This window comes from Paenibacillus sp. NAIST15-1 (assembly GCF_001894745.1).
Lineage (GTDB): Bacteria > Bacillota > Bacilli > Paenibacillales > Paenibacillaceae > Paenibacillus_B > Paenibacillus_B suaedae.
The window spans coordinates 1-57,671 of record NZ_BBYF01000027.1; the positions used below are offsets into that span (position 1 = coordinate 1).

Here is a 57,671-nt window from a genome sequence, read left to right on the forward strand (position 1 = left end):
ACGTTGCTCGTTGTTCAGTTTTCAAAGAACAATCTTCAATCCAGCGCTTCGGCTTATTGCCTCTTTCGCTTTCGTTCACCGCGTCTCTCAGCGGCGACTCATATAATATATCACGACCACCAATAGTATGCAACAGGTAAAAAATTACTATTTCAATTTTATACAATCTCCCCTATTGAACTGTGCATAAAACCGCTCTACAAAAGGCTTTTTCGTGATTGATATTTCAATTGGCCCTACTTATAACTACCCCATTCCCCCTGTTTTACACAGCTAAAGGCTATATTCATGATTGTACACAATAATAGCAGCAGCTATCTGCATGCCCCACTAAACCACAAGCAATATCCATCTTATCGTCTTCATTCATCCGAACATACATGTTCTTTCATTTTCCTACATCCAGTGCAAACACCCGACTTCTTCAGTGTAGTCCCATGACACTTCTACATATTTCATCGCTATACCTGATGATTCAACCGCATACGATCACCGTAATTGAAATAATACTATTTATTCATTACATCTTTACCTTCTTTCTAATGGAATAGTAGCTATCTCCGAACGAATTAAAAAAGGATCGAACCTAGGCCTAAACCTAGGAGCGATCCTTACTATTGTACATTTATCTTAGTTGCTGCGCTCACGCATGTGAGGGAACAACAGTACGTCACGAATGGACGGCGCATTCGTAAGCAGCATAACGAGGCGGTCTACACCGATGCCAAGTCCACCTGTTGGCGGCATGCCGTATTCCAATGCACGAATGAAGTCATCGTCCATTTCATGTGCTTCATCGTTACCATGCTCACGCTCTTCCAATTGCGCCTCAAAGCGTTGACGCTGATCGATTGGATCATTAAGCTCTGAGAATGCATTTGCATGTTCACGCGCAACGATGAACAACTCGAAGCGATCTGTGAAGCGCGGATCCTTGTCGTTCTTCTTCGCAAGCGGAGAAATTTCAACCGGATGGCCCGTAACGAATGTTGGCTGAATCAACGTTTCTTCTACGAATTCTTCGAAGAATGCATTCAGAATATGACCGAATGTATGGTGCGGCTCCACCTTCACATTATGTTCCTTCGCAACACGATGCGCCTCTTCGTCTGTCATCTGTGCGGAGAAATCAACACCTGTCACTTCTTTAACTGCATCCACCATCGTTACACGGCGCCATTGCGGCGTCAGATCAACTTCGTGGTTCTGATACTGAATCTTCGTTGTCCCCAACACTTCTTGTGCAATATGCGCAACCAGATTTTCCGTCAGGTTCATGATATCGTTGTAATCTGCATATGCCTCATACAATTCAATCATTGTGAATTCCGGATTGTGTCGTGTTGAAATCCCTTCGTTGCGATATACGCGGCCTATTTCGTACACTTTCTCTAATCCGCCCACGATCAAGCGCTTCAAGTGGAGCTCAATCGCAATACGCATGTAGAGTGTCATGTCGAGTGCATTATGATGCGTGATGAACGGACGTGCTGCCGCACCACCAGCGATTGCATGGAGTGTTGGTGTCTCCACTTCCAAGTATCCATGGGAATCCAAATAGCGACGCATCGATTGAATAATACGCGAGCGAGTGACGAACGTCTGCTGAACATCCGGGTTCATAATCAAGTCAACATAGCGCTGACGGTAACGCATTTCTACGTCCTTCAGGCCATGGTATTTCTCTGGAAGCGGCAAGAGCGACTTCGACAAAATCTCAAGCTCCAGCACTTTAATGGACAATTCACCTGTCTTCGTCTTGAATACCGTACCACGAACACCAATGATGTCACCTAGGTCAAGCAGGCTGTAAGCTTCAAATTTTTTCTCATCGATTGTATCTTGACGAACATAAATTTGAATACGGCCGGACAAGTCCTGGATGTGCGCGAAGCTAGCTTTACCCATGCCGCGCTTAGCCATGATACGTCCTGCAAGGCTAACCTCTACACCTGCTTCTTGGAGCTCATCCTTCTCCATCCCGTCATACTTATCGAGCACTTCTTTGGCAGTTGCTGTACGCTCATATTTTGTTCCGAACGGATCTACGCCCAGCTTGCGAAGCTCGTCCAATTTGTTGCGGCGAATTTGCAGCAATTCACTTAATTCCGTTTCTTGATTGACGACGTCCGTCATTACACTCCACTCCTTGTATAATTAAATCGAAATATTCCATGATGTATGATAAATGCTTGGGAACGGCACTTATTCTTTCACGTTCTTTCATTTCTTTTCATGAAAAAAAGGGGACAATGTCCTCACACCGCCGATTGGTGAAAAAAGCTTCCATGTATGGAAGCTTTCATCCCAACTTCTCACGCTTGACGCCACAAGCTGCTTAGCCGCAGCTCAATTAGCGCTTAATCTCGAGAATTTTGTATTGAATCACGCCTGCAGGAACGTTCACGTCCACAGTTGTGCCCTTTTGCTTGCCCAAAATTGCCTTGCCTACCGGGCTTTCATTCGAAATCCGGTTCTTCAATGGATCGGATTCAGCAGTACCGACAATTGTATATTCCATCTTGTCGCCGAATTCCAAATCCTCAACGATTACCGTCGAACCAATGCTTACAAGATCTGTGTCAATGTCATCGTTGTTAATGATCCGTGCGTTGCGAAGCATTTTTTCCAATGTAATGATACGACCTTCAATGAATGCTTGTTCATTCTTCGCATCTTCATATTCGGAGTTCTCGCTGATGTCGCCGTAGCCGATCGCTACTTTAATCCGCTCTGCCACTTCACGACGTTTAACGGATTTGAGGTTTTCAAGCTCATCCTCCAGCTTCTTCAGACCGTCCTGGGTCAGAATGACTTCTTTATCGCTCATCTTACCGATTCTCCTGTCATGATATATTTCGCATCCAGCCTCAGGGCTGCTAACAACGATCGATGCGAATGCAGCCGATGCGAATGCTATAGTTCATCATATGGCTTGATTGCCACATCATGACTCCACAACTTGGTCGTTCTTTGTCATACATAGTCGTGTAATATACACCAAGCCCGAGGCCAATTTTCTATTGTTGAATTATATGGGATGGATTTGCAAAAGTCAATGAGACCGCACATGCCCTTGAAAACGCTTCGATCCCCTGAACATGCGCCCGTAACAGCCTCTATTGCAGCAATTACTGAACCGTTGATTCAGCCTCTTGCTTCTCATTCACTTGACGTACATACTCCTCCAGCATGCGGGCAACCTCATCACGGCGTGTCTCTTCCATGATGGCATCCTTCACACGCGCGGCAGAAGGCAATCCCTTCAAGTACCATGCCAGATGCTTACGCATCTCCTTCACCGCAACCTGCTCCCCCTTAAGTGCAATAAGGCGATCCATATGAACAAGCGCAATACGAACTTTCTCTTCTGCCGACGGATCTGGGAGCAGCTCTCCTGTCGTCAAATATTCAATCGTGCGATACAGCATCCACGGATTGCCGAGTGCACCGCGTCCAATCATGACGCCGTCGCATCCCGTCTCTTCCAGCATACGCTTCGCGTCTTCTGGAGTGAACACATCCCCGTTGCCGATAACCGGAATCGAGACATTTTCCTTAACTTGGCGAATATAGCTCCAGTCCGCTTGACCCGTATACAGCTGCTCGCGTGTGCGCCCATGTACACTGACCGCTTGACCACCAGCACGCTCAACAGCTTTGGCATTCTCCACTACATAAATGTGATCGTGATCCCAGCCGATTCGCATCTTCACCGTAACCGGTTTATCAACAGCATCAACAACGGCCGACACCATCTCATAGATCTTCTCCGGGTTAAGGAGCCAGCGAGCGCCTGCATCGCATTTTGTTACCTTCGGTACAGGGCAACCCATATTGATATCAATAATATCGGCATTTGAATCTTTATCGACAATTTTGGCAGCTTCGACAAGCGATTTGCGATCCCCGCCAAAAATCTGCAGACTAAGCGGCTTCTCCCGATCGTCTACATACAGCATCTCACGAGTACGCTCATTGCCGTGAACAAGCGCCTTGTCACTAACCATTTCTGCGCATACGAGTCCGCATCCGAATTCCTTCGCAATGAGGCGGAAGGCAGGGTTGCACACCCCAGCCATGGGCGCAAGCACGACTTGGTTTTTCATTTCTATATTTGCAATTTTCAGCATTGCTCGCACTCCTTTCAACTCTATCCCTATCCATATGGCTGATATGCCACACGGTTATCTATACAAAACAGGATTACCAATGTTCCATTTTACCGAAAGGAACCTGGTGATGCCAGTTCATCATGTGAAATATTTAATTGCTTGCATATTTCTTTCATTATCTGATCATCAATCTGCCGATTTCCCCGCTCGATTTCACCAAGCACGGATACTGAGATGCGCACGCGTTCAGACAGCTGCTGCTGCGTCAATCCTCGAAGCTTGCGGAAAGCTCGGATTCGCTTGGCCACTTGCAAGGACTCCACTTCCGAATACCTTCCTTTCCATCCAGTGTTCCCAAGGCATGATGAACGAATGCGTGCAATTCGACAGCCGACTCCGGAACAATATCAGCAAGCGGCACGAGTACGAACAGCCGCTCTCCCATACGAGGATGCGGCAATGTAAGCAGGTCTGTATTCCATGAAGTATCGCCCATCCATAGCAAATCCAAATCAATGACGCGCGGGCCCCAGCGAATATCCCGCACTCGCCCCATTTGCTTCTCAATCGCAAGCATCGCCATCAGCAGTTCATCAGGCTGCAACGTTGTCCGAACACAAGCTGTCATGTTTAGAAAGGCAGGCTGATCCTCATATCCAACCGGATCTGTCTCGTAAATCGCAGAACATCGCACAACTTGAATCTGCTCCTGAGCTTGAAGATGTGTCAACGCATCATACAAGGCCCGCTCCCGCTCACCAATATTTGCACCTAGTGCAATATAAGCAGTCTGCTCTCCAGTATGTGTCACTGGATTGTAATCCATTCCTGCTTTCTCAAGCTCGCTACCGGAGAAATCCGTCTTCATTCCATCCATCTGCTATGCCCCGCTCCCGCTTGAACTCGATTCCGCCCGTACTCTCGTCATCTCAATCGTTACGCCTTGGAAATGTATATCGAACGGCGGGTTCGGCTTCGTTACGCGTACTGTTGCTTCTGAAATCAATGCATATTGCTCGAATAGGACGGCTGCAATACGTTCTGTCAATGCTTCGACAAGCTGATAGGACTCTTCTTCAACAATCTGCTTCACTGTATTATAGATTTCGGCATAATTGATCGAATGCTCAAGCTGATCAGATTCGCCAGCCGTGCGCAGATCTATTTGCAAGTCAAGATCGACAATCCAGCGCTGACCCAATCTCCGTTCCTCTTCGAATACACCATGCCGCCCGAACAATTCAATCCGATGCAACTGCATACGGTCAGGTTTCGATACTTTCGTATTCACCATGAATATACTCCCCTTCTATGACAAAATAGGGTAATGTCACACCATTACTTCTCTGCGGCTCCATTTCGTTCTCTTGGATATAGCATAGCATCACACATCCGAACGGTCTGAACGATTTCCGATACATCGTGTACCCGCACAATTTGGCAGCCTTGGGCTACTCCCAACACAACCGTAGCTGCCGTCCCTTGAATAAGAGCATCCACAGGAAGCTGCAGTGTCTCACGGATGAACCGCTTGCGTGAAGTTCCCAGCAATACTGGGTACCCAAGCTCAACAAGCTCATCCAAATGATGCATGAGTTCCAAGTTATCCTCGTAGTCCTTGGCAAAACCAATCCCCGGATCCAGCCAAATATTTCGTTCTTCGACACCCGCTACCTTGGCAATCGCCACACTCTCCAGCAAATCCCGCTTCACATCATCCACATACTGCTCATAATTCCGTTCAGTACGGTTATGCATTAGAATGATGGGACAGTCATAAGAAGCTGCGACACGTGCCATCTCCGGCTCCCGCTTGCAGCCCCAAATATCATTCAAAATATGAGCTCCCGCTTCTAACGCTTGTCTACCGACTTCCGCCTTGTACGTATCGATGGACAATGGGATATGAGGCATTGCCTCATGAAGCGCCTCTATAACGGGAATAACGCGGCGCAGCTCCTCTGCTTCTCCGACCGGTTCATGGCCAGGGCGTGTTGACTCTCCGCCTATATCGATAATGTCTACGCCTTGCGCGACCATTTCCTTGGCATGCTCGATTGCACGATCGATGCGATCATAACATCCTCCATCGGAGAAGGAGTCCGGCGTAACATTCAATATCCCTTGCACCAAGGTACGGTCGCCCAGTATTAATTCTGCTTGATTCCATTTATACGTGTGCTTCCAAAATGTTGGCTGCAACATATACGCATCCCCCTCCCTGCCATCGTAGCCGATCCAACTTAAAATTCCTTATACCGTCATCACCGGGCATAACGGAACTTACTATTCGCAAGTTTCATGCACTCTCTAAATCAATCTCGTTAACCTACATCCTGTGAACTGTAGAGGTGCGATACAGATTCAGCAGCTCGCGCGTACAAGCACCTATCCGTCCGTTGCCCACCTGTCTCTTCTCACCTTCTGCATCGACAAGAGTCGTCACCGGTACAAGTTCCTGAATGGAGGTTGTCAGGAATACTTCATCTGCCTTCCATAGCTGTCCCCAACCATACTTACCTTCCTCAACATGCATACCTGCCTGGCCCGCTAGCTCCATGACCCACTGCCTTGTAATACCAGGCAGAATGCCGGTCGATACATCTGGTGTGTACAGACGACCATCCTGAACAAAAAACACATTGCTCACGATGCCTTCGGATACATGTCCATTGCAATCCAACATGAGCCCCTCAGCTCCTAATGCGGATGAATCCATTTGTGATAACTCCCGCTTTGCAACGATATTATTCATGTATTGTCCTGACTTAAAGCGCACGTCTGTCTCGGGCCCGCTCCGCCGTGTACGAAGCAGTTGCAATGGCTTGCCGCATTCATACAGTTCTTCCTGCAAGGCAGGCAGCGACTTCACAAGCACTAACACATTCGGTTGCGTATACGCTTCCTGTGGCAGGCCAAAACCATTCTCGCCCGCACTTACGGTGTAACGAATATATGCCTCCATCAGGCCGTTCGCATCCACCACTTCTCGAATATGACGTTCAACCTGCCCCATATCCACTACATAGTCGATACCAAGCAATCTGCAAGCCGATGTCAACCGCTCCATATGCCGCTCCAACAAGAAGGGCTTCCCTCCGTAGGTGCGCATCGTTTCAAACAAGGTCATGCCGTATAAAAAGCCGTGGTCCATGACAGAAACCGCGGCTTGATCAACAGGTACTACCTTCCCATTCCAACCGATAACATCCATTATACGCTCGCCTTCGACTTTAAAAAGTTGCGCAGCATCTGATGCCCGTGATCCGTAATGATCGACTCCGGGTGGAATTGGACACCTTCAATCGGATATTCTCTATGCCGAAGCCCCATAATTTCGCCTTCTTCCGTAGAAGCCGTAATCTCGAGACATTCTGGCAGCGACTCCCGCTCCACCAATAAGGAATGATAGCGAGTTGCTGTAAACGGGCTTGGCAGCTCTTCAAACACCGACTGTCCCTCATGATAGATTGGGGATGTCTTCCCGTGCATCAATCGCTGTGCACGGACAACCTTCCCGCCGAATGCCTGTCCAATTGCCTGATGACCTAAGCATACACCGAAGATAGGGATCTTGCCCTTGAAATGTGCAATGACATCAAGTGTTATTCCTGCTTCGTTCGGTGTGCACGGCCCAGGTGACAGCAGCAGATGATCCGGTTGCAGCTTCTCAATGCCTTCAATGTCGATTTCGTCATTGCGGTATACTTCCACCTGCTCCCCAAGCTCCCCTAAATATTGAACCAAGTTATACGTAAAAGAATCATAATTGTCGATAACAAGTATCATGCTAAGCTCATCCTCTCTCGGCCATGCCTGGCGGCATGCCTTACCTAATCTAGTCTCCCCGCTCCATCATGTCGCGTTCGCTCAACTGTACTGCCTTCCACAAAGCCTTCGCCTTGTTCCAGCTCTCCTTATATTCACGCGCTGGATCGGAATCAATAACAATGCCCGCTCCCGCCTGAATATGGCCTACACCATCCTTCACGGTCATGGTGCGGATAATTATATTAAATTCCATGTCGCCATTATAGTCAATCCAGCCGAATGATCCCGTATACGGCCCTCTTCGTACTGGCTCCAATTCTTCGATGATTTCCATCGTTCTCACTTTCGGAGCTCCTGTAATCGTCCCTCCAGGGAATGTCGCTCGCAGCACGTCGAAGGCGTCTTTGCCGGCCGCCAGCTTCCCTTTCACCTCAGAAACCAAATGCATAACATGCGAGTAATATTCAATTGTCATTAACTCATCCACCCGCACGGAGCCGTATTCCGATATGCGTCCAACATCATTGCGCTCTAGATCAACGAGCATAATATGCTCGGCCCGCTCCTTCTCATTCGTACGCAGCTCTTCTGCCATGCGGGCATCCTCTTCCGGGGTATGCCCTCTCCGTCTCGTGCCTGCAATCGGACGAGTGCTCACTTCCCCATCCTTCAGGCCAACCAGAAGCTCGGGGGAACAAGAAACAAGCTGGAAGTCAGGGAAACGAAGCAGTCCCATGTATGGAGATGGGTTAAGCACCCTCAACCATTCATAGAGCCGTTCCGGAGTTTCACGCAGCGCACGCATCTGTCTCATGGACAGGTTTACTTGAAAGACATCACCTTGACCAATATATTGCTGAATCTGCCGTACAGCCTCCTCAAAATCCTCCTTCGGAAATGCCGTCTGTACACCTTCCAGCACATCCACATCGAGAAGATTGCCTTCCTCCAGACAGCGGCGACGAAGCTCAGCGGCCTGCTTCGCCTCATCTGTACGGCAAGATTCCCACCAGACATCCCAGCGCTTCTTCAACTTATCTGCACGCTGGTGAGCAAGCTCATAGTGGTTAGATACCCATTCCTCATATATGGATTCAGCGGTCTGACTGGAGGACTCATCCTCCTTCATTTGGCGCTTGTACGCCGGTGATGCGCATGGATCAACCTCCGTCATGACCGCACAGTATAGCGCTTGTTCCTCATGATCGACAATCCATAGCTCATTCATTTGCATAAACACATAATCGGGAAGATCCAAATCATCCGCCGCCAATTCGGGGAGCCGCTCAATGGATCTAGCAATGTCATAGCTTATATAGCCAACACATCCCCCAGTGAACTTCGGAAGCCCCTCTATGCGCGGCCCACGGTAAGGTGACATCCATTCCTTCACCATTTCTAACGGAGCTCCCTTGCGTACCTGTTCATTTCCGTCTGACAGGACGATGTGTGCGGAATACCCCTTCCCTCTAATCATAGATACGGGGTCTAACCCCACAATCGTATAGCGTCCACCCTTCCCGCTCTCCAGTACGAAGGTGCTCTGCCCTGCATCTGCCCATGCCGATTCCCAAGAAGGAATGTGCGTACTTCCTTCCTGCAACTCATACTTAACCACGTACGGAAGGATCGTGTATTGATTATCGATATAGCAGCGCCATTGCTCTTGTGCGATAAGCGCCTGTCCACTTAGTACTGTTGATTGAACCATATGACCACCTCTTCACCCTAGTCCATCATTCCTGCTTATCGATCCCAACTTTCCTTGGATGATAATCATTATCGGATTACTGATTAGTATAAACAATGAAACTACGGATGAAAAGATGAACCACTTACATTTTCTGCATTTTCCTTCATATAAAAATCCCCCCATCTCAGCTATCGTATAGAAGCATTATGCTTCCAAGTACACAGTTGGATGAGGGGATGTATTCATTTCTTAATCTTCAAAATTAAATAACGGTGTGCTTAAATAACGTTCGCCGTTGCTTGGTACGACTGCAACAATACGCTTTCCGGCTCCCAATTCCTTCGCAAGCTGCAATGCAGCATAGATCGCAGCCCCCGAGGAGATGCCGACTAAGATGCCTTCTTCCTTCGCAACACGGCGCGCTATCTCAAATGCATCTTCATTCTCAACCGTAATAATTCGATCATAAATCTCACGGTTCAATATATCAGGTACGAAGTTTGCCCCGATCCCTTGGATTTTGTGGGGGCCTGGCTTGCCTCCAGACAATAATGGAGATGAGGCTGGCTCCACCGCTGCAATTTGAATGCCGGGGAAGTTCTCCTTCAGCACTTCACCAGCACCAGAGATTGTTCCCCCTGTGCCAATGCCAGCGATAAACGCATCCAGCTTGCCATCGAGCGATTGAATCGCTTCGACAATTTCTGGACCTGTCGTCTCCCGATGAATCTTGACGTTCGCTTGATTCTTGAATTGTTGCGGAATGAAATAAGTAGGGTTCTCTTGTGCCAGCTCTTCAGCCTTGCGAACCGCACCATTCATTCCTTCTGCCCCCGGAGTAAGCACAAGCTCAGCCCCATATGCGCGCAGGAGATTGCGGCGCTCAATGCTCATCGTCTCAGGCATAACCAATATGGCCTTATATCCCTTCGCAGCAGCTACCATTGCAAGTCCAATGCCCGTATTGCCGCTCGTCGGCTCTACAATGGTATCTCCCGGCTTCAATATGCCTTCCTGCTCGGCTACCTCAATCATACTTATTGCGATCCGGTCTTTGACACTGGAGCCCGGATTCTGATATTCCAGCTTCACATAAATTTCGGCGCTGTCTTCCGGTACAATTCGATTCAGGCGTACAAGTGGAGTATCCCCGATTAGTTCGGTCACGCTATTGACGATTCTTGGCATAGAGAGCCCTCCCACAGGTTAATAGGAATTGAAATATTTCCGACTAATTCACTAGGTTTTAACTTATATTAGCAAGCCAATAGTCGAATGTCAATAGACCTACTCAAAAATATTCCAAGATTTCTCGTTCTTTGTCTGAAAAATAACAAAAAGCCCGCCCGAATAAATCATCTTATTCGGACGGACTACTATTCATGTCAACACTTACTGTGATGAAAAGGCTGCATCTGCAATTGACGCGCCGTATTTCTCTCGGAGCGCTTTTCTCCATTGTACTAATGGAGGAGACTTCTCCAGCGCGATTTCTTTGCGAATACGCTCACGCATCTCATCATGTTGTTCAGGCCTTACTTCCTTCTTGCCAGTAAGCTGGATAATCGCATATCCATCCTTAATCTTAACCGGCTTCGAAGTATCGCCTACTTCCATCAAGGACACTTGGTTCAGTTCCGCGTGATCGATGAATGGATCATCCTCATCAATCCACCCTATTCTCCCACCCTGCTGTGAAGAGAAGGAGTCAAGAGAAAGCTCGCCTGCAAGGAAACCGAAAGATTCTCCTTGCTTAATGCGGCCAATAATTGCTTCCGCGTCAGCGACGTTCGATACTGTGATATGTGCCATTTGATAGGAGTTGATTGGCTCGTATTCACCCTTATGTTCACGCATGTACTCGTCAATATCAGCATCACCGATATCAATGCCGTACGTTGCGATTTTTTCCAATAGGAGTTGATTGCGCATGTCTTGGCTTAATTGTTCCGGACTCATTCCTAGTTGTTCTTTCATCGCTTGGTAATAAGCCTCTTCACTTTCATAACCCTTCATCTGACGCTTAATCTCTCGGGTGACTTCTTCAGAAGTCACCTCAACCCCGAGCGACTTCGCTTCCTGCTCAGCCGCTCGGTTCGTCAGCATCTGCTCCAGTACTAACCCACCGTACTGCTGCTCCAATTCTCTGTTCCACTCTGCACGCGTAATCTTATGCGACCCAACTGACGCAACGACTGATGAGGAATCGGATGAAGCAGGCTCGGGGGGCCCGACCGGAACATCGAGCCGTGAAATAAGTATGCCTGCAAGCACGATCACACAGGCAAACAATACAATAATACAGCCCCATAAGCTCTTGACTTCTCTCGTCATATCGCTTGCTTCCCTTACCTCATATTTCCTTGTAGCACGCCTGTGCTTACACTTACTTTACGATTGCGTCTTCTTCGTCACTGCCGCAGCAGCCAGCTTCTCAAGATCATCACGGTTGAAGGCATACGCCTCGTTGCAGAAATGGCATACAACTTCAGCTTTATGATCCTCATTTATAATCGCTCGCAGCTCTTCCTGTCCCAAGCTAATAAGCGTGCTTTCCACGCGTTCTCTTGAGCATTGGCATTGGAACACAAGCGACATCCGATCCATGATATGGACATCCTTCACGATCCATGTTACCAGCTCATCAAGCTCCATGCCCTGATCAAGCAAGGCTGTTACCGGAGGCAATGTGCTTAACGATTGCTCAATCTCCGTTATTTCCTCATCAGACAAGCCTGGCAGCAATTGAATAATAAATCCACCTGCATGTAGTACAGAATTGTCAGTGTCTACGAGTACGCCAAGCCCAACTGCGGATGGCGTCTGCTCCGACGTTGCAAAGTAATACGTAAAGTCCTCACCCAGTTCTCCCGAAATAATCGGAGAGCTTCCGCGGTAAGGTTCCTTTAAGCCTAGATCCTTCGTAATGTGAATGAAGCCGCTGCGGCCTACTGCTCCCGCAACATCCAGCTTGCCCTCGGCGTTGCTCGCCAAATGAACTTGGGGATGTGTCACATAGCCGCGAATCTCTCCACGCGCGTTGGCATCCGCAACGACCTGACCAATAGGGCCATCACCCTTGACTTGTACCGTAAGCTTCTCTTCGCCCTTCAGCATCGCACCCATCATTGCAGCAGCCGTTACTGTACGCCCTAATGCAGCTGTTGCTGTTGGGTATGTACCGTGGCGACGTTGCAGCTCATTAACCAAGTTAGTCGTGCGCGCAGCAAAAATCCGTACCTTTCCACCTAATCCAGTCCCACGGATAAGCATATCCTGCACGGTATCTTGAGTGATGTTCTGTTGTTGCTTGCTCTCTTCCATGAGTGCCTCCTGTTGCCTTACATATTTTAAAAACGAATGACAGTTTACAACGATTTTCTCTATATTATTGGTTACGATTGTAAATGAGACGCAGCCCCTCAAGGGTCAGCAGTGGATTCGTCGTATCAATTGTACGCGATTCGCTTGCAATGAGCTCCGCCAAGCCACCGGTTGCAACGACCTTAGGTTGTGCGCCTAGTTCTTGGCTTATGCGATCCACGATCCCATCAACTTGTCCAGCGTATCCGAATATGATGCCTGCCTGCATGGAATGAACCGTATTGCGGCCAATAACGGACTTCGGCTTCGTCAGTTCAATACGAGGGAGCTTTGCTGCACGCTGATAGAGCGCCTCCGTAGAGATGCCAATCCCCGGAACGATTGCCCCGCCCAAGTAATTGCCTTGCACATCAATCACATCAAAAGTTGTCGCTGTACCGAAATCGACAACTACAAGCGGCATCTCACCACCGTATTGGTCGATGGCAGCAACTGCGTTCACGATGCGGTCTGCACCAACCTCACGCGGGTTTTCATATCGGATATTCAACCCTGTCTTCACGCCTGGCCCTACGATAAGCGGCGTCTTGTACAAATATGTCTCACACAAGAGTTCCATCGTAGACATAATCGGTGGAACGACAGATGAGATAATAACTCCATCGATATCCTTAACCGAAAGCCCTGCCAGTGAGAATAAGTTGTGGATCATGACACCATATTCATCCGCTGTCGCTTGACGATTCGTGGACAGCCTCCAAAAATGCTGCAGCGTCTCCTGTTGATATACACCTAGAACAATATTTGTATTTCCTACATCGATAACGAGAATCACAGTTCTATCCCTCTTTCTTCGCATTCAAGTCAAGATTGATGTCGACCGTTATAACCATGGAAACGCTTATACGGAATTGACATCGACACCGATCAACGCTTCGCCGCGAACGGTAGAGCGTGAACTCGCCCGTTGCTTCAATCTTGATGTATTCTTTACGCTCCTAGCAGGTCAGAAGAACACCTGCATGACGCATCATCAACGGTGGCAACGTTGTACGATGACAGGTTATAGTATCGCTCGTACCAACAGAAATTCCATCATTCCATCAGGCACGAGCTCCCACACCCAAGTGAAAAATCTATCATGCAGTACGGCACGAAAACCGTGATAATGATCTGCACTATGGTCTCCCGCTTGTTGTAGTCATTAACACTTAATTTACACAACGCCTATGGCTGTGTCAATTCACAATCGAGACTGCGCCAATATTTCAATAGCCATAAAAAAAGAGTGCACGCTATGGTGCACTCTTTACAATCGCCAAATCGGCGAATGAGGGCTATTCTATTGGTTCTTGTTCTTGTTGTCATCCGGATTGCCCGTGGCTTCTGTATTCGTCTCGGACTGCTCGGAAGGAGCATCCGGACGTTCAACTGCCTGTGGCTCATTGCTGCGGAAGTCCTCTGGTGAGGTTCCGTTCGGAATGTCGCCTTCCGGCTTAGCATCAGCTGGGGAATCCCACTGCGTAGGGCCAAGCTTCTCTGGCTTGCCAACAAGGTTCACCTTCACATCGCCAGTAGTCTCAATAATTGGCGTACTGGAGGATGTGCCGCCTGTCACCGGTGTACCGGCAGACTCATCTCCATCCGACTTCTTATCGGAGATGTGGCCATTCTCGATCAATTGCTTGATTTGATCAAGTTCGAGTGTCTCCAACTCAAGCAATGTATTGGCGATGAGGTTCATTTCGCGAGTATGCTTCGTCAGCAATGTCTTCGCACGCTCGTAGCACTCGTTCATGATACGCTGCATCTCCTGATCGATTTCGTAAGCAATCGCATCAGAGTAGTTCTGTTCATGACCAAGGTCACGACCGAGGAATACTTCTCCTTGACGGTTGCCGAACTGCATTGGGCCGAGCTTCTCGCTCATGCCGTACTCCATAATCATGCTGCGCACAATTCGTGTTGCTTGCTGGAAGTCACTATAAGCGCCTGTGCCGATTTCGCCGATGAACAATTCCTCAGCAACCCGACCACCAAGCAAACCTGTAACTCTGTCCAGAAGCTCTTGCTTTGTTGTAAGCATACGATCTTCCTTCGGCAGCATGATGACGTATCCGCCAGCACGTCCGCGAGGAATAATCGTAACCTTGTGCACCATATCTGCATGTTCCAAGAAGTATCCGATAATGGTATGACCGGCTTCATGGAACGCGACAATACGTTTTTCTCGATCGCTGATCATGCGGCTGCGCTTCTCTGTACCTACGATAACGCGGTCGATTGCTTCGTCCACATCTGTCATCGTAATGTCTTTATGGTTTTTGCGCGCTGCAAGCAATGCTGCTTCGTTCAGCAAGTTCTCCAAGTCAGCACCCGTAAATCCAGTTGTACGCTTGGCAATTGTATTCAGCTTCACGTCCTTGTTCAGCGGCTTGTTGCGCGCGTGAACCTTCAATACAGCTTCCCGGCCCTTCAAGTCAGGGCGATCCACTGTGATTTGGCGGTCGAAACGACCTGGACGGAGCAATGCTGGATCGAGAATATCTGGTCGGTTCGTTGCTGCGACAATGATGATTCCTTCATTGGCGCCGAAACCGTCCATCTCGACGAGCAATTGGTTAAGCGTCTGCTCCCGCTCGTCATGACCGCCGCCAAGACCGGCGCCGCGCTGACGACCAACAGCATCGATTTCATCAATAAAGATAATACAAGGAGCATTTTTCTTCGCATTTTCGAACAGGTCACGCACACGGGATGCACCGACACCGACGAACATTTCAACGAAGTCAGAACCAGAAATGCTGAAGAAAGGAACTCCTGCTTCGCCTGCAACAGCACGTGCAAGCAATGTCTTACCTGTACCTGGAGGACCGTTCAGAAGAACGCCCTTCGGTATGCGTGCGCCGAGTGCTGCGAACTTGCGCGGATCCTTAAGGAATTCGACGACCTCGACCAATTCCTGCTTCTCTTCATCCGCCCCTGCGACATCCTCGAAGGTAACACGCTTCTTCTCTTCATTATACAAGCGAGCACGGCTCTTGCCGAAATTCATGACCTTGCCGCCGCCACCCTGAGCTTGATTAAAGAAGACGAAGAACAGGATGAACATGATCACAAATGGAATGAAGGAAGTCAGAACCGTCAGCCATAGGCTTTGCTCCTCCATCTTCTTCCACGTAAGCTTGAGGGATTGCTGTGCCGTATCGGCCTTCATAATCTCCTCAATAGCTGGTGAGCTATCTGGAATATACGTTACGAACTGCTGAGATTTCTGTCCATCTGGAATTTTCTTATATTTACCGATGACCAAATATGCCCGACCTTCATATTGAATCGTCATTTCGTCTATATTGTTGGCCGCTAACTCTTTGCGAAACTGGTCATATCTCGGGGTTTCCGTGGCTTCTCCGCCGTTGCCAATGAATTGGACAATGCCGACCACGACTAGAAAAAGAATCAGATAAAAACCAGAGTTCTTAAAAAAGCGATTCATCCCCAACCTCCTCTCAAAGACACGAAATTATTGTATCATAGCACGTATTGCCATCACAACTTGACCATCTAAGCGATGAGAATGAATGATTCTACACCTCGTCGGAATAAATCTCACGCTTCAATACGCCAATGTATGGAAGGTTGCGATACTTCTCAGCAAAATCAAGTCCGTACCCAACGATGAACTCATCCGGCAGAACGAAGCCTTTGTAGTCTGCTTCCATATTAGTGGTGCGACGCGCTGGCTTATCGAACAGAGTAACTACACGGATCGAGTTCGCCTTGCGGCCCTGAAGCACCTCAATTAAGTAACTGAGGGTCAGCCCTGTATCAATAATGTCCTCCACAATGAGAACGTCGCGTCCTTCAACCGATACATCCAAATCCTTCATAATGCGCACAACGCCCGAAGACTTCGTCGATGCGCCATAGCTGGATACCGCCATGAAGTCCAATTCCAACGGTACTGTAACATTCTTGACCAAATCGGCCATAAAAATGAACGCGCCCTTGAGCACGCAAATAACGAGCGGACATTTACCAGCGTAATCGCGGCTAATCTGTTCACCCAATTCCTGTACTTTTGCTTGAAGCTGTTCCTCGCTAAATACTACTTTCTCAATGTCGTTATGCAATGATGGGCCCTCCTATTGTGAATACTCAATCTTATGTGAACGTTAATCGTTCCATGCGGCAAGCCAATGACCGGCTATGTGTTCGTTACCTCATGGATGGACAGATCGCTCATGGGCTCCGCCCTCCAGTGCAAAATGAACTACTGCTTGTGTCGAAGGCTGCACATATGCCGCATTAGAACGCCGCACTCCAGGTATCCACACAATGTGTCCGTTCGCGTCCGCAACAAGAGGAATCGTGTCACGCAATGACGGCGCGATTTTCAAGTCAACGAACATATCTTGCACTTTTTTGCTGCCATTTAGTCCTTGCACCCGCATCCGATCTCCTGGCTGCCGAGTACGAACAACAAGCGGCCAACACAGCTCTTCAGCATCGAATGAAGCTTCCCAAGCCTGTCCGTGATGATGTTGACCCGCTGAAAAGCCCTCGCTCCTTCCGGCATCGCTGCCAGCCTTCACTTCTGCCGCAGTCGTCCACCGCAGTGTGCTGTTGTTATTCGGTAATGACAATTGCCCCATTGCATCGGTTCTATGTATCGTAAAGCCAGTCTTGCAGTCTGCACCTTCTGTAGAATCATGGTGTATCCGAAGCCATAGCAAACGCTCATATTCACGCGCAAATACAATGTCTTGAGCAACATCCACCCTCCACGTAGTCGAACACTCGCCTGCTGCCCTCACTCTTGCTGAGTCAACGGCTTCAAAATCAATCTGATCCGAACCTCGTGTAAGATAATTTAATATTAGTTTAATCAACCTGCGTTGTAAAGCAACATGTAATCCTAGAAAGGTGTTCCGATCAAGAATATATCCCGCCTGCACATGCGGAATAAATAATGCGGCATTGCTGTCACCAGACCTACCATCGTTTACCGCCTTTACGTAACGTTGAAACAACCTGCGGGTCTCCGCTTCCATATAATCATCTTCATCACGCAGTGAGTCCGCCATCCTGCAGAGCGCTTCAACAAGTTTCGGATTCTCCTCCTCAAGCTGAGGGATAATATCCAGTCGCATCCGATTGCGAAAATAACTGCGCTTGGTGTTGCTGCTGTCGTTCACATATGGAATGTCCCGCACTGAGCACCAATGGAGCACTTCCATCTTACGCAGCATTAGCAATGGCCGAACAAAGAGCAGCCCTTCTTCTTCGCGGCTCCACGCCATTCCAGCTAGCCCTGTGCTGCCTGATCCTCTTATTAAGCGCATAAGTACGGTCTCGGCTTGGTCATCCGCATGATGAGCAAGCGCAACATGAGTAGCTCCATATTGACTGGCAGTACGGATGAGGAACTCATAACGAAGCAGCCTTGCTGCCGCCTGAGGATTAAGTCCTTCCCGCTTCGCTAAACCAGGAGCATCAACCCGAATCATCTCAAATGGAAGCCCCAATCTTGCCGCTTCCTGCTCGACGAATCTGGCCTCTTCATCTGATTCTTGCCCGCGAAATCCATGATGAACATGGGCAACAATGAGCCTGCCCGGCTTGCAGTCACTTCGTTCGTTCAATGCAGCCAATGCATGTAGAAGCAGCATCGAATCCGGACCGCCTGATACAGCTACTACCATTACAGCACCTGCACCCCAGAGACCTCTCTTACACCAATCGGCTTCCAATTGCTCTATCCATTTGTCCCAAGCATTGAATTGTTCACCGTCCGCTGATTGTCCTGCTGTCATTATTCATCCCCGATTCCCGGCATTCATTCAAGCACCTGCATGCTTCCGCAGTAAAGCTCCACTCACGTGCAGGTTCATGTCCCGTCTTGCTATGTATGAAGCATACCAAATCGATGAAGCACGTTCAAAATCTGCGTGCTACCAATCGAGCCCGTGATGCCTGCACTGCATCCATCGGAAGTCGATTGAGTTCACCCGCTACCATTCTGAAATATCTTCTTAATAAGTATGTATGTATAACTACGTTGTTCCTACGGATAAGATGCATATGATTGTTACCAATATACCACAATTTAGTCTATAAAATTAATAGGGGATTCCTGTCCACCATGCGATACTAATTGCAAACAAAATAACAGATACAGCAAAAAACCACTTCATCCATAGCGGAGTTGGCCGATATGGCCGCATCCCCGATCGATGCAAGCGGCGACTTAATTCATCCCACATCCGGCATGCTTCTTCCGAATTTGAAAATGTCCCCTTTAACGCATGGACTAGCCATGACTCATAATGCCGCAGGATAGGATGGGTATGAACAAGCTCCAGTACTTCCTTTACTTCCCGCGTTTGGGGCAATGCCCGTTTCATGCGCTCACGGAGCTCCTTTCCCCCGAGCACCTGAATCGTCAATATGGCAAATGAGAACAGATCATATCCATCATCCGCTGTACGCGAGCCTGCATGCCAATACCCCCGATCATACATTTCAGTGAATTGCTTTACGCTCTTCCCTCTGCTCGTTAATCCTCCATAATCAACAAGCTCAACCTCTCCGCCATTACCTACAATGACATTTTCCGCCTTAAGATCGCCGAATACCCATCCATGCCGATGTACATTATGCAGCTTCGCCAGCAGTTTGCTCCCCACTATACCGTACCACCTGGGGCCCTTCTTCCGGATGTAAGCTTTAATACTTTCACCTGGAACATAGCGCATTACATAAAAGGATATACGCTCCCCATTCATATCTGCATCATCTACATCAACAAGGAAGGGGCGATTGTCTTGGTGAGCTGATGATCGGGAGGATGTTCGCCGCTGCTTCTCCAGACTGCCAAGGGCATTCACTTCCGATTGGAGATCAACGGCGTTGGTGCTTATTTTCAACGCAAAGGTGCCTATCGCTCCCCCACGTCCATCATTAGGGGCCGACAGCAGCGTCACCAGATAGACTACCCCATTGGCGCCACTTCCAAGAAGACGCTCAATCCGATAGGCACGGTGATTCCATACCCCATGCAGCACCATGCCTGCCCGCAACTGGTTGTGGGAGTCTCCCTTTTGGGGCTTTTGGGATGCTCTATTGAGTTGTCGCCTTTCCTTAAACGATGTAGTCACTCCATACCCCGTCCATTTCCATTCTTTCATGATGATTGATAGGCACCACTTCTGCTTCCTTGTCCACAGTGCGAGGTACCGTTCGATAATAATCTATGACTTTCAGCAAAGCTGGGCCAGTCGGTGTTGTCCCACGCATATTCAGTCGCTGGAACAACTTCTTCGCACGCGTAATCTCATCCGTCCACTCCAAGTCCTGGACTGCTTCCTCTCCCCCATATGGGCCAGGAAAATGAAATACACACAGCTCACTCTTGCCGCTTCGAGCTTGCAGGCTAAGCATTAAATCTCGTATCGCTTCCTCGACTGCGGCCAGCTTCGGCTTCATGCTTGCACTAGCATCAATAAGCAGCGCCACCTTGAGCGCTGACTGTTCCGTCATATCGTCCATGACACGAACCACTTCAGAACGCTTCTCCAGTGGAAGTGCTTGCACGCCATCAGTTGCAGCATCACCCAGAATTAGCTTCAATTCCTTATTCACAGCCTGCTGTATCGTCTGCACTACTGTCTTACGTGTCATCATCTGAATCGTCTGTGACAGCTCATGCGATTGCACGATGCGGCTTACACCACCGCCTGCACCAGCAATCTCCTCAATCTCGCAAGCACCCAATTGTCCAATTGTACCATGATCAACAATGCCGACTACATTGACCGTTATTCCGTTCTCCCTTGCCTCCGCGGCGGCAATGGCGGGCTGAATGCCTACATTGGAGCATCCATCCGTAATGAGAAGAATTTGCTTCATCATCCTTCATTCATCTCCCTATGGTCACTATGAATCTAGTTCTAGTGTGCCCCATAATAGGAGAGTTTAACCATAGTGTAAGTCCTCCCCTCTCGGGAGAAGTCTTAGAAGCAAATGAGGAATAATCATTCATTGTCTGTTTATGGTTAATCAACTGACAGGCATCGGCCGTTCGATTCGATCACCCCCACTCCAGTGCAAAGTCGCCCATTGTGGTCGATGTCTCGTTACACGCGTGACAACAATGGTCATATCATCATCAATACGTCCTCCCGAATGCCGGATGACAGTCTCTAGCAGGAGATCAGCAATTTCCTGCGGGTCGTCCGTCTCGAGCTCCTGGATGAGCCGCTTCATCCATAATTCCTTATTAACGGCCGAGCCAGGCGCATCAAATACCCCGTCTGTCATCATTACCACGATATCACCCGGTGATAGAGAGGCGTCAACCAGTTCAATTTCAATATCCTGTAATATACCTATCGGCAAATTGTTCGAGGAAACTAAATGAACCTCTTCGCCTCGCTTAATGAAGCTTGGCGTTGAACCACTCTTAATCAACATCGTCTTGGCAGAAAATAAATCAATAATTGCTAAATCTAACGTAGCGTACACTTCATCAGGAGATCGAAGGGTCAGCACCGAATTGACGGACTTGATCGCCAACTGCTCCTCAATTCCTGCCTGAAGCAGCTGAGCAAGCAAGTGAAGTGCCGTGCTGCTCTCTAAACGCGCCCTCTCTCCATTCCCCATTCCGTCACTTAAGGCAACAGCGAACTTGCCGCTGCCCAGCTCGAGCGCACTAAAGCTATCTCCCGACAGCATTCCACCTCCCTTGGCAGTACCCGCCATCCCTGTATCAACCTCGAAGGCCTTCGCGGTTACGAAGGAGACAACACCCTGCCCTTCCGATCTGGTAATGGATTCGTCCCGTACGGCAATATGCTCGCCCAATATATCTGACAGCAGCGGAGCGATCAGCTTGCGGCATTCATCATATCCTTCCGTGAAGGAATGCACCATTTCAATCTCTACACGCCCAGGATCCAGTGACATGATATCTACACGGTGAACCGACAATCCTAGATCTTCTACGGCCTGACGGATCTGCTCCTCCTGCATGAACAGTTCTCTGCCCTCGCGCTGAATTTCCTTCGCTAAGTCGTCCATGACCTGTGAAACCCCTGATAATTGCTCAGCTACAAACTGGCGACTGTCCTGCAGCTGCCTGCGCCAATGTTCCTCATGCATGTGCCGAATATGCTGATCTCGCAGCACTGTAAGCATCTGATGCGCCCGCAGACAATGTGTCTTCCAAGAGTGAGGGAGCGGCTTGTCCTTCCATGCGAACTCCGGGTTCCCCTCCACCTTCACGAGCATTTGCTTCATCATCGTCATCGTCTGGATCGACTTGCGGCCCCAACATGCCTGCCTTCGCGGACATGCCCCGCATGTAACCACGGATGCAGCCTCAATAACTCCATCCGATATCTCTTCCTCACCTGCCTGCGCAGGTGCATCGCCAGCCGTCGTAGGTGCAGCCTGCTTGAAGCTGTGTGACAGCTGATCGAATACCTTGGAGAACTGCTGTACACGCTCTGCCGTCATGTCGCGCATGCGCTTCGCATATTCATGCTGTGAATTCGTATGCTCACTCGTCCCTGGGACATACTTAGCCAATGTGCGGCATATGGATTTGGGAGTAAGCAGAAATAGGGCGGCTGCGGCTATCGTCTCCCATGTCGATACCATGACCTGCTCAGGAGGACCAATATAGACCGATAAGATTGCCGTACCTAGCAGCATACCGAAGGCAACTGCCCAGCGCTTCCCTTCCCGCAGCAGTCCTGCAAGCAGACCAGAGAAGGCTAGTACGCTCATTTGCGATAATGAGCTCGGCTCTGCAAGACCAAGGATTAGTCCTAGCACAACGCCTACTGATGCGCCTAACGGCGCTCCGCCAACTAGGGCAAACAGAAGAACGAAATAGCGTGATAAAATATGATCCAGCTGCATGCCCTGTACACTCCAGCCGACAGCACCTGTCATCATAGAAGCAAGCAGAATCATTAGGCAAATCATTTCATCCACACGAAGCGTATAATTGCGTTTACTCATCGTTAGTACGGGTAGGGCTTGAACAAATACGAGCGTTAAGACGAAGCCAAGCGCCGCATCTGTAACATCCATTGCTAGGGCATACCAAGTAAAAGAGTGTGATAGAAAAGTGACGAGCAGCTTCACAATAAGACTAGCCGCAAACACCATCAATGGTGCGATGTTCATATCTGAACGTCTATCATAAGCCTTCCATCCACGATACATGAGGACAATGAGCAGCAGCTGCATCCCCATCATTATTGTAATTTGCTCTGGAGCGAACAAGCTTCCGGCTAACAATGCAGTTCCCACCCACGTAGCCAGCTCCCGGCGCGAGAAATATACAACCGCAAAAAAGGCAGCCGCAAACGGGAATAATTCATTCAAGATCATGGCACGACCAAGAAGGAAGCCAATCAGGACGAACATAATCGTCCATTTGCGCGTACCTAGCATACGTTGGAATCCGTCCAGACGCCATTTGCTAGGCGCATTCATCCATCCGGTTCCTTCTTCCTTGATATCCTGCCAGCCTCTTTTTGGAAATGGAATGATCTTTGTCTTACTCATCATTTGGCACCACCTATTCTATGAATTGTGTGCCTCTCATTATAGAAAAGGTGATAGAAATAGTTTGTCATAAAAAGGAAAGGGGTCAAAAAAACTTTCCGACAAGCGTCGCGAGCGCTTCCCAGTGCGGAATATGTGCGGCGTATCAGGGGTTTGGGCCATTTCCATTTAAGCAGCTTTGAAGAGAAGATGTCATATTTTTGTCGTTCATCCGCTAGGGTCGACGGTCATTTGACAATAAAGCATACGGAAAGGCGTAAGAACCTGTCGTACAGGCAGGCCGACACGACAAAAAAAGTTTTTCCAGCAATTGTGCGGCAAGGAAACGACGATCCCGTCAGATCATGGCGTCCGGATGTCTACATGTTTTGCTTATCTGCACACGCAAAAAAACCGCAAAGACCGGTTGCCCGGCTTGCGGCTTTAATTACGTTGTCGTCATGGACGATTACATGCGGCGTGCTCCACGGCCTCCACGCTTGGATTCCGTATTCTTCTTCAAAGAAGAAATGCGTTCTTCACTATCCTTAAGGAAGCGCGACATCTTATCCTCAAAAGAAGCGAAACTAGGCGACTTGCGTCCCCCTCGATCCCGGTTCCCGTGTCCATACCTGCTATTGCCCCCGTCTCTTCCTGGAGGACGGTCCGGACGAGGTCCTCTTGGAGGTCTCTGTTCCGTTACAGGTTTATCGACTGCTTGCTTAATAGACAAGCCGATCTTGCCGTCCTTGTCGACGTTAATAACTTTGACCGTGACTGTATCGTCAATCTTCAAATGGTCATTCACGTCCTTGACATAGTTATCGGCAATTTCAGAGATGTGAACCAGTCCCGTGACACCTCCCGACAGATCAACGAACGCTCCAAAATGCGTAATCCCTGTCACCTTGCCTTCTAACTTGGTGCCCACTTCAATTGTCATAGAATAAAATGTTCCTCCCTTAAAATGTTAAACGGAACATTGCTCAAAAGCAAAAAAGCAATGCTTATGTCGTGATTATACTGTAATGGCGCAACATTGGTCAACCGACGGTTGTCCTGATTTTACGCTCTATTCGTCGTGTTTGCGGATGAGGAGTTCGTCCGGAAGCACCATACCTCGGCTTCGCGCCAATTGCAGTATGTATTCCGTTGTATTGAGCCGATCGACCTCTTGACGCAGATCGTTGCGAACCTGTTCGACTTCGCCCTTCTCCTTCTCACGCGCCTTCAAATCTGAGCGAAGCTCTTCCATCGTGTTCAATTGACTGAAGTACGTATACGTGCCCCACCCTATAAACAACGCCATGAAGACCAGCCACATGCGCAATCTGCGCTTGGCTCCCGCTATTTTGTTATCTTGGTTGCGGCTTGGAGTATGTCTTCGGGATTTAGACACCGACATACGTGCACCCCCTTGTATCAGTAGCTCACGATACACCTTACCCGCTAACGCTTGCGTCTAAACAGGTCAAGGAACCGCCTCATCTGGCAACGTACACCAATGAGCCACGCGGAAATGCGCTTGCCGGCTGATATCACCCCTTGCCATATGCCCTTGCACCGTTCCGTCATTCTGAATCGGTTCCATAGCGGCATGACAAGCGGCTTGAACAACCATGCGATGAGCAGCCAGAGCGGTCGTAAACATTGTAGCACAATTTTGAGGAGGAACATAGCAGACGATATGAAAAATAATGTAAGTGCTTTTATTCCTGCCCATATCCCTTTGAACGGCAGTACAATAAGCACATACACACACCGCATTGCGAAGCGCCATATGGCCTTAATGGCGGCAACTACCCATTTCACAATCAAAACGGTTATTCTGCTAAGGAAGACAGCATACAGCCATGCGCCTGCTGCTAGACCAAGCAGCACATAAAATCTTAATTCTCCCTGATTGCCCTTCACGAGCATTTGGAACACGAATAGCGTCGCTGCCAGCCAATAGAGCAGATCAAATACAGGCAGCGTCCACCGTGGAAACTTGAATTGGCCTGCGACGACACGGTAGCTGTCGAACACCAGACCAAGCGCAAGTCCGCTCATCATCATGAGCATCACGGTCATCCATTGAGTGTGGAGGTTCACTTGAATAACTTACCGAAAAAGCCCTTCGACTTGTCCTGCGCATTCGCATCCAAATAGGTCAGGGAGTTGACCGTACCTTCGATGGCAACCAAGCCTTGTTCCAGGCTCAAATTTTTAATATGCAAATTGTGGCCGCGTATCGTCAAGAAGCCGCATTCTGTATCAAGCAGGAACTCCTCACTGTCGAAGCTCTCTACCTTGCTCACTCCGCTAATCTCGAGGAGCTTGCGGTTCATCATCTTCACTTCTTGACGCTTGGCCGCTGGCTTATTGAAATCAACCATGGCATGTACCCCTCCTTCTCAACACTAGCTTATGAAGGAGATTGAAGATTAGAACTGCGACTATAGCAAAGAGAGAGGATTATGCTATGAACATATACTCTCTCTCTTTGCTTGCTCTATTTGTAATTGCTCAGTCGCTTACCAGCATTCATATATTTAGCGATTGTCTACCTTCTCTGGATACATATCATGGTTCATCAGTCGGTGAGCAGCCATGTCTTCAAACTTCGTACCCGGCTGGCCATAGTTGCAGTACGGGTCAATCGAGATGCCGCCACGCGGGGTAAATTTGCCCCATACCTCGATATATCTCGGATCAAGCAGCTTAATCAGATCATTCATTATGATGTTCACGCAATCCTCATGGAAGTCGCCATGGTTGCGGAAACTGAACAAATACAGCTTGAGCGACTTGCTCTCCACACATTTCACACCCGGGATATAGCTGATGTAAATGGTCGCAAAGTCTGGCTGTCCCGTAATCGGACATAGACTTGTAAATTCCGGACAATTGAATTTGACGAAATAATCCCGGTTAGGATGTTTGTTGTCGAATGACTCCAAAATGTCTGGTGCATAGTCTGACGGGTACTCCGTCTTTAATCCAAGCTGCTTCAAATGCAATTCTGCTTCATTTCTTCCTGCCATCGTCATTGAATCTCCTTCGGTATCATTTTTCGTAGGATAACCTGTAAATCCTGTACGAGTTGAACGAGCCATACTTGTATTTAGAACACAATTCCACCTGTGTGGGTAGAGATAGCCATCGCGCTAGACACCACGCTTGTTGCCCCACACCAATGTGTGCAGCTGAGGCAGCACGCGTATCTGGTTCAAGCGTGGTTCTAAGGCAACCTTATCGATCAACCATTCATATTGTCGGAGCAGCTTCTGTATCAACTCCTCGTCATCTCCACTATGGACATCCTCATTCCCTGTCTGCATAACGAATGGAATATCGGGATAGCGTTCATGAACCTCTATCGCATATTCCATGTCATCCTCATTGAACACAACGACCTTCAGGCATAGTCCCTTGCGTGCAGACCGATTCCATAGCTTGCCTACGATCTCATCCAAGCGTGCGAAGTTCGTACCCATCCCAGAGCTTGGCGGCTTCGGAGACAGCGTGACATCATCAATCTCCAAGAGCCAGTCCTGCCAGCGTGATCCCTGTGTCTCTACAGCCGTGCGAACCCCGCGTTCGCCGAGACGTTGAACCAACTCGCCCATACCTTCCAGCAAGGCTGGGTTGCCGCCAGATATCGTAACATGCCCATAGCGCCCCTCAGCCAGACGATCCAGCTCTTCAATAACAGCATCTGCCGTCAACTGACGGATGTCATCTTTGGCAGAACCATCCCATGTAAAGGCGGAGTCGCACCAAGAGCAGCGGTAATCACAGCCAGCTGTACGGACGAACATCGTCTTCTGGCCGACTAAAAGCCCTTCTCCCTGCACGGTAGGTCCAAATATTTCGAGAACAGGAATCGTCATTGCTCCATCCACTCCCGTCGTGCTTCCGCATAGCTGGTTGGAGTCTCATAGAGCCGCACAAATTCTACTCTTCCCCCTTCGCATCGCTCTGCGTAGGGTTTAGTTTGCAATGCAACTTGCATTTGTTCATACAACCACGCGACCATGTTCTCTGCCGTTGTATTCATCGGTGGGAGTGTTTCATTCAAGTAACGATGATCGAGATAAGGCTCGATTCTATCCTTCCAAATCTCCTTTATATCTCCAAAGTCGAGCGCCAGCCCGATTTCATTTACAAATCCGCTTAACCCAAAAACAACCTTGTACGTATGCCCATGAAGGTTTTTACATTTGCCTTCATAAGCATGTAAATGGTGGGCAGCATCGAAGGTAAACTCTTTGCTCACAAGTACCCGGTGACGGTGATAACGCAGCGAATCCTGTGAAATGTCGGCGCCCAGCACTTGCAGCTTATCGACGATACGGAATGGCCCAGGAGTACTCATCGGCTTGCCCCCTCCTCTTGCTTACGTTCCATCAGGTAACGTTCAAGTCCTGCCTTGCGCAGCTTGCAGGACGGGCATTCTCCGCATCCATCTCCCGGAAGTCCGTTGTAGCAAGTTACCGTCTCGGTACGAACGAAGTCGAAGGCACCAAGTTCGTCAGCAAGACGCCACGTATCTGCCTTATCCAGCCACATCAGCGGGGTATGCAGTACGAATCCATAATCCATCGCCAGATTCAGCGTAACATTGAGTGATTTGACGAATACGTCGCGGCAGTCTGGATAACCACTGAAGTCCGTTTCACATACACCTGTAACAATATGACGTGCTCCAATCTGCTTCGCATAGACAGCGGCGAAGGAAAAGAACAATAAGTTCCGTCCTTCCACAAAGGTGCTCGGAAGTTCGCCTTCTTCCTGTTCAATTGCGATGTCGTCTCGCGTTAACGCATTGGGAGCCAGTTGATTGAGCAAGGACATATCGAGGATCCGGTGCGGTACACCCAACTTGCCGGCAATCGCCTTCGCATGCTCTAGCTCTGACTTATGGCGTTGTCCATAGTCAAAGGTGATCGTCTCGACTTCCTCAAATCGATGCAGTGCCCAAAACAGACAGGTTGTGCTGTCTTGCCCGCCACTAAAGACGACGACAGCCTTGCCTTGCTTCCATCCTGCATGCGCTTGGCTATGGGAATCTGCATTCCAAGCCGCTTCGCCGGCTGAGGAAACGTGGTCCTTGCTTACTTGTTCATTTACTTGCTTCATGTGTTCTTCATCCTTTCCTGTCCCCTCACAACCCTATAGAAGGGTCTCCTAAGACAGAAGGCCTGTGCTTGCTTAGGTTGGCTGTTCGTTGGCTTTAGCCGATATACAGCTCCTGTAAGCACAAAAAAAGACAGCACTAAGGAAAGATAGCCTGTAGAATGCTGTCAGCCTTAGTTTTTTATAGAGGGAGATTGCGAACCTCTCCCGTGCTGAAGCACGGAATGTTATGATGTTGAATCCCACCTCAGTGGGATTGCTTATTCCATTATAGCGCGTATGTCCTCCGCATGATAGTACCGTCACTGAATACCCATAATGCTCTATATCAAGGAGAGACCTATATACAACTGCTCAACAACGCTGAATGATTCCTCGCAAATCAAAAAGAAGCGGTTCCGTCTTCTCAGACGGATAACCGCTTCCTTGCTCGTTGGAATATGCATTTCTATCGCAATGGACTGGCTGTTACCAGTTCAATCCGTTGTCTCTTGGAATTGCTTCTTCCTTCAGCAGCGTATACATGCCCGCCGCCTCTTCCTTCTTCGTCGTCTCTTGGAGACGCTCTACTCGGACGGTGACGAGCTTCTGCCCGAATTGTACCGTAATCTCGTCGCCGACCTTCACTGTCGTGCTCGGCTTCGCTTCACGGCCATTCAGTTCAACACGCCCCTGCTCGGACACATCCTTCGCGACAGTACGCCGCTTGATGAGCCGCGATACTTTCAGGAACTTGTCTAGACGCATTATTTTACAGCTTCTTTAAGCTTGTTGCCCGCTTTGAATGCAGGAACTGTAGATTCAGGAATCTCGATTGTGTTACCTGTTTGCGGGTTGCGACCTGTGCGGCCAGCGCGCTTGCGTGTTTCGAATGTGCCGAAGCCGATCAATTGAACTTTGTCGCCGCTAGCCAAAGCGTCTGTTACTTCACCGAAGAAGCCGTTCAGTACGGATTCAACGTCCTTCTTAGTCAAACCGCTTTTTGTGGAAATGTTGTTGATCAAATCTGTTTTGTTCATGTGTATTGTCCTCCCAATTCCTCTTTTTCATAGTTGAAATGAATAATGGTCTACAGGCGCTTGCCCGAGCCTTGGAATGTTGATGCTTGTATGTATTCTTGCTTCATCACCAAATTCCTTCCCGGGTGCGGCATTTTTTCATATTTTGACGAAAAATAGAGAGCAGTAGTCCGCTGCACCCCAAGCATTATGGCTCTAAGCGCTTCGCTTCCTGCCACCATTGCTCCATTTCTAGTAAATCAGTTTGGTCAAAAGATTTACCCTTTATACGAAGTTGTTCTTCGATGTATTGAAATCGGCGTACAAATTTACGGTTCGTATATGTTAACGACTCTTCTGGATCGGCGTCAATGAACCGAGATACATTCACGACAGCGAATAATAGATCGCCGAGTTCCTCGCGCGCATGATCCAGCTCTTCATCCTTCACGGCATCGTCTTGATCCGATCCCGCATCTCGTATCGCCTCTCGCAATTCTTGCAATTCTTCGGCCACTTTGTCAAGTACATCCTTGGCATTGTCCCAGTCAAATCCGACTTTAGCCGCCTTTTTCTGCAGCTTATAGGCCTTCATGAGCGCAGGCAAATCACGCGGCACACCGTCCAGTACGGAAGGTCTCGCGTCCGCAATTCCCTTGATCTGCTGCTCCTCTGCCTTCATCTGTTCCCATGTTCCAAGCGCGGATTCGACATCTTCTGCATGCTGATTACCAAATACATGCGGGTGGCGGAAAATAAGCTTCTCATTCAACGATTGGATGACATCGTATACACTGAATGCCCCCACTTCTTCCTCCATTTGGGAATGCAGCATAATTTGCAACAGCAAATCGCCGAGCTCCTCCTGCATCGCAGTTGGATCATCGTCATCAATCGTTTCGAGTACTTCATACGTCTCCTCGATCAGATTTTTGCGAATCGATTCATGTGTCTGCTCTTGATCCCATGGACATCCTCCAGGGCTTCGCAAGATCGAGACAATCTCATGCAGGCGACCGAATGTGCGCTTGCGCACTTCATCACTGTCGGTGCGTGGAACCCAAATTAAGGATAGGTTGCCGTAGCCTTCAATACGATCCAGCTCATACAACGGAATGCGCTGCATGTGCTCCATGCCTTCTACACCAAGCGCATGGCCTACTACGACTTCATAGTCTTCCGGATATACTTCCATCAGTCCCAGCTTCACATCAGACGCTGTAAACGTATCATACACTTGTCCAATCACGGTGTGCAACCTTGGGTTCAAGCCATCAGCCTGCAGTCCGGCCGCATCAAGCAGTTGGAACCCTTCAATCGGATCGAATCCGAAACGTAGGAACGCCTGATCCAGGAAGCTCTCTCCCCCGATAATTCGCAGCTCAATGCCCTGTTCCGAGCATTGATCCCGCAGCAAGCGAACCGTTGACTCTGCGACCATCGGATGCCCAGGAACCGCGTATACAATTGGATTCTCGGGACTGACAGCAGCAGCTGCCATCAATTGGCGAACAATTTCTTTGTACACCGATGGGAAATCGTCTTGCATTTCATATACGGAATCGAATGAGCGAAATGCGACATCATTCTGTTGCAAATATGCGATTACCGGATGGTCAGCCGTGCGTACGTACAATTGCTTCGCCTCGCGCAGCAAGTTCCATACGGCTAACGTCAATTGGCTTTCATCGCCGGAGCCGAGCCCGACGACAGTAATGGTTCCAGGCATGAATGAATCTCCCTTCGATTGTTGCATCACTGTGTATTATTCCCCACACTTCTGCCCACAGAATCACAAGCGGGGCGAGAATCGCGCAGCGAATGAAGCAAGCTTCGGTCCGATGCGCGGCAGCTCGGCCAGTTCCTGCGGCCGAACTGCACCGAGTGCGATGGCTAGCAGGGTGAATATAGCCGCGCCAAGCGGCACGCCTACGGCTACGGCGAGCACGGCCGCTAAGCGGCCAGTAGCGCCGAGCCAAGCTGGAACGGCCGCGGCCAGGCTGACGCCAGCAGCCATGCCGCCAAGCGCCAGCGCAAGGCGCGCGCTGCGAGCGCCCCAGGCGGCGAAGTGCACGCCGCTTGCGACGGCGAGCGCATGCGCGTTCAATGCTGCGGCCAGCCCAAGCGAGGCCGCTGCGGAGATGGCTGCCCCGGCAATGCCGTAGGCCGGGATCAGCCATACATTCAGCGCCGCCTTTACGATTGCGGCGCATACAAGATGCACGGCTGGCGCACGCACCGCGCCCATGCCCTGCAGCAGCGCGGCTGACACGGCGTGGAATACGCCGCTTACAGCCGTGGATGCCACCAGCACGAACGTCAGCGTTCCCGCGCTGTCCGTGTATAACGCCACATTGAGCGGCTCCGCCAAGGCGACGAGCCCGACGGTAGCAGCAAGACCAAGCATCCACGACCAGCGAAGAGCTATCTTAATAGTCGGCGCAAGACCGACAGTACCCTCTCTGCGCATGAGCGACGCCACCATCGGGACGACCCCCACAGCAAGTGAGCTCGCCACCATTGTGACAAGTTGCACAAGAGGATACGCCCGGCTGTACACGCCGAACTGTGCGAGTGCCTCTGCCTCACTCCACCCTTGTTGCAGCAGAAACCGAGGCACCGTAAATACATCCACTACATTTACCGCTGGCAGCACAATTGCACCTAAACAAATTGGCAGGGCAGTCCATGTCAGCTTCCGAATCCAGCTCCAGATGGTGCCTGCCTGCTGCCTCATCCCTAATTGCGGTTTTTTCCGCAGTCGACTGTAGCTTCTACGCTTCTCCCTCCAGCGGAAGATCATCATAGTTAGCAACCCGCATAGACCACCCGCAAATGATCCAAACGTAGCTCCTGCAGCGATTGTCTCATCCGCTGCGCCCAGATGACTATAGTACAGCAGAAGCCCAATCATGACCGCTACGCGTCCTGTCTGCTCGATAACCTGCGATACAGCTGTTGACGTCATCCGTCCACTGCCCTGATCGTAGCCTCTGAGAGCAGCGGCAAGCGGCATTACAAGCAGCGCATAGGCAGCACTCTGGATAGCGGCCACCGTATGTTGATTGCCAATCCAACTGGCGATCTGTTCTGCGCCAGCCAGCATAGCGAAGAACCCGGCAATCCCAGTAACCGTCATGAGCAGACTGGATGCTAGAAGCACCTGTTCAGAGCCTACCTCATCCCCAGCTGCCTCGCATTCTGCCACGAGCCGTGCTACCGCAACTGGAATACCCGCACTAGCTATCGCTACTAGCAGCACATAGAATGGGTATACCGCGTTATATATGCCGAATACACCGTCTCCCCCGATATTTTGCAGCGGGATTTTCTGCAGTGTTCCGATTACCTTCGACACTATCGTCGCCATGCCTAGCAATAAAGCGCCGGACATAACTTGCCCCGCAACTCGGGGGGTTCGTTTGTTCAACCGTCATCCCCGCCCATCTCTAACATTCGTAACGTATTATAGCATATCAAGACAGGCCAATTCCTCCTTGCCTGGGCAAGCTCCATGCATAGAAGCTGCAGCACCGTCCATGATGTCTGCAATCTCGTATTTTCAGCGCTCCTGCCCAACAAGAAAAAAATGCGGCTAATCAATATGCCTCTGCAACGGCGTAGGGATGACTCGATATTAGAGCTCAGAGCACAAAAAAAGCCCCTGCATCGCTCAAGCTGCGTATACACGCATCCTGTATGAGCAGGGACTTTCGTTAGCAAATTTCGGATTACTGCTCCATTTGCTTACCAAGGAAGCCAGCAGCCGTTTCCGACATTTTCACTTCCATTTGGCTCATTTTCACGCTGTCGTCTTTGTTAAGCATAACAACTGTACCGATAGGATCTCCACCAGCAACGATTGGAGCAACAACGAAAGAAGAGAAAGCTTCTTGGCTGTCTTTTACGATTTCATAATTGCCTGCGTTCGTTTCGATCATTGTCTTGCGGTTTTCCATACAGTTCTCAAGCAACATCCCGATTTGCTTGTCCATGTATTCTTTCTTCGATCCGCCAGCAACTGCGATTACAGTATCACGGTCAGAGATCATTGTGATATGTCCTGTGCTCTCATACAAGGATTCCGCATATTCCTTAGCGAAGTCGCCCAATTCACCAATTGGGGAATATTTCTTAAGGATAACCTCTCCATCACGATCAACGAAAATTTCAAGAGGATCTCCCTCGCGAATGCGCAAAGTGCGACGAATTTCTTTAGGGATTACAACACGTCCGAGGTCATCGATACGACGTACAATTCCAGTAGCTTTCATTATGAGTTGCCCCGCTTTCAGTAAGTATTTTCGATTTACTGTATTATTGTTAATTAGGAGGGATGCGGAATGGTTTGTAATACTGACCATAGTATTCATCTGCTCCCAAGTTCTTATACATACACATCATACGTAGGTAATGCCATCCAAGTTGCAAAAAAAATCACATTTTTCGACACTAACCGACATTTTTTTAGAACGAATTCTTAAAATTTTCACATTTTACATCAATATACCGGAATTTTTTAGTTTTTTCCTCTGATTTTGTCGAAACAAAGCTTATCTTTTTCGACATCAATGCGAAATGTTGGATTTGCTTTAGTATCAAACTTTATTATCGTACTTTTGGATTTTACTTCTGTGTACACAGTGAAAAGATCACACCATCCAAATTACGACCGGTAGTAATTTGAATAGCCGCTAACATAGTATGTCTAATTTTCCCCAAGCCATGACAAATGTAAATAAACGTATTTTTAGAGGATGAAACCGGAAATGAAAACTTTTTATTGTTTTTATGAATATTTCATTCCGTTTCCATACCTTCCGCGAAAAATAGCCCCTTCCCCTTGAGGGGAAAGGGCTACGGCACGAGATGATGACATATCATCTCGCGGCATGCCTTTACTTGCCTGATTCTGCTTTTGTATCTTTAGGAGCTTCTGTATTCTGATCTTTTTTCTCGTCCTTCTTCTCTTCCGGCTTTGTCTCCGTCTTAGGAAGGTCGATTTTCTTGATCAGCTTATCCAGATCCTTCTGCATGAAGTTGTTCATCAGCTCAGAAGCTGCACGCGTACGCAATGCTTCCTTCTCTTCTTCTGTCAACTTGCTGTATTCCTTCTCTTTACGATCTTCCACGCGCATAACGTGGTAGCCGTAGTCTGTCTCAACTGGATCGCTCACTTGGTTAAGCGGCAATGTCAAGGCAGCTTCCTTAAATTGCGGTACCCATTGACTTACAGCAGCGTCCTTGTACAGACCACCAGTCTTAGCGGAACCTGGATCATCAGACGTTGTCTCAGCCAACTTCGCGAAGTCTTCACCCTTCTTCAGACGGGCTTGTACATCCTTCGCCTTCTTCAGAGCATCTTCTTTTTTGCGCTCTTTGCCTTCTTTGTCCTTGAATCCAATCAGAATATGGCGAACCGAAGCGGTTGTCATATCCTTCTTATTCTTCTCGAACTCAGCCTTGAGCTGATCTTCCGTTACCTTGCCGTTGTAATCCTGTACAACCGTCAAGATGCGCGACATATACTCCGTAATTTCCTCTTCCGTGAGCTTGCGCTTGTCCAACATTTCTTTGAACTGCTTGTCTCCGACTTGCTTCTTCATCAAGCCAATTTGTTCTTTGGCTTTATCTTTACCGGTTTGCTTTGCTTTCTCCGGTGCTTTGCCATCCAAATAGCGATACGCGATTTGCTGCTTCACGAAGTAGTCGCGGAATTGATCCATGCTAATAATCTGCTCGTATTCCGGATAGAAGAACAGCATGTTCGAGATTTCTTTGTCGAAATCATTCTGTGTAATCTGTCCTCCCTCATACGTAGCAACGACTTTACTGTTGTCGGTTGCCTTGCCCGCTGACTTCTCGTCTTTGTTGCCGCATCCGGCTAATACGGATATTGCGAGTACCGCAGACAATGCCAGCAACAACCACTTCTTGGAACGCGTCTTGTTATTTTGCAACATTCTGCAATTCTCCCTTCGATTTGATGGCACCCTTAGCTTCCTGCATGAATTGCTCTAGTATCATTAACAGCTGCAGCGCATCAACGCCTCGTGCATTGAACTTCACAGCACCGCAAGCCTCTTGATCGACATTAATCCGTCTGTCGAGTTTAGATGCAACAGCAGCCATCTTCTTGCGGTCTAACCACGGATCCGCCGAAGAATGGACCTTGATCGTGACCACATCTCCACGCTGTACAATTGACTCCCATCCATACTGCTTCGCATGAAGCTTCAGCCTAGCGACAGCGAGTAATTGAAGGACAGCAAGAGGTGGTTCACCAAAGCGGTCGATGAGTTCATCCCGCAGTTCTTCGACTTCATCCAATGTAGCAAGTCCCGCTACCTTTTTATAAATCTCAATCTTCTGAATACTATCATAAATATAATTCGGCGGCAAATACGCATCTACGTTCAGGTCGATGAGGGTTGTAAGCTCCTGCTGATCCTCAATAGCGACACCATCGATCTCCGCCTTGCGCTTGTTCACCTCATCTGCAAGCATCTGCGAGTATAGATCAAATCCAACAGATGCAATAAATCCATGCTGCTCCGCACCTAGCAGATTACCCGCCCCTCGGATGGATAAGTCGCGCATCGCAATTTTGAATCCGGAACCAAGCTCGGTGAACTCCTTAATCGCCTGAAGCCGCTTCTCTGCCACCTCGTTCAGTACCTTGTCGCGCTGATAAGTGAAGTAAGCATAAGCAATCCGGTTCGAGCGGCCCACTCGCCCACGCAACTGATACAGCTGCGACAGACCCATCTTGTCCGCATCATGAACGATGAGCGTGTTCACGTTCGGAATGTCAACGCCTGTCTCGATAATACTGGTGCTGACGAGCACATCGTATTCCCCATCCAAGAAGTCGAGAATTGTCTTCTCCAGCTCTGCCTCGGACATTTGCCCATGGCTTACCGTCACACGGGCATCCGGCACGAGCATTTTAATATGGTCGGCCATCTGATGAATCCCCTGCACTCGGTTGAACAGGAAGTAGACCTGCCCGCCTCTTGCCAGCTCTCGTTCTATTGCCTCGCGAACTAAATTATCGCTGTATTCAAGCACGTAGGTCTGAACAGGGAATCGATTTTCTGGCGGTGTCTCGATAACCGACAAATCCCGGACGCCGAGCATGGACATATGCAGGGTACGCGGAATAGGTGTTGCCGTCAGTGTCAGCACGTCGACATTCATCTTCAGCTTTTTCAACTTCTCCTTGTGCGTTACGCCAAAACGTTGCTCTTCATCGACAATCAGCAATCCTAAATCTTTGAAAACAACATCCTGAGAGAGCAGGCGGTGAGTGCCGATAATGACGTCGACAACACCCGACTTTAGCCCTTTCATGGATTCGTTCTGTTCCTTGCGGGAACGGAATCGGCTAAGAACCTGAATATTAAATGGATAATCGGCAAATCGCTCACGGAACGTCTCATAGTGCTGCTGTGCCAAGATGGTTGTTGGTACGAGTATCGCCACCTGCTTGCCTTCGATTGCAGCCTTGAAGGCAGCTCGAACCGCAACTTCCGTCTTGCCATACCCTACGTCACCGCACAATAGACGATCCATCGGACTCGCCTTCTCCATATCCTGCTTAATTTCTTCGATGGCACGCAGTTGATCTCGCGTCTCATCATATGGGAACATATCCTCGAATTCCCGCTGCTCTGGTGTATCCTTCTCGAAGGCATAACCGCTAGATGCTTGTCTTGCTGCGTACAGCTTGATCAAGTCGTCAGCAATGTCCTTCACGGAGGAACGAACTTTACTCTTAACCTTCGTCCACTCGGTGCCACCCAGCTTATAGATCTTCGGCTCCTTCTCTTCCGAGCTCACATAACGCTGGATGAGATGAAGCTGATCCACTGGGACAGATAGTTTATCCCCACCCGCATACAAAATATGCAGATAGTCCTTATGGATACCGTTAATCTCCAGCGTCCCAATTCCGATATACTTACCAATGCCATGATTCTGATGGACGACATAATCGCCGACCTTCAGTTCCGTATAGCTGCGAATCCGTTCCGCATTGTCCACCTTCGCGTTCAGTTCCGTTCGGCGTGTCTTCCGCTGCTTGCCGGAGAACATCTCACCCTCAGTTATAACTACAAGGTGAATGGACGGGAGCTCAAAGCCTGTCTGTAGGTTTCCCTTTAAAATCGTAGGCTCAGGTATTGCGTAATCCTGAAGCACACGACGCATCCGTTCAATTCGTTCATCACCGTTCGCCAGCATAATGACGTTGGCGCCTGACTTCTTCCACCGTTCCATTTCTGCTTTCAAGACATTCATTTGTCCATGGAAGTTCTGCATGGAGCGGCACATGACGTTCACGATATTTTGCGGCTGCGTATGAGGAACCTGTCTGAGGAACAGCGCCATAAATACGGTCTGGAATGGGCGCTTGCCCATTGCGACGTCAGATGTCACTCCTAGAGGAAGCGCCGGCAATGTCTTGCCATTCGACAACAAGTGTGTGCTCCACTCCAGTTCATCTCGTTCAAGCTGTTTAGCTGTCTCCATGACTCTAGCAGGCTCATCTACGACAAGCAGCGTGTCCTTCGGCATATAATCATATAATGTGTGCTTCTCTGGATAGAGCAGCGCCACGTATTTATAGAGCTCTGTAAAATATACAGAACCTCTCATTCGTTCGATATCATGCCCGATTTCCCGCTCAAGCTTCTCCTTTACTTGGCGATCGGACATCTTGCCCAGCTGTTCTTCGAGACGTGCAAAAGTCGCCTCAGCCGCAGCGGCGAAGCGTGTCTCGTCTGCAATTAAGTCTTTGCAAGGCAGTATTGTCAATTGCTTCAACTTATCGATAGAACGTTGATCCTGGGTGTCGAATGAGCGAATGGAGTCAATTTCATCATCGAACCATTCAATTCGATACGGATAAGGAGCTGTGATTGGATAAATATCTACAATCCCACCACGGACGCTCATCTCTCCCTTGGCCTCGACCCGTTCTGTACGCTCATAGCCGCACGCAACCATCTCTGCAAGGAAGGTTTCCAGTGGAAGCTCATCGCCAAGCGACAGAGATATGCCAGCCTCAGCCATCATCTCGCGGGCAGGCAAAAAGCGCCGCAATCCCGCATACGGCGTTACGATTATCCCACGGAAGCCACGTGCACACCGGGTAAGCACTTCGATGCGCTGCGCAATCACTTCTGGACTTGATATCGCTGCTTCTGCAGCTACCAACTCATTGGCCGGGTATAAGAGCACTTGATCCGCCGACAAACATTCCTGCAGGTCATCAGCTACTTTTTGTGCAGAGAACATGTTGTGTGTGACGACGAGTACTGGACGATCCAACTGCATCTGAAGTGCCGCCATCATCACCTGACGAGCTGAACCGGACAAGCCGGATACCAATTGCTCCTTCATTCCTGCACGGACACCCGCAGCAATCGATTCAATATCACGTTCTTCTGATAAAGCTTGCATGAGTGCATTCAACAAAAGATAGGCACCTCTTTCTCACCCACAATAAATACTACAAGGTATAACTAGTAAGGTTATATACGTTACCCTCATCCAAAATAAGCCTCGGCTGACAAGCCAAGGCTGACGCTAACTCCCATTGCCCATCCACCCTCATTGCAAGGGAGAGGAAAGCAAAGACAACTCGGGATGCATCTGAATCGCTTCTGTACAATATTCACATGTCATCCTCACGGTTACATCTCCATTGGAATGAACGACAATATAATGTTGGCGCTCGTCTGGGGTAAGACGGTGGAAGCCGAGGCGTTCCTCATCAATCCCGTTCCCGTCGATGCGCCCAATCATTGTATGACAATGTTTGCACACGTAATTCACAGACATGTATATGCCTCCCATTCTTGGATTATACCGTTCAGTATGTCCAAAAGAAAGGCACATTAGCCCAGTATCGGTTTTGATCACGAAGTTTCTCAGGAAGTAATTCGACGGCGAATCTTGCACTCACTCTCGAACAGCGTATGCTTCCGAAGTATGTTTCCTGCAGAAACATTTCAGCTGCTCATGTAGTCCCGCCTACACTCCGCTGCTCCTTACAAGTTTTGCGGAGCAAAACTCGCTACGAAAGCATGTGCTTCGAGTTCACGCAACCTTCTTGGTGCTGAAAACCGATATTTTTTGATCAAACCATATTATCCATTGAATTTCGCCATCGTCTGCTCGAACGAATGCTTAAGCGAGAATTCGACAGCGTCGCAAGTGCGCTCGACTGTCTGCTTCAAGTCTTCCATACCCGCTTTAGGGAACGTAGACAGCACATAATCTACAATAGACCGACCAGGTTCCGGACGAGATATCCCCATCCGAACTCGATTGAAGGATTGCGTTCCTAGATGCTGGATGAGCGATTTAATTCCGTTGTGACCACCCGCACTCCCTTGATAGCGCAAGCGAATCTTCCCAAGCTCTGTATCCATATCATCATATAGAACGATAAAATCCTCAATATCCGCCTTATAGTAATCCATATATGCGCGAACAGCCTCTCCAGACAGATTCATATACGTCATGGGTTTGATAAGAACAACCTTCTCTGTTCCAACGCGTCCCTCTCCGATTAACGCCTTGCATTTGCTCTCACGTACCTGAATGCCGAAGCGATCCGCAAGAGAGTCAATTGCCATAAAGCCGATATTGTGGCGGGTTGCGGCATATTCGGTTCCCGGGTTACCTAATCCTACAATCCACTTCAAGAGCGCTACATCCTTCCTTATTGATCATCGATATGATGATTGAACTGCTTTTGGCATGCATCCGTACCTGATTCGCAGACACATTCAAATGCCGATAAGGGTTACTTCTCCGGCGAAGACCGAAGACGTAACCCTTCCGTAATGTGCAGCTCAGGTCACTCGACCCACGCTTTATTCAATCTCAAACAATTTACTGATAGACAATTCTTCGTGAACACGAATAATCGCTTCACCCATTAACGGTGCAACCGACAGTACGTGTAACTTGCTAGATGGGTTTTCATGTGTAATCGGAATTGTATCCGTTACAACAACCTCTTTAAATGGCGATTTCTCCAAACGATCCATCGCAGGTCCGGACAATACTGGATGCGTGCAGCAAGCGTAGACTTCCTTCACCCCTGCTTCAACCAATGCGTTCGCACCAAGCACAATCGTACCAGCCGTGTCGATAATGTCATCGATAATGATCGCTGTCTTGCCTTTAATATCCCCGATAATATTCATAACTTCACTAACGTTCGGCTCTGGACGACGCTTGTCGATAATGGCAAGTGGTGCATTCAGGAAGTCAGCCAATTTGCGCGCACGTACCACACCACCATGGTCAGGAGATACGACAACAACGTTTTCGAGTTGCTTCGAGCGGAAATATTGTGCCAAAATTGGAACACCCAGCATATGATCCACAGGAATATCAAAGAATCCTTGAATTTGTGTGGCATGCAAGTCCATCGTAATGACACGATGAGCTCCTGCTGTCTCGATCAAATTCGCTACAAGCTTCGCCGTAATCGGATCACGCGAACGCGCTTTACGATCTTGGCGAGCGTAGCCATAGTAAGGGATAACTACGTTAATGCTCTTTGCCGATGCACGCTTCAATGCGTCCACCATTACAAGCAACTCCATCAAATTGTCATTGACCGGGTCGCATGTCGATTGAACGACGTAAACGTCACAACCGCGTACACTTTCAGACAACTTAACTTGGATTTCTCCATCACTAAAGCTCTTCGTTTCTGCATCTCCCATCGGAATTCCGATGTATTCTGCAATCTTGTTCGCCAAATTAGGATTGGAGTTGCAAGTGAAAATTTTCAACTTGGAATCACAATACGTCATGATATTAAAAACCCTCCGTGCCGGTTCTTGTTCATCGTTGTTTTATACTGTCCGTTAATGGTGCTGCTTAGTCTATCCCTACATGGTCTCAACTAAAAAGGCTCTCAATACCATGCTAAACGATATTGAATGAAAAGTGCAACCTTATCGATCACTTTTCTCGTTCTTTTTTTGCTTTTGCACGGGCGCGAATCTTCTCCGCATACCCTGGCTTGTTTACTTGACGCTCACGAGCGATGGCCAAGTCATTATCTGGTACAGGATGTGTAATCGTTGATCCGGCAACGACGTAAGCGCCAGTGCCCACTTGGATAGGTGCAATCAAGTTGACATTGCTGCCAATGAACGCATCATCGCCAATTTGAGTGAGCGACTTATTGAAGCCGTCATAGTTGACCGTAATCGCGCCACATCCAATATTTACATTCTTCCCTACTTCGGCATCACCAATATAACTGAGATGCGATACCTTCGTTTGATCATCAAGCGACGCATTTTTAATTTCCACGAAGTCGCCGACTTTTACCTGCTTGCCAAGACGTGCGCCTGGACGCAAATAAGCGAATGGACCAACTGAGCTCTCGTCGCCTACAATCGCTTCACAGAGTACAGATTGCTTAATATGCACTTGATCGCCGATTGTAGAATCAACAATCTCGCTGTTCGGCCCAATAACGCATTCGCCGCCAACCGTCGTGTTGCCACGCAGGCTTGTCCCTGGTTCAATGATCGTATCCGCTCCGATGACAACACCAGACTCAATATACGTATTGGCAGGATCAATAATCGTTACACCATTCAGCATATGGCGTTTGTTGATACGCTCACGCATGAAGCGTTCCGCTTCAGACAACACCAAGCGATCATTAACGCCGATTGCCTCACTGTTATCCGGCGTACAATATGCTTGCACCGTATCTCCTTGTGCCTTCATGATGCCGATTACGTCAGTCAAATAATACTCTTGCTGGGCATTATCATTTCTGATCTGCTCCAGCGCCGCGAACAACTTCACATTGTCGAAGCAATACGTGCCCGTATTGATCTCCTTCACGAGCTGTTCTTCGGTCGTACAATCCTTTTGTTCGACAATTTTCAAGACCGAACCGTCTTCTGCGCGAATGACGCGACCGTAACCTGTCGGATCATTCAGTTCAGCCGTCAAAATCGTCGCTGACGCCTGAGCGCGGTTATGCAGTTCCATCAACTGAGCCAACGTTTCTGGTGTCACTAGCGGTGTATCGCCGCAAATGACAAGTGTCGTTCCTTCCTCACCATCAAGAAGCGCCTTCGCTTGCTTAACCGCATGTCCTGTACCAAGCTGTTCCGCTTGCAAGGCGTACTCGGCACGGTTCCCCAGGAATTGCTGTACTGCTTCTGCTCCATGTCCTACAATGACGACGGTGCGCTCACAATCCACACTTTCGACAGCATCAAGAACATGCCCTACCATTGGTTTCCCGCATACGGGATGAAGCACTTTGTACAATTTTGACTTCATGCGTTTGCCTTGTCCGGCAGCAAGCACAATGGCCATTCTTTTCAAAGCGTCCGACCTCCTGCTCTACCTTTACTCCATAGAAGAATATATCTCATTATGGAGAAAAAGAAAAGAGAGCCCCTATGATTGGCTCTCTTTCTTTGCAACCCCAATTATAAAATCATAAAACTACGCGCCCTCTTCGATAACTTCCTCTTCCGTAGCAGCGCGTTCGTATTCAGCCAATACAGCAGCTTGAATCTTCTCGCGAGTCGCCGAAGAAATCGGATGAGCAATATCGCGGAATTCGCCATCTGGAGTCCGCTTGCTCGGCATCGCTACAAACATGCCATTGTTGCCGTCGATTACACGAATGTCATGAACGACAAACTCGTTATCGATCGTAATCGATGCGATTGCCTTCATTCTCCCCTCTGTGTTGACGCGGCGGAGTCTTACATCAGTAATTTGCACGTGTGTTCACCACCTTTTTCCATCGAGACTTGGTGTATAATTCCACACGCGCATGAAAAATCCTTCTTAAATTTGCCAATAATTTAACTTTTTTTAAAAATTTATGCCTGTCTTTAACGGATTCGACAAGCTTCGATTTATATCGCTGCGATCAGTTCAATTTCGACAAGTACGTCCTTCGGGAGTCTCGCTACCTCTACACAGGAGCGTGCAGGCTTGTGATTACCGAAGTACGATTCATAGATAGCATTGATTTGAGCAAATTGATTCATGTCCTTGATAAAAACAGTAGCCTTAATTACCTTATCGAAAGAAGTACCTGCTTCTGCAAGCACAGCCCTCAAGTTGGAGAACACTTGGTGTGTCTGCTCCTCAATTCCGCCTTCCACGAGCACACCTTGTGCAGTCAACGGAATTTGACCCGAAGTGAACAAGAGGTTGCCCAGCTTCATTGCTTGTGAGTATGGGCCAATGGCCGCAGGCGCTTGATTCGTTGCAATTGCTTCTAATTCATGAGACATTTGAATACCCTCCCGAATCAATGTTGTTCTCTATCGCTTATTCCTTATCGAAGTAGTTCCCCGGCTTCACCATAATATGACGAGTCCGCGCATCTACAGTCCCAACGCGAATGAGAGACACATAATCTGTCAACAGCCGTTCTTCGTTCGATACATCCTCCGATTCTACCAATACACCAACACCCGCTACTGTGGCATCGAATTCCTTCAGCAGATCCATCATGCCGTGAATCGTTCCACCAGCACGCATGAAGTCGTCCACGATTAATACACGTGAGCGCTCCTTCAAGGCACGCCGTGCGAGTGTCATCGTATGGATGCTCTTCTGCGATCCTGATACATAGTTAATGCTAACGGCCGATCCCTCTGTCACAACATGGTCGCGACGTACTAGCACCACTGGCAGGTTCAGATGAGCAGCAGTCGCATAGGCAATTGGAATCCCCTTCGTCTCTACCGTCATCACGACGTCAATATTGCAGCCTGCAAAGGCAGATGCGAACATTCGACCTACATCGTTCATCAAGGCTGGTTGGCCTAAAATATCAGTAATATAGAAATATCCCCCAGGAAGCACCCGGTCTGGATGCCCCATTGATGCGCATAAAGACTCAATGACAGGAAGTGCGATATCAGGCGTGCATTTCGGAATAAACTTCACTCCGCCTGCAGCACCAGCCAGCGTCAGTAAATCTCCCGTCCCTTCGCTCTCGAACACCTCTTTAATAATAGCCAAATCCTCGCTAATGGAAGACTTGGCTGCACCGTAACGTTCTGCAAATGTCGTGAGCGGTATGAGCGTATGCGGCTTAGACATCAGATATTGGGTCATCTCAACCAGACGGGCGCTTCGCTTCAATTTTTTCATGATTACTCCTCGCTCAAAACCGAATATTATATTGTAGATATTACATGAATGTACGCTAGTTAGCAAGATGATGGCCGCTTGTCAAGTCAAACAATCCTTGAATTGTAACCATATCGCCTTCTTGATACACGTTAATCTATTTAAGCCTGTTATCCCAACAAGCGTACCGCGTACACTTCCTTGCAAAAACCGCGCAGTCCATTATAGATCCTTGCGATCTTAGATTCTTTAGACACGAGGCCGAATACCGTCGGACCGCTGCCCGACATCAGCACTCCTTCAGCCCCGAGCCGAAGCATAGCATCCTTCAACTGCTGCACCTCCGGATGGAGCGGCAGCGTGACATCCTCCAGCACATTGCCAAGCGATTCACACACCCCTTGGAAGCTTTGGATCTGTATCGCTCTGCGCATTTGATCCAGCGATGGATGCTCCGTAATCTGACTCGCCCTAAGGCGCCCATAGACATCAGCCGTCGATACATTAATCGGCGGCTTGGCAAGCACAACCCAGCATTGAGGTGGCTGCTCAATCATCTCAAGTGCCTCTCCGCGGCCGCGAGCTATTGCAGTCCCTCCCGTCACGCAGAACGGGACGTCTGACCCAAGTTCCGCACCAAGCACCTGCAGCTCCTCATCAGGAATCCCTAACTTCCATAATCGATTCAAGCCTCGCAGTGTAGCAGCAGCATCGCTGCTTCCACCGGCTAGTCCGGCAGCTACTGGTATTTTTTTATCTAAATGAATATATACGCCTTGCTTCACTTCATAACGTTCTTTAATTAGTTTTGCCGCTTGGAACGCCAAGTTCTTCTCATCTAACGGTATGTAACCTGCTTGGCTGGAGATGATAATCGTATCTCGAGGAAGTTCCTCCATCTCGAGACGGTCCGCTAAGTCTACCATCGTCATGACCATTTCGACGTCATGATACCCATCCTCGCGCTTACGCAGCACATCCAACAGCAAATTTATTTTGGCAGGCGCCTTCTCGTACACTTTCACTCGCGTTCACCCTTCTTTATCCTACGGATCGCTTACGTTATTATAACAGACTCTATGGTGCAAGTCATATGTGTACGTATACAGGCAATGAACATGATTTCGTAATAAAAAAAGCGAACAGAGCGGAATAGATCCGATGCTCGCTGGATAGGAGGTTCTTGACTCGTTATTTTTTCGAGGCTGCCTCTTCGGCAAGTTGAATGGCCCGCTTGACCATATCGCCAGCATCCTTCGCACGGATAGCACCCCATCCGTATTTGGACACCGTATCGTAGAAGCCAAGATCTTTAGCCAATTCCACCTTCAGCTCTTCAGACATGAAGCTGCGCTTTCTTCGGCTCATCACTGCACCTCCCACGCTTACCTTAATGTTCATATCATCAGCAAGCACGACATAATCATCGGCCTACCGTTAATGTGAGTAGAAGCCGTCTCCATTATACGTACACTCCAGTTCCGATTTATGGGGGAATATCCGGGTGAACCATGACCGTAAGTGCTATGTTATTCCTTCAAAACAAACAAAAGGCAGCCCTCACAGGCTGCCGTCATGTCGCTTAACCGCGAACATATTCAATCTTCAACTCGCCGTTATCGGCGCATACGGTCACTTGGACCGATTCTGTTAATATATCTGCATAGCTATAGGATACCCGCTTAAACGCGTTCTGATCCTGGTCCAACTTAACAATAAATACAGAAGGGTAGGTTTCTTCCAACACGCCCGTACGCTCAATCGTTTTCCGACGACCGCCATTGGCGCGGAGCAGAATCTTCTGACCGACATGTGCTTCAAGACAACGACGAATTTCAAACAGCGCGTTTTTCGCCATTACAGCTACCACCTCTTTCCTTGTCCATTATAACCAATTCAGGAGGTGTTGTCAAATAAACGAATAATTATAACAATAACACCGTTTTCGTGTCAATGTGTTTTTTTGTCCAAATTTATTAAAATGGTTCTTTTTTCTGTATTTTATACATAGGCCGCTTATATTACGGTTGGTGTAACGTTCAATGTCGATAAATCCTTCAACTTCGGCATGCCCACGCGATAACTTCCCTTTGTCTCAATGCCTCCCACCCCGTCAATGCCACTGACCATATGAGGCGCAATATCCCCAATCTGTACGGTATCACGAATTGAGGTATATGAGGCCTTAACCGCTACGTAAGCTGGATCAAGGGCATGAATCATAATTCGGCCCGGTGAACTTGCAAAGTTGGCTCCTGCTTGCAGAAGCGCCTCGAAGTGAGATTGGCATGCCCCGGCAATTATAGTCAATAAATCAAGATGGCGCTCATACTGCCTTGCCGTCTGTACTGCATTAACGAAGTTCTGGGAGTTCTTATAATTCTGCAAATTTAACAGATCACGGTACCTGCCGTTCTTCAATACACCATCATGTCCCGTAATGACGATTATATTCGGCTTCACTCGCGGCAGCAGCCGATACAACGTATCTGCCATATTGCGTTCATTCACATAATGGCCTTCTGCCGGCACGTTGAGCTGATTATATATCGCCATGCTTTTCTGTAAATACCCGGGATCCCCATCCAGATGGAGTACCGTTCCCGGCATATCAAAGGTTGAAATGGAATTCGGCGTCTCTGCAAATGGAAGCTCCGTCCGCCTGCGCTCTTGCAGCTGCCTACGCTGCTGTTCAAGCACCTCGACAGACTCCAACATCTTGATATGAGCCTGTTCCGTGCGGCGCGCAATCGTTGCCTTCGGTACACTAACTAAATCTTCAACATGGGAATCCGCCAGTAAGCGGTAATCCGTCCCCTTAATAACCGCAATCTGTCGGAAGATCTCCTCCACACGGAATGTAATATCGCCACCGTACGACTTGCGTACGACCAAATCTCCTTGCTTCACTGGCTCGTTCATAGGATCAATCACCTCTCCGACTATCCTATGGGCAAACGCGTAAATTGGTGATGCCTAAGCCTTAAAAATATGTTATTCCGCTTGATCCTCTTCTTCTGCACGTGCAATGGCTTGGCCGATCGCATCGGACAGAGCAGCGAACTCCTCAATCGAGAGTGTTTCCCCTCGGCGACTCGGTTCAATATGTGCTGAAGCAAGCGCTTCTGTCAGCCTGTCTGTCCCACACTTGCTGGCATAGCGAGCCTTTAGGTTATTCCAAATCGTCTTGCGACGCTGAGCGAACGAAGCCTGTACAACATCGAATAACAGCGACTCATCCTTCACCTGCACAGATGGAGTCTGTCTCACACGTAGACGGATTACTGCAGACTCTACATTTGGCTGCGGGATGAACACCGTATGCGGTACGGTGCATACAAGCTCCGGCTCTGCAAAATATTGAACAGCCACACTTAAGCTGCCGTAATCCTTGCCTCCTGGCTTCGCTGCCATTCGCTCTGCGACTTCCTTCTGAATCATGACGACGATGTTCTTGAGCGGCAGACGCTCCTCCAGAAGCTTCATCATAATCGGGGTCGTCACATAATACGGCAAGTTGGCCACAACACTTACCCGCTCGACATCTTGGAACTGTTCGCGGAACAATTCATGCAAATCCACCTTCAATACATCCCCATGTACAACATGGACATGTTCATAGGGCTCCAGCACTTCCCCTAATATCGGAAGCAAGCGCTGATCGATCTCGACTGCTGTTACACGACGAGCGCGCTTAGCGAGCTGCTCCGTAAGCGCACCGATCCCAGGCCCAATCTCCAGGGCACCTGTCACATCATCCAGCTCTGCAGCATCCACAATACGGCGCAAAATGTTCATATCAATTAGAAAGTTCTGTCCTAAGCTTTTCTTAAATGAAAACCCATGCTTGCGTATAATGTCTTTCGTGCGATTCGGTGTTGCAATATCTATTCTCGTCTGCGTCATTCCATCTATTCTCCTTCTGCACATTGTTCCTGCTCGAATTGGTTCAGCTTCCGCAAGGCGTTCTCAAATTCCTCTCGTCCGATCTGGAACACACCGCAGCGCTTGAGCATCTGCTTCGCGTTGCAGTATCCAATGCCCAATATTTCACCTAACTGCCGTCTGCGTTCTGCAGAGCCTGCATGCGTCGTTAATCCCGCTTCGACGAGATCCGTCCACGTCAGCTCTGATGTCATGCTTGGCATCTCGGAGCGAACCTGCTCTAAGGCACGGCGAATCGCTTCTGGCTTTGCATTCTCCACACCAAGATCCCCTTTGGCTATCGCCTCATGTCTAGGCAGGAAAGCGTGTTTGCACCCAGGTACACGTTCTGCTATCGTCTTCCGAATTTTCTCCCCCGCATGATCTGGGTCCGTGAAAATAATAACCCCTCGGCGCTCTTGGGCCAATGCGATGCGTTTTATCGTTGTATCATTAATCGCCGATCCACCTGTCTCAATTGTATCCGCCTCAACGGCACGGTGAATGGCAACGGTATCATCTTTGCCTTCTACAACTATCACTTCGCGTATCAATATGCTTGCTCCTCTCACCACAAGGCTGCTTCCTAATTCCGCATCCTTCTCTTGCTCTCCATTCATAAATAAACAACAAAAGAAGAGGGTGTCCCCTCTTCTTAGCATGACATAAATCATTATTCATTACTATATCCTAATTACACATGGCTGCATACCTTGTGCGTTAGTTCGATTCCGGCTTGACTGGGCCAACCACGTATACGGTGTACCCCTTCTTGCGTCCGAATTTGCTGACCGCCTTCTTGCTGTCGAAGTATACATCGATAATTTTCCCCTTGACCGCGCCACCTGTATCTTCAGCACGTCTGAATCCAATCCCTTCGATATATACCCACCAGCCGAGCGGAATGACCTTCGGATCAACCGCGATAGTACGACCTTCTGATACTATTGCGCCAGATGCCGTCTTCGCACCAGCCGATCCCTCAGATTCCGTATACGCCGTCAGTTGAACGTTCTTCAGCACTTTTTTATAGTTAAAATCTTTGTCGCCACTGGAAACATTGTCAGAATCGTCTTCCTGCGCGTTCACTGACAGAACAGCAACTTCCGGTTCCTTCTTCGTTCCATAGGCTATCACTTGATTCACTTGTTTTGTATGAACGGATTTGTCGACCATCTGCGCATATACGAGCTTACCATCCTCGTACGTTTTCTGTACTTTCTGGACAACCAAGCCTTCTTTTCCATCTTGAACCGTCTTGGTCTTCCCCTTAAGGAGAGTAGCATCTGCCTGCTTCACCACTTGATAAGGAACCTTCACTTTACGCTCTTCCATCTTCTTGCTGACACGGACGATACGAATATCCATGTTCTTCGAAATAGAGGCACGCTTAGAAGGGAATACCTTATCTTCAGGGTTCACTTGGATTTGCAGCGAACTCAGTGCATCATGCACCGACTTCTTCGTCGTAAATTGTGTTTCTTTCTTCCCATCCGCTGTAATTTGGATAGGCAAAGCGCGTTCAATAATAACTCGATCTCCATCAGCAATTTCTGCATCAAGCGGCTTCGATACTACATCGTATGCCCCAAGCGCTATCGCATGCTCATCCAAAACATTGCGAAGCGTATCTAGGCGAGTTTCGACTGAACGCTCTTGTCCATCAACGAGCACAGCCACTGTCTTCTTCGTTACATTATACCAAGTCAAGACTGCTATTAATGTGATCACGATTGCTACAGCTGCAATAACGGTGATAACACGCACATTTTCATGCTTCCATCGCAATGCGAGTGACATGCTGGATGATCGGGGTTCATGGGTTTCGTTGTTCACGATCTGTCCCATTTCTCGGTCCTCCTTACATAGTCCCGCCGTCGAGTGCTCTGCATGATTCCATCTGACGCGACTATTTCAAGAATGTTTACGAGAGACTTCACTTGCCATAAACGAGCATGTAATCGTTCAAGACAATGCCGAAATCTCCGTACCAACGTTTCAGTATTGGCTGCTCCCACCTCCTATTTCTTACACCCTATGACGTCTTTATTCTCATTATTCAAAAAAAAGAATGTTTGAGAGTAAACAAAAGAAGCCCTTCGTAAGAGGAGACTCTTTCGCGGCTTCCGTAATAGAAACCCAAACGTCAACAGTGTAGGACGCGAGGAACCCTCTCTCGGTACGCTGACGAGGTTAGCTGTCGGGTTCGGGCTTGAGAGTCGCCCTATCGGAACCAACCGGCTCATGGCTCGGTCGTCCCTAATTCACCCCAAGGAATTAATCCGTGTGATTGAACATGTACTCATGTCATGTCGTTCACACTCTGGTTCCCCCGCTCTCCACTTCATGGAGATTAAGCGATACTGAATTAGTTGGAACAATATTGAATTGTGTAATAACATCTGTGAGAAATCATATCGTGTTTGCAATCTTCTTGTAAAGACAGTAGCAATTCCGTTTTTCGCGAAAAATGGTTAAAAAAATGTAACTTAATCCGTTTTTCATTATGAAATCCACTTATTTTATGGCCGATGTCTTTTTTTCACTTGTTTTTGGCCCGTTTTCATGCGATGTCAAAACATGTCATTGCATTTTGAGTCGTCATTCTGCAAAATTCTTCAAATTCCATACCTTTCAGCTCTGCTGCAACCTCTGCAACAAGACGAACATATGCGGACTCATTGCGCTTGCCTCGGAACGGATGAGGAGTCAAATAGGGGGAATCCGTCTCCACAAGCAATCGATCATTCGGAACCTTAACAAGTACTTCTTTCGGCTGTTTTGCATTTTTGAAAGTAACAGGTCCTCCAAATGAAAGGTAGAAGCCCATATCCAGGCACATCTTCGCTGTTTCCCAGCTACCTGAGAAGGAGTGCATGATGCCCCCTACTTCGTGAGCCTTCTCCTCGCGCAAGATGCGGATTACATCTTCGTGCGCTTCACGATTATGAATAATGATCGGCATCTTCAATTCTCGCGCCAACCCAATTTGCTCGCGGAATACACGGTGCTGAACATCCTTCGGAGACGTATCCCAGTGATAGTCCAGTCCGATCTCGCCAATCGCCACAACCTTTTCATGCTCCGTTAGCTTGGCGATCCAGTCTATATCCTCCGGCTTCATCGTTATGGCATCTACCGGATGCCAGCCCACGGCTGCATAGATAAAATCATATTTCTCTGCCAACGCCATCGTCGTCGGGATCGTCTCTCGATTGAACCCGATGTTAACCATACGGGTCACCCCTTGTTCAACGGCCCGTGCGATAACCTGATCGCGATCCTCGTTAAAATTGCTGCTGTCTAAATGCGTATGTGTATCAAATAACACGTTTATGCGCCCCTTTTTCTTTCTTGTAAATCGATCTAATGATTGCGGCGTATAAACATACGCCTTGTATCTTCCGTAAGGTGATTCGAGACTTCCAGAAGCTTGTCCATTGGGAAATAGATATAGTGTTTTCCACGGCGAATGCCGCTAATGGAACGTACAATATCCGATTTCTTGGACAGCTCTACAATTTGCTGATCCCGCCCCCATAGCATAATATGTTGCTGTGAACGGGCATCCCCCTTTCGATATACATCATAGGGCTTGTCGAAGGGAGAATCGAACATAAGTTCATAGTTCGGATCAAGCCCAATCTGCGACCACTCTGCCCGCAATCGTTCCTGTAAATCTTCATCCATCTGTTCGACTTCAATATATTTATATAGTTTACGCTCCATGAATCGTTGGCACAAGTCAACGAGACGTTCATCCTTCTCCCTTGTCCACTGCATAAATGCGGTCTGTACAAATGCCTCATCCATTTGGATATATTGTTCCGTCGTAATCGTTCCTTCAAATAAAGCATCTAGAGGAGAGAGGAAATATTGAAAAGTGTATCCACCCAAATATAATTCTTTGGCTCGTTTGAAAATCAGGCGAAGTAACATCTCCGAGCTTCGGGTTACCGGATGGAAGTAAACTTGCCAGTACATCTCATATCGAGCTAGCAAGTAATGCTCTACTGCGTGCATGCCGCTCTCTTTGACTACAATCCGATCCTTAAGCGGTCGCAGCACCCTTAGAATACGATCAATATCGAATGTACCGTAATTAACACCGGTAAAATATGCATCCCGCAGCAAATAGTCCATACGATCCGCATCAAGGGAGCCGGATACCAAATTCACGACAATCGGCCGCTCATATGTCCTGCGAATCACTGATGCCACCTTGGTTGGGAGCTGGGGGTCTACTTGTCTCAGCACGCGATTGATATCGGTATCTTCTATTATAATGCGGTATGTCCAATCTTCATGAAACATATCGAAGGCCTCTTCAATGGAATGAGAGAACGGTCCATGGCCCACATCATGAAGCAGTGCAGCACATAAGGCAACCAGCCTCTCTTCTTGCGGCCAGTCCTCGTATTGGTTTCGTTCAAATTGAGAAATAATCCGCCGAGTAATCTCGTATACGCCCAGAGAATGAGAAAAGCGGCTATGCTCTGCCCCATGGAATGTTAAATAGGAAGTTCCTAATTGGCGAATGCGGCGGAGCCGCTGGAATTCCCTTGTGTTAATCAAATCCCAAATTGTTCGATCTTGAACATGCACATAATTGTGAACCGGATCCTTGAACACTTTTTCCTCTAATAACATTGAAAATCACTCCTTTCGATTCGAACCTTTTCGACATAGTCTGCCTTATTGTCGAAAAGATTTGGTTTATTCTTGTTTCTGTTTATTTTTGCATAAAAAATACCATACGAGTGTAAAAGTGTACGCTACGTCGTTAAAAACAGCTTAATATAAGCTAAAAAAAACCTAAAATCCATAAATTAGCACGCCAAGTATACATTTTTTAGGTTGACTAATTTGGGAATGGTTGGTACGATAAGAATCAGCCAAAAAGAATTTTGTCGAAATATGACATTTCATGCTAAAGCAAAGAGGAGAGCGTTGAACTATGATGAAGTCCACTGGTATCGTCCGTAAAGTAGATGAACTAGGTCGTGTCGTCATTCCGATCGAGCTTCGCCGCACCCTTGGTATCGGTGAAAAGGATGCGCTAGAAATTTACGTTGACGGAGAGCGCATCATGCTTAAGAAATATGAGCCAGCATGCATCTTCTGCGGCAATGCAGAGAACGTTACATACTTTAAAGGAAAAATTGTTTGTCACGAATGTATATCAGAAATACCACAACCTGTGACAAAATAAAAAAAATAGGTTATAATAGCTCTAATCACATATGTTAATTCTAACCTTTTTATATCTTCCTTGATGCCTCCATGGTTTTGAACCCAACCATGGAGGTCTTTTTTTTGTTTTACAGCAAGGGTTTTCCCTCTATATTCTGCATGTTTCGCTTATGATCCATTGTATCCATTCTTGTTCTATAACAATGCCTGATAGATATCCCGTTTGGATACACCACGATCCTTGGCTGCCAGTTTCATTGCATCCTTGCGTGATACTCCCTGTTCACGTTCATAATGCGCAACATGCTCTTCTTCCGTCAGTTCCTGCCACCATGCTTGTCCCGCATCTTGAGAAGTTCCATTCTCATCAGCGCCCTCGACGACGATACAACATTCTCCTAATGGAGGATTCTCGCTTACAAAGTCAATGCATTCACCAACCGTACCCCGGATGAAGTGTTCGTAACGCTTCGTCAGTTCGCGGGCAATCGTAATCCGGCGGCTGTCTCCGTATGCGGAAGCAAGCCGATCGAGCGTCTTCGCAATACGATGTGGTGACTCATAGAATAACAGCGTTCCCGCTTCCATTCGGAGTGAGGCAAGCACAGCATCTGCATGCTTCTTCTCCCGCGGAAGGAAACCTACGAATGTGAAACGATTCGTTGGCAGGCCAGACGCAATTAAGGCAGATAAAGCCGCATTTGGTCCAGGAATCGGAATAACAGGAATGCCCGCTTCTACAGCCAGTTGAACAAGATCTGCACCCGGATCTGATATCGCGGGTAACCCGGCGTCGCTCACAAGGGCGATACGCTTGCCTTCTTCCATGATACGCACAAGTTCAGGTCCGCTTGCCTGCTTGTTATGCTCATGATAGCTGTACAGCGTCTTCCCTGTAATTTCGAAATGACTCAACAGCTTCCTTGTCTCACGTGTATCTTCCGCCGCAATAATATCAGCTTCCCGCAGTATGCGTACAGCCCGGAATGTCATATCTTCCAGATTTCCAATCGGCGTCCCTACAAGATATAATGCCCCTACATTTTCCTTGTTTTGTTGCTGGTAGCTATATTGTTCCGTCAATTGCATATTACCCATCCTTCAGCTGCGAGGCTTTCCCATAATAGATATCCATTAATTCCTCACGATATTCATTTCCATCATTATATACGATAAGCGGCGGCAATAGCCGTACATCCGGCTTGCCGTCTCGCGCGGCCTCAATCAGTACCATATTGGCCTCCACTTCCTCGCGTGGATGAACGAAGCGAATGCGCTTCGGCTCCAATCGATATGTCCGCATAAGCGCTATGATATCCGTTAATCGGGTAGGACGGTGAACCATGGCAAGCTTCCCGCCCGTTCGTAGCAGCTTAGCACTCGTGCGAATCACATCCTCCAATGTGCAGGCGACCTCACTGCGAGCTAGCGCATAATGCTCGTTCTCTTTCACATCACCCGCCGTCAACGGCATATAGGGAGGATTTACTGTAATCATTTCGTAAAAGGGACGCTCTGCATCTGGTGTAAATGCCTTCAAATCCCCTTCGATAATGCGTATTCGCTCTTCCAAGCCATTTAGCCGAACGCTGCGGCTGGCCATATCCGCAAGTCTTGGCTGTATTTCCAATCCATCGATTTGCGCATTAGTCCGTGTGGACAGCAGCAGTGGGATTACCCCATTGCCTGTACACAGATCCATAATCCGGCCACGCGTTGGCACGGAAGCGAATCGAGCCAGCAGGACAGCATCCATGGAGAAGCTGAACACCTCTGAGCTCTGTATGATTCGTAATTGATGAGTGAGCAAATCGTCGAGCCTCTCAGATGGATACAGCCCGATCACATCGTTTCTATTCTCCATAACGCCCCTGCCTTTATCATCTTCATTTAAGTACTACTTACACCTATATCTTTAACGTTTCATAAGGGACTTCCTCATCAGCTATGCTGTAAATTGCCCCTAATATGATGAAAAGCCGTAGGTGGGGAACCCTCTTATCGGTTCCCACTGACCTACGGCCGCGGTTATTTATTGAGGAAGGACAGACAGAACAAACAGTCACCTTCCGTCCGCAAATGTCCATAATACACGTTGCAAATGTGAAACCCTTCATGATACAGCCGCGCCAAATTATCATACCCTTCGCCAACCACGTTCTCTTTGGAATCTCCATTTGGATCAGGATTTACTGCGGGTGCCGAGTCTCCCTTCACCTCAGGTTCAACTTCCAAGTGCTCGTGATGCTCGTGGTGCAGTACTTTGCGCAGCTGCTGATTCTCCATCCACAAGCGTTGATTCTCTTCCAGCAGCTCTTTGACGACGAGTTTCAGCGCACCAAGCTCTTGATGAAGGTCTCCCATATGCGTTTCCAATTCATGAATCTGCGCAAAAATGTCTTTCTTCTCCAAGTTCCCACCCCAGAGCGTGAAAATGTCCGCTATTTATTTTACGACAACGTCGTCGAAAGCAAAATCTTTCACCTTGCCGATATCCGCTAATTGGACGTGCACTTTACGTTCACCGGCATTAATACCGACGACCTTGCCCTCTCCTATCGAGGTAACAACCCACTTGCCGACTGTAGGAAGCTCTTCTTTCACGCTTTCATAATTGTCATGCTCGTATTTCAGGCAGCACATCAAGCGACCGCACAAACCGGATATTTTCGTAGGATTCAGCGATAAGTTCTGGTCTTTTGCCATTTTAATAGATACCGGTTCAAAATCACCTAACCATGAGGAACAGCATAACACGCGCCCGCAAGGCCCAATGCCGCCAAGCATCTTCGCCTCGTCCCGTACACCAATCTGCCGGAGCTCAATCCGTGTCCGGAATACGCTGGCCAAGTCTTTCACCAGCTCGCGGAAGTCCACGCGTCCTTCTGCCGTAAAGTAAAAGATGATTTTGTTCCGATCAAACGTATATTCAACATCTACAAGTTTCATCTTTAATTGATGCGCCTTAATCTTGTCCATACAGGTTGCGAACGCATCCTTCGCAGCTTGCCGATTCGCATCCACCAATGTAGCGTCCGCTTCATTAGCGATGCGAATGACTTTCTTCAAGGGAAGCACCACATCGTTCTCACCGACGGTCTTCGGACCAATCACGACTTTGCCGTACTCAATGCCGCGCGCCGTTTCGACGATCACATGCTGGTCCCTCTGGACCGGCCATTCGACCGGGTCGAAATAGTATATTTTGCCCGCTCTCTTAAAACGGACGCCGACTACATTATACAATCAAGTACCTCCTTGGATTCCAACCAGAAACTGCTCGCAAGCAAGTTGCGGGCTTACATTGGCGCGCACCCGCTTCTGCGCCTCCGTCGCCGCATCCATGCACCGAATCCATCCTTCAGCCGACTTCGTCCAGGCCAGCTTGCTGATTGTATCAAGCTGATCGATAAAGACGAGACTCTCCTGCCGGTTGTATTGGTAATTCAACATATCTCGAAACCAGAGATGGAACAAACGGAACAACATGTCCGTATGTTCAGCAAGCTCGGTCTTAAACAACTTCTGCTGTGCGGTTAGAAGTGCGGAAGGAAGTCTTGCTTCGCACTCCTTTCCTAATTGTAACATTACGTTTCTCACTTCTGCAAACCAATTCTGTCCACATAGCTCAAGTCCAGCTTCTAGGCCGTTTACAAGATAGACAGCTGCACGAGCTAATATAGCAGGACTACCCTCTGCTACTAACGTTTGACAGATAAGGTTCGGATCCTGCGGTGTAAATGGCACCATCTGTGAACGGGATTGAATGGTTGGCAGCATCGCTTGTCCATTCTCTGTAATCAGAATAGC

The 57,671-nt window shown here is 48.5% G+C and carries 57 protein-coding genes and 2 riboswitches (1 of these 59 running past the window's edge); of the genes, 1 reads left to right on the forward strand and 56 read right to left on the reverse strand.

The genetic code is table 11. The features are described 5' to 3' along the window. Nucleotides 1-630 precede the first annotated feature (630 nt). The 51 genes from lysS to PBN151_RS29375 all read right to left on the reverse strand — a co-directional run bounded on the left by lysS (nucleotide 631) and on the right by PBN151_RS29375 (nucleotide 53,318). Complete coding sequence (gene lysS, locus PBN151_RS29125; protein WP_065292137.1) at nucleotides 631-2,136, reverse strand: lysine--tRNA ligase; 1,506 nt, start codon at nucleotides 2,134-2,136, stop codon at nucleotides 631-633. A 217-nt stretch (nucleotides 2,137-2,353) separates the two neighbouring features. Next, complete coding sequence (greA, locus tag PBN151_RS29130; RefSeq protein ID WP_021255209.1) at nucleotides 2,354-2,830, reverse strand: transcription elongation factor GreA; 477 nt, start codon at nucleotides 2,828-2,830, stop codon at nucleotides 2,354-2,356. Between the two features lie 301 nt (nucleotides 2,831-3,131). Further along, nucleotides 3,132-4,133 carry a tRNA dihydrouridine synthase DusB gene (gene dusB, locus PBN151_RS29135; RefSeq protein WP_021255208.1) on the reverse strand — a complete coding sequence of 334 codons (1,002 nt, stop codon included), beginning with the start codon at nucleotides 4,131-4,133 and terminating at the stop codon, nucleotides 3,132-3,134. An 89-nt stretch (nucleotides 4,134-4,222) separates the two neighbouring features. After that, entirely contained in the window at nucleotides 4,223-4,438 is a 216-nt protein-coding gene (locus PBN151_RS29140) for a helix-turn-helix domain-containing protein (protein ID WP_072732107.1), read from the reverse strand. Beyond that, the gene (gene folK, locus PBN151_RS29145) at nucleotides 4,381-4,941 is read right to left on the reverse strand and encodes a 2-amino-4-hydroxy-6-hydroxymethyldihydropteridine diphosphokinase (protein ID WP_072732140.1); all 561 of its coding nucleotides are present in this window, start codon (nucleotides 4,939-4,941) and stop codon (nucleotides 4,381-4,383) included. The genes PBN151_RS29140 and folK overlap by 58 nt, the downstream gene beginning before the upstream one ends. Nucleotides 4,942-4,995: 54 nt before the next feature. After that, a complete protein-coding gene (gene folB, locus PBN151_RS29150) occupies nucleotides 4,996-5,409 on the reverse strand; it encodes a dihydroneopterin aldolase (protein WP_072732108.1) in 414 nt (137 codons plus the stop codon). A 44-nt stretch (nucleotides 5,410-5,453) separates the two neighbouring features. Continuing rightward, on the reverse strand, nucleotides 5,454-6,320 hold the full coding sequence (gene folP, locus PBN151_RS29155) for a dihydropteroate synthase (protein ID WP_072732109.1): 867 nt from the start codon (nucleotides 6,318-6,320) through the stop codon (nucleotides 5,454-5,456). A gap of 124 nt (nucleotides 6,321-6,444) precedes the next feature. Continuing rightward, nucleotides 6,445-7,329, reverse strand: coding sequence for an aminotransferase class IV (locus PBN151_RS29160; protein WP_072732110.1), 885 nt, complete (start codon nucleotides 7,327-7,329; stop codon nucleotides 6,445-6,447). Then, nucleotides 7,329-7,904: an aminodeoxychorismate/anthranilate synthase component II gene (pabA, locus tag PBN151_RS29165; RefSeq protein WP_021260676.1), complete on the reverse strand. Its 576-nt coding sequence runs from the start codon at nucleotides 7,902-7,904 to the stop codon at nucleotides 7,329-7,331. The genes PBN151_RS29160 and pabA overlap by 1 nt, the downstream gene beginning before the upstream one ends. Before the next feature lie 49 nt (nucleotides 7,905-7,953). Beyond that, a complete protein-coding gene (locus PBN151_RS29170; RefSeq protein WP_072732111.1) occupies nucleotides 7,954-9,597 on the reverse strand; it encodes an anthranilate synthase component I family protein in 1,644 nt (547 codons plus the stop codon). Between the two features lie 231 nt (nucleotides 9,598-9,828). Continuing rightward, on the reverse strand, nucleotides 9,829-10,767 hold the full coding sequence (cysK, locus tag PBN151_RS29175) for a cysteine synthase A (RefSeq protein WP_021255200.1): 939 nt from the start codon (nucleotides 10,765-10,767) through the stop codon (nucleotides 9,829-9,831). 204 nt (nucleotides 10,768-10,971) lie between these two features. Next, nucleotides 10,972-11,913 carry a SurA N-terminal domain-containing protein gene (locus PBN151_RS29180; protein WP_072732112.1) on the reverse strand — a complete coding sequence of 314 codons (942 nt, stop codon included), beginning with the start codon at nucleotides 11,911-11,913 and terminating at the stop codon, nucleotides 10,972-10,974. A gap of 57 nt (nucleotides 11,914-11,970) precedes the next feature. Continuing rightward, nucleotides 11,971-12,903, reverse strand: a complete 933-nt coding sequence (gene hslO / locus PBN151_RS29185; protein WP_072732113.1) for an Hsp33 family molecular chaperone HslO — start codon at nucleotides 12,901-12,903, stop codon at nucleotides 11,971-11,973. 64 nt (nucleotides 12,904-12,967) lie between these two features. Further along, the gene (locus PBN151_RS29190; protein WP_021255197.1) at nucleotides 12,968-13,738 is read right to left on the reverse strand and encodes a type III pantothenate kinase; all 771 of its coding nucleotides are present in this window, start codon (nucleotides 13,736-13,738) and stop codon (nucleotides 12,968-12,970) included. Nucleotides 13,739-14,245: 507 nt separating this feature from the next. Then, entirely contained in the window at nucleotides 14,246-16,399 is a 2,154-nt protein-coding gene (gene ftsH / locus PBN151_RS29195) for an ATP-dependent zinc metalloprotease FtsH (RefSeq protein ID WP_072732114.1), read from the reverse strand. A 91-nt stretch (nucleotides 16,400-16,490) separates the two neighbouring features. Continuing rightward, entirely contained in the window at nucleotides 16,491-17,036 is a 546-nt protein-coding gene (gene hpt / locus PBN151_RS29200; protein ID WP_021255195.1) for a hypoxanthine phosphoribosyltransferase, read from the reverse strand. Nucleotides 17,037-17,126: 90 nt separating this feature from the next. Continuing rightward, nucleotides 17,127-18,719, reverse strand: a complete 1,593-nt coding sequence (gene tilS / locus PBN151_RS29205) for a tRNA lysidine(34) synthetase TilS (protein ID WP_072732115.1) — start codon at nucleotides 18,717-18,719, stop codon at nucleotides 17,127-17,129. Between the two features lie 306 nt (nucleotides 18,720-19,025). Further along, entirely contained in the window at nucleotides 19,026-20,093 is a 1,068-nt protein-coding gene (locus tag PBN151_RS29210) for a protein kinase domain-containing protein (protein ID WP_083545387.1), read from the reverse strand. Beyond that, on the reverse strand, nucleotides 20,047-20,814 hold the full coding sequence (locus tag PBN151_RS29215) for a vWA domain-containing protein (protein WP_072732141.1): 768 nt from the start codon (nucleotides 20,812-20,814) through the stop codon (nucleotides 20,047-20,049). The genes PBN151_RS29210 and PBN151_RS29215 overlap by 47 nt, the downstream gene beginning before the upstream one ends. Before the next feature lie 150 nt (nucleotides 20,815-20,964). Beyond that, the gene (spoIIE, locus tag PBN151_RS29220) at nucleotides 20,965-23,484 is read right to left on the reverse strand and encodes a stage II sporulation protein E (RefSeq protein ID WP_072732116.1); all 2,520 of its coding nucleotides are present in this window, start codon (nucleotides 23,482-23,484) and stop codon (nucleotides 20,965-20,967) included. Between the two features lie 448 nt (nucleotides 23,485-23,932). Next, nucleotides 23,933-24,406: a S1 domain-containing RNA-binding protein gene (locus tag PBN151_RS29225; RefSeq protein ID WP_021255190.1), complete on the reverse strand. Its 474-nt coding sequence runs from the start codon at nucleotides 24,404-24,406 to the stop codon at nucleotides 23,933-23,935. Between the two features lie 129 nt (nucleotides 24,407-24,535). Beyond that, nucleotides 24,536-24,868 carry an FtsB family cell division protein gene (locus tag PBN151_RS29230; RefSeq protein ID WP_175560830.1) on the reverse strand — a complete coding sequence of 111 codons (333 nt, stop codon included), beginning with the start codon at nucleotides 24,866-24,868 and terminating at the stop codon, nucleotides 24,536-24,538. Nucleotides 24,869-24,912: 44 nt separating this feature from the next. After that, nucleotides 24,913-25,557, reverse strand: coding sequence for a spore cortex biosynthesis protein YabQ (gene yabQ, locus PBN151_RS29235; protein WP_072732117.1), 645 nt, complete (start codon nucleotides 25,555-25,557; stop codon nucleotides 24,913-24,915). Next, nucleotides 25,554-25,841 carry a sporulation protein YabP gene (yabP, locus tag PBN151_RS29240; protein ID WP_021255187.1) on the reverse strand — a complete coding sequence of 96 codons (288 nt, stop codon included), beginning with the start codon at nucleotides 25,839-25,841 and terminating at the stop codon, nucleotides 25,554-25,556. The genes yabQ and yabP overlap by 4 nt, the downstream gene beginning before the upstream one ends. Before the next feature lie 156 nt (nucleotides 25,842-25,997). Then, on the reverse strand, nucleotides 25,998-26,489 hold the full coding sequence (queF, locus tag PBN151_RS29245; protein WP_072732118.1) for a preQ(1) synthase: 492 nt from the start codon (nucleotides 26,487-26,489) through the stop codon (nucleotides 25,998-26,000). 123 nt (nucleotides 26,490-26,612) lie between these two features. Next, the gene (gene queE, locus PBN151_RS29250; protein ID WP_072732119.1) at nucleotides 26,613-27,338 is read right to left on the reverse strand and encodes a 7-carboxy-7-deazaguanine synthase QueE; all 726 of its coding nucleotides are present in this window, start codon (nucleotides 27,336-27,338) and stop codon (nucleotides 26,613-26,615) included. Beyond that, complete coding sequence (queD, locus tag PBN151_RS29255) at nucleotides 27,335-27,823, reverse strand: 6-carboxytetrahydropterin synthase QueD (RefSeq protein WP_072732120.1); 489 nt, start codon at nucleotides 27,821-27,823, stop codon at nucleotides 27,335-27,337. The genes queE and queD overlap by 4 nt, the downstream gene beginning before the upstream one ends. Continuing rightward, the gene (gene queC, locus PBN151_RS29260) at nucleotides 27,820-28,587 is read right to left on the reverse strand and encodes a 7-cyano-7-deazaguanine synthase QueC (RefSeq protein ID WP_072732121.1); all 768 of its coding nucleotides are present in this window, start codon (nucleotides 28,585-28,587) and stop codon (nucleotides 27,820-27,822) included. The genes queD and queC overlap by 4 nt, the downstream gene beginning before the upstream one ends. A gap of 164 nt (nucleotides 28,588-28,751) precedes the next feature. After that, nucleotides 28,752-28,795, reverse strand: a riboswitch (PreQ1 riboswitch). 257 nt (nucleotides 28,796-29,052) lie between these two features. Then, a complete protein-coding gene (locus PBN151_RS29265) occupies nucleotides 29,053-29,331 on the reverse strand; it encodes an RNA-binding S4 domain-containing protein (protein ID WP_005545548.1) in 279 nt (92 codons plus the stop codon). Further along, entirely contained in the window at nucleotides 29,331-29,603 is a 273-nt protein-coding gene (locus tag PBN151_RS29270) for an HU family DNA-binding protein (RefSeq protein WP_021255231.1), read from the reverse strand. Before PBN151_RS29270 ends, PBN151_RS29265 begins: the two co-directional genes overlap by 1 nt. A 187-nt stretch (nucleotides 29,604-29,790) precedes the next feature. After that, complete coding sequence (gene yabN / locus PBN151_RS29275) at nucleotides 29,791-31,311, reverse strand: bifunctional methyltransferase/pyrophosphohydrolase YabN (RefSeq protein ID WP_072732122.1); 1,521 nt, start codon at nucleotides 31,309-31,311, stop codon at nucleotides 29,791-29,793. Between the two features lie 63 nt (nucleotides 31,312-31,374). Then, a complete protein-coding gene (locus tag PBN151_RS29280; protein ID WP_227775207.1) occupies nucleotides 31,375-33,012 on the reverse strand; it encodes a putative polysaccharide biosynthesis protein in 1,638 nt (545 codons plus the stop codon). Between the two features lie 301 nt (nucleotides 33,013-33,313). Further along, nucleotides 33,314-33,856, reverse strand: coding sequence for a stage V sporulation protein T (gene spoVT, locus PBN151_RS29285; protein WP_021255234.1), 543 nt, complete (start codon nucleotides 33,854-33,856; stop codon nucleotides 33,314-33,316). Nucleotides 33,857-34,480: 624 nt separating this feature from the next. Next, entirely contained in the window at nucleotides 34,481-35,545 is a 1,065-nt protein-coding gene (locus PBN151_RS29290; protein WP_072732124.1) for a peptidylprolyl isomerase, read from the reverse strand. Continuing rightward, a complete protein-coding gene (gene mfd / locus PBN151_RS29295; protein WP_072732125.1) occupies nucleotides 35,532-39,062 on the reverse strand; it encodes a transcription-repair coupling factor in 3,531 nt (1,176 codons plus the stop codon). Before mfd ends, PBN151_RS29290 begins: the two co-directional genes overlap by 14 nt. Nucleotides 39,063-39,197: 135 nt before the next feature. Next, nucleotides 39,198-39,428: an anti-sigma-F factor Fin gene (locus PBN151_RS29300; RefSeq protein ID WP_072732126.1), complete on the reverse strand. Its 231-nt coding sequence runs from the start codon at nucleotides 39,426-39,428 to the stop codon at nucleotides 39,198-39,200. Between the two features lie 308 nt (nucleotides 39,429-39,736). Next, complete coding sequence (pth, locus tag PBN151_RS29305) at nucleotides 39,737-40,297, reverse strand: aminoacyl-tRNA hydrolase (RefSeq protein WP_072732127.1); 561 nt, start codon at nucleotides 40,295-40,297, stop codon at nucleotides 39,737-39,739. A gap of 171 nt (nucleotides 40,298-40,468) precedes the next feature. Continuing rightward, nucleotides 40,469-41,422, reverse strand: coding sequence for a ribose-phosphate diphosphokinase (locus PBN151_RS29310; RefSeq protein WP_005545532.1), 954 nt, complete (start codon nucleotides 41,420-41,422; stop codon nucleotides 40,469-40,471). Nucleotides 41,423-41,573: 151 nt separating this feature from the next. Continuing rightward, nucleotides 41,574-42,968 carry a bifunctional UDP-N-acetylglucosamine diphosphorylase/glucosamine-1-phosphate N-acetyltransferase GlmU gene (glmU, locus tag PBN151_RS29315; protein ID WP_072732128.1) on the reverse strand — a complete coding sequence of 465 codons (1,395 nt, stop codon included), beginning with the start codon at nucleotides 42,966-42,968 and terminating at the stop codon, nucleotides 41,574-41,576. A gap of 123 nt (nucleotides 42,969-43,091) precedes the next feature. Next, nucleotides 43,092-43,376, reverse strand: coding sequence for a septation regulator SpoVG (gene spoVG, locus PBN151_RS29320; protein ID WP_005545528.1), 285 nt, complete (start codon nucleotides 43,374-43,376; stop codon nucleotides 43,092-43,094). 137 nt (nucleotides 43,377-43,513) lie between these two features. Next, nucleotides 43,514-43,897: a RidA family protein gene (locus tag PBN151_RS29325; RefSeq protein WP_021255240.1), complete on the reverse strand. Its 384-nt coding sequence runs from the start codon at nucleotides 43,895-43,897 to the stop codon at nucleotides 43,514-43,516. A gap of 37 nt (nucleotides 43,898-43,934) precedes the next feature. After that, nucleotides 43,935-44,765: a pur operon repressor gene (gene purR / locus PBN151_RS29330; protein ID WP_065292159.1), complete on the reverse strand. Its 831-nt coding sequence runs from the start codon at nucleotides 44,763-44,765 to the stop codon at nucleotides 43,935-43,937. 149 nt (nucleotides 44,766-44,914) lie between these two features. Beyond that, the gene (gene ispE, locus PBN151_RS29335; protein ID WP_072732129.1) at nucleotides 44,915-45,769 is read right to left on the reverse strand and encodes a 4-(cytidine 5'-diphospho)-2-C-methyl-D-erythritol kinase; all 855 of its coding nucleotides are present in this window, start codon (nucleotides 45,767-45,769) and stop codon (nucleotides 44,915-44,917) included. A gap of 166 nt (nucleotides 45,770-45,935) precedes the next feature. Then, nucleotides 45,936-46,112, reverse strand: coding sequence for a protein sspF (locus tag PBN151_RS29340; RefSeq protein ID WP_072732130.1), 177 nt, complete (start codon nucleotides 46,110-46,112; stop codon nucleotides 45,936-45,938). Between the two features lie 214 nt (nucleotides 46,113-46,326). Further along, complete coding sequence (gene veg / locus PBN151_RS29345) at nucleotides 46,327-46,602, reverse strand: biofilm formation stimulator Veg (protein WP_021255244.1); 276 nt, start codon at nucleotides 46,600-46,602, stop codon at nucleotides 46,327-46,329. 158 nt (nucleotides 46,603-46,760) lie between these two features. Next, complete coding sequence (yabG, locus tag PBN151_RS29350; RefSeq protein WP_072732131.1) at nucleotides 46,761-47,666, reverse strand: sporulation peptidase YabG; 906 nt, start codon at nucleotides 47,664-47,666, stop codon at nucleotides 46,761-46,763. Nucleotides 47,667-47,738: 72 nt separating this feature from the next. Next, nucleotides 47,739-48,650, reverse strand: a complete 912-nt coding sequence (gene rsmA / locus PBN151_RS29355) for a 16S rRNA (adenine(1518)-N(6)/adenine(1519)-N(6))-dimethyltransferase RsmA (RefSeq protein ID WP_072732132.1) — start codon at nucleotides 48,648-48,650, stop codon at nucleotides 47,739-47,741. A gap of 5 nt (nucleotides 48,651-48,655) precedes the next feature. After that, on the reverse strand, nucleotides 48,656-49,222 hold the full coding sequence (gene rnmV, locus PBN151_RS29360; RefSeq protein ID WP_028532547.1) for a ribonuclease M5: 567 nt from the start codon (nucleotides 49,220-49,222) through the stop codon (nucleotides 48,656-48,658). Between the two features lie 166 nt (nucleotides 49,223-49,388). Next, nucleotides 49,389-50,516 carry a resuscitation-promoting factor gene (locus PBN151_RS29365; protein ID WP_021255248.1) on the reverse strand — a complete coding sequence of 376 codons (1,128 nt, stop codon included), beginning with the start codon at nucleotides 50,514-50,516 and terminating at the stop codon, nucleotides 49,389-49,391. 318 nt (nucleotides 50,517-50,834) lie between these two features. After that, a riboswitch (cyclic di-AMP (ydaO/yuaA leader) is annotated at nucleotides 50,835-51,038 on the reverse strand. 193 nt (nucleotides 51,039-51,231) lie between these two features. After that, entirely contained in the window at nucleotides 51,232-51,999 is a 768-nt protein-coding gene (locus PBN151_RS29370; protein ID WP_072732133.1) for a TatD family hydrolase, read from the reverse strand. Between the two features lie 35 nt (nucleotides 52,000-52,034). Then, nucleotides 52,035-53,318: an HD domain-containing protein gene (locus PBN151_RS29375; protein WP_021255901.1), complete on the reverse strand. Its 1,284-nt coding sequence runs from the start codon at nucleotides 53,316-53,318 to the stop codon at nucleotides 52,035-52,037. Nucleotides 53,319-53,625: 307 nt separating this feature from the next. Between PBN151_RS29375 and PBN151_RS29380 the strand changes: the two genes are divergently transcribed. Next, on the forward strand, nucleotides 53,626-53,880 hold the full coding sequence (locus PBN151_RS29380; RefSeq protein WP_005545514.1) for an AbrB/MazE/SpoVT family DNA-binding domain-containing protein: 255 nt from the start codon (nucleotides 53,626-53,628) through the stop codon (nucleotides 53,878-53,880). Nucleotides 53,881-54,056: 176 nt separating this feature from the next. Here the strand turns inward: PBN151_RS29380 and rsmI are convergent, their stop codons facing one another. From rsmI to holB, 5 genes are all read right to left on the reverse strand, one after another. Then, nucleotides 54,057-54,950: a 16S rRNA (cytidine(1402)-2'-O)-methyltransferase gene (gene rsmI / locus PBN151_RS29385; RefSeq protein ID WP_072732134.1), complete on the reverse strand. Its 894-nt coding sequence runs from the start codon at nucleotides 54,948-54,950 to the stop codon at nucleotides 54,057-54,059. 1 nt (nucleotide 54,951) lies between these two features. After that, entirely contained in the window at nucleotides 54,952-55,725 is a 774-nt protein-coding gene (locus PBN151_RS29390) for a tRNA1(Val) (adenine(37)-N6)-methyltransferase (RefSeq protein ID WP_072732135.1), read from the reverse strand. Nucleotides 55,726-55,889: 164 nt separating this feature from the next. Then, on the reverse strand, nucleotides 55,890-56,273 hold the full coding sequence (gene yabA, locus PBN151_RS29395; RefSeq protein WP_021255898.1) for a DNA replication initiation control protein YabA: 384 nt from the start codon (nucleotides 56,271-56,273) through the stop codon (nucleotides 55,890-55,892). A gap of 33 nt (nucleotides 56,274-56,306) precedes the next feature. Next, the gene (locus PBN151_RS29400; RefSeq protein ID WP_021255897.1) at nucleotides 56,307-57,107 is read right to left on the reverse strand and encodes a PSP1 domain-containing protein; all 801 of its coding nucleotides are present in this window, start codon (nucleotides 57,105-57,107) and stop codon (nucleotides 56,307-56,309) included. Next, nucleotides 57,108-57,671: the 3' portion of a DNA polymerase III subunit delta' gene (gene holB, locus PBN151_RS29405; RefSeq protein WP_072732136.1), read on the reverse strand. It continues 417 nt past the right edge of the window; only the last 564 of its 981 coding nucleotides appear in the window; the start codon falls outside the window, past its right edge — the gene reads right to left on this strand; its stop codon occupies nucleotides 57,108-57,110.

Excerpts from the sequence above, each read along its gene's own strand:
- lysS (WP_065292137.1), bottom strand. The coding sequence starts at position 2,136 with ATGACGGACGTCGTCAATCAAGAAACGGAATTAAGTGAATTGCTGCAA.
- greA (WP_021255209.1), bottom strand. The coding sequence starts at position 2,830 with ATGAGCGATAAAGAAGTCATTCTGACCCAGGACGGTCTGAAGAAGCTG.
- dusB (WP_021255208.1), bottom strand. The coding sequence starts at position 4,133 with ATGCTGAAAATTGCAAATATAGAAATGAAAAACCAAGTCGTGCTTGCG.
- folK (WP_072732140.1), bottom strand. The coding sequence starts at position 4,941 with ATGGATTACAATCCAGTGACACATACTGGAGAGCAGACTGCTTATATT.
- folB (WP_072732108.1), bottom strand. The coding sequence starts at position 5,409 with ATGGTGAATACGAAAGTATCGAAACCTGACCGTATGCAGTTGCATCGG.
- folP (WP_072732109.1), bottom strand. The coding sequence starts at position 6,320 with ATGTTGCAGCCAACATTTTGGAAGCACACGTATAAATGGAATCAAGCA.
- PBN151_RS29160 (WP_072732110.1), bottom strand. The coding sequence starts at position 7,329 with ATGGATGTTATCGGTTGGAATGGGAAGGTAGTACCTGTTGATCAAGCC.
- pabA (WP_021260676.1), bottom strand. The coding sequence starts at position 7,904 with ATGATACTTGTTATCGACAATTATGATTCTTTTACGTATAACTTGGTT.
- PBN151_RS29170 (WP_072732111.1), bottom strand. The coding sequence starts at position 9,597 with ATGGTTCAATCAACAGTACTAAGTGGACAGGCGCTTATCGCACAAGAG.
- cysK (WP_021255200.1), bottom strand. The coding sequence starts at position 10,767 with ATGCCAAGAATCGTCAATAGCGTGACCGAACTAATCGGGGATACTCCA.
- PBN151_RS29180 (WP_072732112.1), bottom strand. The coding sequence starts at position 11,913 with ATGACGAGAGAAGTCAAGAGCTTATGGGGCTGTATTATTGTATTGTTT.
- hslO (WP_072732113.1), bottom strand. The coding sequence starts at position 12,903 with ATGGAAGAGAGCAAGCAACAACAGAACATCACTCAAGATACCGTGCAG.
- ftsH (WP_072732114.1), bottom strand. The coding sequence starts at position 16,399 with ATGAATCGCTTTTTTAAGAACTCTGGTTTTTATCTGATTCTTTTTCTA.
- tilS (WP_072732115.1), bottom strand. The coding sequence starts at position 18,719 with ATGACAGCAGGACAATCAGCGGACGGTGAACAATTCAATGCTTGGGAC.
- PBN151_RS29210 (WP_083545387.1), bottom strand. The coding sequence starts at position 20,093 with ATGAAAGAATGGAAATGGACGGGGTATGGAGTGACTACATCGTTTAAG.
- PBN151_RS29215 (WP_072732141.1), bottom strand. The coding sequence starts at position 20,814 with ATGAAGCAAATTCTTCTCATTACGGATGGATGCTCCAATGTAGGCATT.
- spoIIE (WP_072732116.1), bottom strand. The coding sequence starts at position 23,484 with ATGAGTAAGACAAAGATCATTCCATTTCCAAAAAGAGGCTGGCAGGAT.
- PBN151_RS29225 (WP_021255190.1), bottom strand. The coding sequence starts at position 24,406 with ATGACAATTGAAGTGGGCACCAAGTTAGAAGGCAAGGTGACAGGGATT.
- PBN151_RS29230 (WP_175560830.1), bottom strand. The coding sequence starts at position 24,868 with ATGTCGGTGTCTAAATCCCGAAGACATACTCCAAGCCGCAACCAAGAT.
- yabP (WP_021255187.1), bottom strand. The coding sequence starts at position 25,841 with ATGGTTGATTTCAATAAGCCAGCGGCCAAGCGTCAAGAAGTGAAGATG.
- queF (WP_072732118.1), bottom strand. The coding sequence starts at position 26,489 with ATGGCAGGAAGAAATGAAGCAGAATTGCATTTGAAGCAGCTTGGATTA.
- queE (WP_072732119.1), bottom strand. The coding sequence starts at position 27,338 with ATGACGATTCCTGTTCTCGAAATATTTGGACCTACCGTGCAGGGAGAA.
- queD (WP_072732120.1), bottom strand. The coding sequence starts at position 27,823 with ATGAGTACTCCTGGGCCATTCCGTATCGTCGATAAGCTGCAAGTGCTG.
- queC (WP_072732121.1), bottom strand. The coding sequence starts at position 28,587 with ATGAAGCAAGTAAATGAACAAGTAAGCAAGGACCACGTTTCCTCAGCC.
- PBN151_RS29265 (WP_005545548.1), bottom strand. The coding sequence starts at position 29,331 with ATGCGTCTAGACAAGTTCCTGAAAGTATCGCGGCTCATCAAGCGGCGT.
- PBN151_RS29270 (WP_021255231.1), bottom strand. The coding sequence starts at position 29,603 with ATGAACAAAACAGATTTGATCAACAACATTTCCACAAAAAGCGGTTTG.
- yabN (WP_072732122.1), bottom strand. The coding sequence starts at position 31,311 with ATGCCTGGAACCATTACTGTCGTCGGGCTCGGCTCCGGCGATGAAAGC.
- spoVT (WP_021255234.1), bottom strand. The coding sequence starts at position 33,856 with ATGAAAGCTACTGGAATTGTACGTCGTATCGATGACCTCGGACGTGTT.
- PBN151_RS29290 (WP_072732124.1), bottom strand. The coding sequence starts at position 35,545 with ATGTTGCAAAATAACAAGACGCGTTCCAAGAAGTGGTTGTTGCTGGCA.
- PBN151_RS29300 (WP_072732126.1), bottom strand. The coding sequence starts at position 39,428 with ATGTCTGTGAATTACGTGTGCAAACATTGTCATACAATGATTGGGCGC.
- PBN151_RS29310 (WP_005545532.1), bottom strand. The coding sequence starts at position 41,422 with ATGACGTATTGTGATTCCAAGTTGAAAATTTTCACTTGCAACTCCAAT.
- PBN151_RS29325 (WP_021255240.1), bottom strand. The coding sequence starts at position 43,897 with ATGTCTCATGAATTAGAAGCAATTGCAACGAATCAAGCGCCTGCGGCC.
- purR (WP_065292159.1), bottom strand. The coding sequence starts at position 44,765 with ATGAAAAAATTGAAGCGAAGCGCCCGTCTGGTTGAGATGACCCAATAT.
- PBN151_RS29340 (WP_072732130.1), bottom strand. The coding sequence starts at position 46,112 with ATGAGCCGAAGAAAGCGCAGCTTCATGTCTGAAGAGCTGAAGGTGGAA.
- veg (WP_021255244.1), bottom strand. The coding sequence starts at position 46,602 with ATGGCGAAAAACGCGCTGTTTGAAATTCGTCGTTGTCTTGAAGCACAT.
- yabG (WP_072732131.1), bottom strand. The coding sequence starts at position 47,666 with ATGAACGAGCCAGTGAAGCAAGGAGATTTGGTCGTACGCAAGTCGTAC.
- rsmA (WP_072732132.1), bottom strand. The coding sequence starts at position 48,650 with ATGACGCAGACGAGAATAGATATTGCAACACCGAATCGCACGAAAGAC.
- PBN151_RS29365 (WP_021255248.1), bottom strand. The coding sequence starts at position 50,516 with ATGGGACAGATCGTGAACAACGAAACCCATGAACCCCGATCATCCAGC.
- PBN151_RS29375 (WP_021255901.1), bottom strand. The coding sequence starts at position 53,318 with ATGTTATTAGAGGAAAAAGTGTTCAAGGATCCGGTTCACAATTATGTG.
- PBN151_RS29380 (WP_005545514.1), top strand. The coding sequence starts at position 53,626 with ATGATGAAGTCCACTGGTATCGTCCGTAAAGTAGATGAACTAGGTCGT.
- rsmI (WP_072732134.1), bottom strand. The coding sequence starts at position 54,950 with ATGCAATTGACGGAACAATATAGCTACCAGCAACAAAACAAGGAAAAT.
- PBN151_RS29390 (WP_072732135.1), bottom strand. The coding sequence starts at position 55,725 with ATGGAGAATAGAAACGATGTGATCGGGCTGTATCCATCTGAGAGGCTC.